Origin of the sequence: Myroides albus (assembly GCF_024722315.1) — a bacterium.
GTDB classification, from domain to species: domain Bacteria; phylum Bacteroidota; class Bacteroidia; order Flavobacteriales; family Flavobacteriaceae; genus Flavobacterium; species Flavobacterium album_A.
Genome location: NZ_CP102754.1, coordinates 2615858 through 2673528, shown reverse-complemented (window position 1 = coordinate 2673528; position 57671 = coordinate 2615858). Strand labels below are relative to the sequence as shown.

49 protein-coding genes, 1 tRNA gene and 1 pseudogene (1 of these 51 cut by a window edge) are annotated in these 57671 nt (G+C 33.3%); 22 read left to right on the top strand and 29 right to left on the bottom strand.

What is annotated here, in order from left to right:
• Positions 1–729: 729 nt before the first annotated feature.
• Positions 730–2322, top strand: a complete 1593-nt coding sequence (locus NWE55_RS12165) for a peptide chain release factor 3 (RefSeq protein ID WP_160339206.1) — start codon at positions 730–732, stop codon at positions 2320–2322.
• A 53-nt stretch (positions 2323–2375) separates the two neighbouring features.
• Here NWE55_RS12165 and NWE55_RS12160 read toward each other — a convergent pair whose 3' ends face one another.
• Both NWE55_RS12160 and NWE55_RS12155 read right to left on the bottom strand, forming a co-directional pair.
• Complete coding sequence (locus tag NWE55_RS12160) at positions 2376–2891, bottom strand: DUF2892 domain-containing protein (protein WP_155091180.1); 516 nt, start codon at positions 2889–2891, stop codon at positions 2376–2378.
• 382 nt (positions 2892–3273) lie between these two features.
• Entirely contained in the window at positions 3274–3933 is a 660-nt protein-coding gene (locus NWE55_RS12155; RefSeq protein WP_155091179.1) for an HAD family hydrolase, read from the bottom strand.
• Between the two features lie 91 nt (positions 3934–4024).
• Between NWE55_RS12155 and NWE55_RS12150 the strand changes: the two genes are divergently transcribed.
• The 11 genes from NWE55_RS12150 to NWE55_RS12100 all read left to right on the top strand — a co-directional run bounded on the left by NWE55_RS12150 (position 4025) and on the right by NWE55_RS12100 (position 16922).
• On the top strand, positions 4025–4570 hold the full coding sequence (locus NWE55_RS12150) for an RNA polymerase sigma factor (protein WP_160339207.1): 546 nt from the start codon (positions 4025–4027) through the stop codon (positions 4568–4570).
• A gap of 43 nt (positions 4571–4613) precedes the next feature.
• Positions 4614–5021 (top strand): hypothetical protein, encoded by a 408-nt coding sequence (locus NWE55_RS12145; RefSeq protein WP_155091177.1) that lies wholly within the window; start codon positions 4614–4616, stop codon positions 5019–5021.
• A 3-nt stretch (positions 5022–5024) separates the two neighbouring features.
• On the top strand, positions 5025–5456 hold the full coding sequence (locus NWE55_RS12140; protein WP_155091176.1) for a hypothetical protein: 432 nt from the start codon (positions 5025–5027) through the stop codon (positions 5454–5456).
• 85 nt (positions 5457–5541) lie between these two features.
• Positions 5542–6759 (top strand): RsmB/NOP family class I SAM-dependent RNA methyltransferase, encoded by a 1218-nt coding sequence (locus tag NWE55_RS12135; RefSeq protein WP_258204094.1) that lies wholly within the window; start codon positions 5542–5544, stop codon positions 6757–6759.
• Between the two features lie 75 nt (positions 6760–6834).
• On the top strand, positions 6835–8397 hold the full coding sequence (locus tag NWE55_RS12130; protein ID WP_258204093.1) for an endonuclease I family protein: 1563 nt from the start codon (positions 6835–6837) through the stop codon (positions 8395–8397).
• Positions 8398–8523: 126 nt separating this feature from the next.
• Positions 8524–10059, top strand: a complete 1536-nt coding sequence (locus tag NWE55_RS12125; RefSeq protein WP_258204092.1) for an endonuclease I family protein — start codon at positions 8524–8526, stop codon at positions 10057–10059.
• Between the two features lie 140 nt (positions 10060–10199).
• On the top strand, positions 10200–11750 hold the full coding sequence (locus tag NWE55_RS12120) for an endonuclease I family protein (protein ID WP_258204091.1): 1551 nt from the start codon (positions 10200–10202) through the stop codon (positions 11748–11750).
• Positions 11751–12676: 926 nt separating this feature from the next.
• Positions 12677–13591: an endonuclease I family protein gene (locus tag NWE55_RS17080; RefSeq protein WP_444850890.1), complete on the top strand. Its 915-nt coding sequence runs from the start codon at positions 12677–12679 to the stop codon at positions 13589–13591.
• Between the two features lie 95 nt (positions 13592–13686).
• Complete coding sequence (locus NWE55_RS12110) at positions 13687–14682, top strand: endonuclease I family protein (RefSeq protein ID WP_155093275.1); 996 nt, start codon at positions 13687–13689, stop codon at positions 14680–14682.
• 105 nt (positions 14683–14787) lie between these two features.
• Positions 14788–15720 carry an endonuclease I family protein gene (locus tag NWE55_RS12105; RefSeq protein ID WP_155093274.1) on the top strand — a complete coding sequence of 311 codons (933 nt, stop codon included), beginning with the start codon at positions 14788–14790 and terminating at the stop codon, positions 15718–15720.
• 182 nt (positions 15721–15902) lie between these two features.
• Positions 15903–16922: an endonuclease I family protein gene (locus NWE55_RS12100; RefSeq protein WP_155093273.1), complete on the top strand. Its 1020-nt coding sequence runs from the start codon at positions 15903–15905 to the stop codon at positions 16920–16922.
• 64 nt (positions 16923–16986) lie between these two features.
• Here NWE55_RS12100 and NWE55_RS12095 read toward each other — a convergent pair whose 3' ends face one another.
• Complete coding sequence (locus NWE55_RS12095) at positions 16987–17658, bottom strand: sterol desaturase family protein (RefSeq protein ID WP_155093272.1); 672 nt, start codon at positions 17656–17658, stop codon at positions 16987–16989.
• Between the two features lie 39 nt (positions 17659–17697).
• Positions 17698–18705: a 3-oxoacyl-ACP synthase III family protein gene (locus NWE55_RS12090; RefSeq protein WP_155093271.1), complete on the bottom strand. Its 1008-nt coding sequence runs from the start codon at positions 18703–18705 to the stop codon at positions 17698–17700.
• Positions 18706–18846: 141 nt separating this feature from the next.
• On the opposite strand from NWE55_RS12090, the gene NWE55_RS12085 reads away from it, so the two are divergent.
• Complete coding sequence (locus tag NWE55_RS12085; RefSeq protein ID WP_155093270.1) at positions 18847–21267, top strand: S9 family peptidase; 2421 nt, start codon at positions 18847–18849, stop codon at positions 21265–21267.
• A 94-nt stretch (positions 21268–21361) separates the two neighbouring features.
• Here NWE55_RS12085 and NWE55_RS12080 read toward each other — a convergent pair whose 3' ends face one another.
• The 3 genes from NWE55_RS12080 to trxB form a co-directional block, all read right to left on the bottom strand.
• On the bottom strand, positions 21362–22324 hold the full coding sequence (locus NWE55_RS12080) for an ABC transporter ATP-binding protein (protein WP_155092703.1): 963 nt from the start codon (positions 22322–22324) through the stop codon (positions 21362–21364).
• Positions 22325–22473: 149 nt separating this feature from the next.
• Positions 22474–22950, bottom strand: a complete 477-nt coding sequence (locus tag NWE55_RS12075) for a lipocalin family protein (RefSeq protein WP_258204090.1) — start codon at positions 22948–22950, stop codon at positions 22474–22476.
• Between the two features lie 195 nt (positions 22951–23145).
• A complete protein-coding gene (gene trxB, locus NWE55_RS12070) occupies positions 23146–24087 on the bottom strand; it encodes a thioredoxin-disulfide reductase (RefSeq protein WP_155092705.1) in 942 nt (313 codons plus the stop codon).
• Between the two features lie 169 nt (positions 24088–24256).
• Between trxB and NWE55_RS12065 the strand changes: the two genes are divergently transcribed.
• The 5 genes and pseudogenes from NWE55_RS12065 to chrA all read left to right on the top strand — a co-directional run.
• Positions 24257–24331 (top strand) — tRNA-Pro (locus tag NWE55_RS12065).
• 299 nt (positions 24332–24630) lie between these two features.
• The gene (locus tag NWE55_RS12060) at positions 24631–25437 is read left to right on the top strand and encodes a site-specific integrase (protein WP_258204089.1); all 807 of its coding nucleotides are present in this window, start codon (positions 24631–24633) and stop codon (positions 25435–25437) included.
• A 250-nt stretch (positions 25438–25687) separates the two neighbouring features.
• A complete protein-coding gene (gene istA, locus NWE55_RS12055) occupies positions 25688–27241 on the top strand; it encodes an IS21 family transposase (RefSeq protein ID WP_258204088.1) in 1554 nt (517 codons plus the stop codon).
• Positions 27242–27253: 12 nt separating this feature from the next.
• Complete coding sequence (gene istB / locus NWE55_RS12050) at positions 27254–27985, top strand: IS21-like element helper ATPase IstB (protein WP_258204726.1); 732 nt, start codon at positions 27254–27256, stop codon at positions 27983–27985.
• A 122-nt stretch (positions 27986–28107) separates the two neighbouring features.
• Positions 28108–28944: pseudogene (gene chrA / locus NWE55_RS12045) on the top strand (chromate efflux transporter); the annotation flags it as partial.
• 19 nt (positions 28945–28963) lie between these two features.
• Here chrA and NWE55_RS12040 read toward each other — a convergent pair.
• The 6 genes from NWE55_RS12040 to tatC all read right to left on the bottom strand — a co-directional run bounded on the left by NWE55_RS12040 (position 28964) and on the right by tatC (position 32594).
• Entirely contained in the window at positions 28964–29530 is a 567-nt protein-coding gene (locus NWE55_RS12040) for a lipocalin family protein (protein WP_039328990.1), read from the bottom strand.
• Positions 29531–29638: 108 nt separating this feature from the next.
• On the bottom strand, positions 29639–30673 hold the full coding sequence (gene arsB / locus NWE55_RS12035) for an ACR3 family arsenite efflux transporter (RefSeq protein WP_039328988.1): 1035 nt from the start codon (positions 30671–30673) through the stop codon (positions 29639–29641).
• 3 nt (positions 30674–30676) lie between these two features.
• A complete protein-coding gene (locus NWE55_RS12030) occupies positions 30677–31291 on the bottom strand; it encodes an arsenate-mycothiol transferase ArsC (RefSeq protein WP_039328986.1) in 615 nt (204 codons plus the stop codon).
• 17 nt (positions 31292–31308) lie between these two features.
• On the bottom strand, positions 31309–31761 hold the full coding sequence (locus tag NWE55_RS12025; RefSeq protein ID WP_039328984.1) for a DUF6428 family protein: 453 nt from the start codon (positions 31759–31761) through the stop codon (positions 31309–31311).
• A gap of 62 nt (positions 31762–31823) precedes the next feature.
• Complete coding sequence (locus tag NWE55_RS12020; RefSeq protein WP_039328982.1) at positions 31824–32153, bottom strand: ArsR/SmtB family transcription factor; 330 nt, start codon at positions 32151–32153, stop codon at positions 31824–31826.
• 90 nt (positions 32154–32243) lie between these two features.
• Positions 32244–32594: a twin-arginine translocase subunit TatC gene (gene tatC, locus NWE55_RS12015; protein ID WP_258204725.1), complete on the bottom strand. Its 351-nt coding sequence runs from the start codon at positions 32592–32594 to the stop codon at positions 32244–32246.
• A gap of 95 nt (positions 32595–32689) precedes the next feature.
• Here tatC and NWE55_RS12010 point away from each other — a divergent pair, with 95 nt between their 5' ends.
• Positions 32690–33859: an IS4 family transposase gene (locus NWE55_RS12010; RefSeq protein ID WP_160339887.1), complete on the top strand. Its 1170-nt coding sequence runs from the start codon at positions 32690–32692 to the stop codon at positions 33857–33859.
• Between the two features lie 63 nt (positions 33860–33922).
• Here NWE55_RS12010 and NWE55_RS12005 read toward each other — a convergent pair whose 3' ends face one another.
• The 3 genes from NWE55_RS12005 to NWE55_RS11995 form a co-directional block, all read right to left on the bottom strand.
• Positions 33923–34405 (bottom strand): twin-arginine translocase subunit TatC, encoded by a 483-nt coding sequence (locus NWE55_RS12005; protein WP_258204087.1) that lies wholly within the window; start codon positions 34403–34405, stop codon positions 33923–33925.
• A 32-nt stretch (positions 34406–34437) separates the two neighbouring features.
• Complete coding sequence (locus NWE55_RS12000) at positions 34438–35256, bottom strand: alpha/beta hydrolase (protein WP_006266560.1); 819 nt, start codon at positions 35254–35256, stop codon at positions 34438–34440.
• A 242-nt stretch (positions 35257–35498) separates the two neighbouring features.
• Positions 35499–35810: a hypothetical protein gene (locus NWE55_RS11995; protein WP_039328977.1), complete on the bottom strand. Its 312-nt coding sequence runs from the start codon at positions 35808–35810 to the stop codon at positions 35499–35501.
• A 291-nt stretch (positions 35811–36101) separates the two neighbouring features.
• On the opposite strand from NWE55_RS11995, the gene NWE55_RS11990 reads away from it, so the two are divergent.
• Positions 36102–38405, top strand: a complete 2304-nt coding sequence (locus NWE55_RS11990) for a leucine-rich repeat domain-containing protein (RefSeq protein WP_074748128.1) — start codon at positions 36102–36104, stop codon at positions 38403–38405.
• Between the two features lie 190 nt (positions 38406–38595).
• Here NWE55_RS11990 and NWE55_RS11985 read toward each other — a convergent pair whose 3' ends face one another.
• The 11 genes from NWE55_RS11985 to NWE55_RS11935 all read right to left on the bottom strand — a co-directional run bounded on the left by NWE55_RS11985 (position 38596) and on the right by NWE55_RS11935 (position 52205).
• Positions 38596–39588, bottom strand: a complete 993-nt coding sequence (locus NWE55_RS11985) for a hypothetical protein (RefSeq protein ID WP_258204086.1) — start codon at positions 39586–39588, stop codon at positions 38596–38598.
• A 138-nt stretch (positions 39589–39726) separates the two neighbouring features.
• Positions 39727–41640, bottom strand: a complete 1914-nt coding sequence (locus NWE55_RS11980; protein ID WP_258204085.1) for a toxin-antitoxin system YwqK family antitoxin — start codon at positions 41638–41640, stop codon at positions 39727–39729.
• 92 nt (positions 41641–41732) lie between these two features.
• Positions 41733–42446 (bottom strand): AAA family ATPase, encoded by a 714-nt coding sequence (locus NWE55_RS11975; protein ID WP_258204084.1) that lies wholly within the window; start codon positions 42444–42446, stop codon positions 41733–41735.
• 13 nt (positions 42447–42459) lie between these two features.
• Positions 42460–42873 carry a hypothetical protein gene (locus NWE55_RS11970; protein ID WP_059051411.1) on the bottom strand — a complete coding sequence of 138 codons (414 nt, stop codon included), beginning with the start codon at positions 42871–42873 and terminating at the stop codon, positions 42460–42462.
• Between the two features lie 40 nt (positions 42874–42913).
• The gene (locus tag NWE55_RS11965; protein WP_059051413.1) at positions 42914–43321 is read right to left on the bottom strand and encodes an OsmC family peroxiredoxin; all 408 of its coding nucleotides are present in this window, start codon (positions 43319–43321) and stop codon (positions 42914–42916) included.
• A gap of 141 nt (positions 43322–43462) precedes the next feature.
• Positions 43463–44299, bottom strand: a complete 837-nt coding sequence (locus NWE55_RS11960) for a helix-turn-helix domain-containing protein (protein WP_006266550.1) — start codon at positions 44297–44299, stop codon at positions 43463–43465.
• Between the two features lie 71 nt (positions 44300–44370).
• Entirely contained in the window at positions 44371–46470 is a 2100-nt protein-coding gene (locus NWE55_RS11955; protein ID WP_258204083.1) for a hypothetical protein, read from the bottom strand.
• Between the two features lie 14 nt (positions 46471–46484).
• The gene (locus NWE55_RS11950) at positions 46485–47141 is read right to left on the bottom strand and encodes a DUF1266 domain-containing protein (RefSeq protein ID WP_258204082.1); all 657 of its coding nucleotides are present in this window, start codon (positions 47139–47141) and stop codon (positions 46485–46487) included.
• A 2-nt stretch (positions 47142–47143) separates the two neighbouring features.
• Positions 47144–51013 carry a hypothetical protein gene (locus NWE55_RS11945; protein WP_258204081.1) on the bottom strand — a complete coding sequence of 1290 codons (3870 nt, stop codon included), beginning with the start codon at positions 51011–51013 and terminating at the stop codon, positions 47144–47146.
• An 18-nt stretch (positions 51014–51031) separates the two neighbouring features.
• Positions 51032–51601: a hypothetical protein gene (locus NWE55_RS11940; protein WP_006266546.1), complete on the bottom strand. Its 570-nt coding sequence runs from the start codon at positions 51599–51601 to the stop codon at positions 51032–51034.
• Between the two features lie 208 nt (positions 51602–51809).
• Positions 51810–52205: a hypothetical protein gene (locus tag NWE55_RS11935; RefSeq protein WP_006266545.1), complete on the bottom strand. Its 396-nt coding sequence runs from the start codon at positions 52203–52205 to the stop codon at positions 51810–51812.
• Between the two features lie 234 nt (positions 52206–52439).
• Here NWE55_RS11935 and NWE55_RS11930 point away from each other — a divergent pair, with 234 nt between their 5' ends.
• Entirely contained in the window at positions 52440–53345 is a 906-nt protein-coding gene (locus tag NWE55_RS11930) for a hypothetical protein (protein ID WP_258204080.1), read from the top strand.
• Positions 53346–53352: 7 nt separating this feature from the next.
• Here NWE55_RS11930 and NWE55_RS11925 read toward each other — a convergent pair whose 3' ends face one another.
• Both NWE55_RS11925 and NWE55_RS11920 read right to left on the bottom strand, forming a co-directional pair.
• Positions 53353–53988 (bottom strand): response regulator transcription factor, encoded by a 636-nt coding sequence (locus NWE55_RS11925; protein ID WP_006266543.1) that lies wholly within the window; start codon positions 53986–53988, stop codon positions 53353–53355.
• A 3-nt stretch (positions 53989–53991) separates the two neighbouring features.
• Positions 53992–55968 carry a tetratricopeptide repeat-containing sensor histidine kinase gene (locus NWE55_RS11920; protein ID WP_006266541.1) on the bottom strand — a complete coding sequence of 659 codons (1977 nt, stop codon included), beginning with the start codon at positions 55966–55968 and terminating at the stop codon, positions 53992–53994.
• 286 nt (positions 55969–56254) lie between these two features.
• On the opposite strand from NWE55_RS11920, the gene NWE55_RS11915 reads away from it, so the two are divergent.
• Positions 56255–57671: the 5' portion of a BCCT family transporter gene (locus NWE55_RS11915; RefSeq protein ID WP_059051424.1), read on the top strand. 599 nt of this gene lie beyond the right edge of the window; 1417 of the gene's 2016 nt are visible here — the first part of the coding sequence; the start codon lies at positions 56255–56257; the stop codon falls past the right edge of the window.

Sequence of the window (57671 nt, the reverse complement as noted above, 5' to 3'; positions counted from 1 at the left end):
ACTACGCGAAATAGTGCAACGTAAGAAACGCAATTAACTTGAAAAACTAAATTATACAATACAAATTTAATCAGGTGGATAAAAGAAGAACTTCATTCTCTAACGCTCTGCTGACCCTATGTGAAAAAATTTGGTAAACGCAATACAAGATTAATTAACAGCTATCAAACCTAATCAACCAGAATCAAGAAGAATATTGCTGAGTTGTTGACCAAAAACCCCAAAAACAACATAAAGTATCTAATTAGAATTTCTTTTTGTCCCTTGAACCAATGACTACACCAAGTCGCAGCTTTTTTACTGAGTATATTTCTACTTAGGAGATTATTTAAAAACACAAACTTGTTTGTTATTGGGGTATCAGTCAATTGACATACTGACTTGTACTTGATCATTGCCCCTCTTTAAAGCTACAATATAGGTTTATTAAGAATATAAAATGAGGGAGCCTTTCTTGGGGTTTCTTGCGCTTTTCTTCGGGTATTCTTGCACTTTTACTGGGAACAAGGGGTGTTTTCCCAAGCAAACTGCAAGCATCCCCCTAGAAAACCCCAAGAAAGCACCATCTGTATTACAATGGATTTGCTTTTAACGGGAAACAATCACTGATCAACTTATTAAAAGACACTCCAATATTCCTTTGTCTTATCTCTGCTTTTAGCCCTGTGGAATAAAAACTATCAAATTATTTAAAATATAACTACTTTTGTAGCCTAAAAATTTTTAATAATGAGTTTTTTAAAAGAGATTGAACGCAGAAGAACCTTTGGTGTTATTGCTCACCCAGATGCTGGTAAGACTACTTTAACAGAAAAATTACTATTATTTGGTGGAGCAATCCAAGAAGCTGGTGCTGTAAAAAACAATAAAATAAAAAAAGGAGCTACTTCTGACTTTATGGAGATTGAACGTCAAAGAGGTATTTCTGTTGCAACATCTGTTCTTGCATTTAATTATAAAGATAAAAAAATCAACATTCTTGATACTCCTGGTCACAAGGATTTCGCTGAAGATACATTCCGTACACTAACGGCAGTGGACAGTGTGATTGTCGTAATTGACGTGGCAAAAGGGGTTGAGGAACAAACTGAAAAATTAGTGGAAGTTTGTCGCATGAGAAACATTCCTATGATTGTTTTCATCAACAAACTTGACCGTGAAGGTCGCGATGCTTTTGACTTAATGGATGAAGTAGAGCAAAAGCTTCAATTGAAAGTTACACCTTTAAGTTACCCAATCGGTATGGGGTATGACTTTAAAGGAATATACAATATTTGGGAGAAGAATATCAACTTATTCAGTGATGACAGCCGCAAAAACATAGAAGATGTCATTAAGGTTTCAGACTTAGCTTCTGGAGAACTTGACAAATTAGTAGGGCAAACTGCAGCAGGAAAACTGAGAGAAGAACTTGAAATCATTGAAGGTATTTATCCGGAATTCGACAGAGAACAATATGTAAAAGGAGAACTACAACCTGTATTCTTTGGTTCTGCATTAAACAATTTTGGTGTACGCGAACTATTAGACTGTTTTATTCAAATCGCTCCTTCTCCAAGAGCCAAAGAATCTGACACAAGACTAGTAGATCCTAAAGAGGATGCTTTCTCTGGTTTTGTATTTAAGATTCACGCTAATATGGACCCTAAACACAGAGACCGTTTAGCTTTTATTAAAATCGTATCTGGTACTTTTGAAAGAAACACTCCTTATCTACATGTAAGACAAGGTAAAAAGATGAAGTTTGCCAGTCCGAATGCTTTCTTTGCAGAGAAAAAAGAAATTGTAGATATCTCTTATGCTGGTGATATTGTAGGACTTCACGATACTGGTAACTTCAAGATCGGAGACACATTAACTGAAGGAGAAATCATGCAATTTAAAGGTATTCCAAGTTTCTCTCCTGAACACTTTAGATACATTAACAATGCTGACCCGATGAAATCTAAGCAATTAGAAAAAGGGATTGATCAGTTAATGGACGAAGGAGTAGCACAGTTATTCACCCTTGAAATGAATGGTCGTAAGGTAATTGGTACTGTTGGAGCACTTCAGTACGAAGTAATACAATACCGTTTAGAGCATGAATATGGAGCTAAATGTACGTATGAAAACTTCCCTGCTTATAAAGCATGTTGGGTACAGCCAGATGATCCTAAAAATGATGAGTTTAAAGAATTTAAACGTGTAAAACAAAAGTTCCTTGCCTTTGACAAATCTGGACAATTGGTGTTTTTAGCTGATAGTGAATTCTCTATTCAAATGACACAAAGCAAATACCCTTCAGTAAAACTGAGATTTACATCTGAAGATATTATATAATAAAAAACCTCTCAATAAATTGAGAGGTTTTTTTATATTGTAAACAAACGAGATTAGAATCTCTTCATTTGTTCTTTCATCATTTTTACTTGTTCTTTTAGCATTCCTTGTTTGTCAAGTTTTTGCGCTTCACTTAAAAGCTTAGTCGCCTCAATTTTTCTGCGCTTAGTCATAGCAATTCCAGCTAATTGTAACTTAGCCATGGCCAAATCTTGATCCATATTCAATCCCAATTCGATTGCTTTCTTCATGTATTTTTCAGAAGCGTTCAAGTTAGTTTGAGATGTCATAATTCCCATTAGGTAATTATAGTATCCATTCTGCTTGCGCACTAAAGCTGTTTCAGGGTTTTTAATCTTATCCAACCATTTTTGAGCACCTTCAAAATCTTGTTTTCTCAGCTTTAAAAAAGCCAAAAGAATATACTCGTTTTTGAAGTACAATAGGATTACTAACCCCATTAAAAACAATAGAAAAATCCCATTCCCTATATTCCCTTCTACGAATTGCCAAATTGCTGTTGCAAAAAGTGCAGCTGCAATACCTAATTTAATATACCTGTGAAACATTTATATATTTTGTGTTTATAATCAAAGAACGCAAATTTACAAAATTCCCCCTACTTAAAAAACAAATCACTTTTATTTCTAAGCTCAACTTGTTATTTAAATCTTTATGTTCCTTATAACTTCAATCAAACATAACATAGATACACTTGAATTAACTCTACAATGAATCTATTATAACTTAACATTGACAACATAAAAACAATCAGAAACCTGTATTAACTTTAAATGTAAGTCACTCAAAGATTAAAAGATTATAATCCTCTCCCAGCTAAACGCACCTTTGATCCTATCCTTTGATACAATAGCTATATAGTTACTTAATGATAGCTTGCCAATCCATCTGTTCAAAAATAAAAAGTGCTAATTGCAAAATGATACAAGCTTACTTTAGTCCAATGATATACTGAGCATCTATCTCACGAAAATCCCTTACGATATAATCAGCTCCCGTATAATCTTGTTGTTTCGAATTTTCACTTTTATATCCGATAACGCGAATACCAGCAGCATTTGCTGCTTTTATACCATTTGTACTATCCTCTATAATAAGACAATCTTGCTTATCACTGTTTTTGGCTAATGAAGCTGCAGTCAAAAAAATAGTGGGATCTGGCTTTGATTTAGGAAAGTCTTCTCCACTAACTATATGGGTAAAAAAAGGATATAATCCAAAACGAGTAAAGACTCTATCAATGGTACTTTTAGATGCTGAAGAACCTACAATTAACTCAACTCCTGCTTGATATAGACCTTCAATCAAAGGGCGAACTCCAGCAATCAAATCTAAATCTGCTTTCGTGTCGAAAGAATCATTAAACAAATTTCGCTTGCGCAAGACTAAATCCTTAACCTCACCTTGAACACCATACAATTCTTTAATGCGCTCATAGGTATTTTTAGTAGAATGTCCCGTAAAAGAGTTGTAAACATGTTCACTCACTTCTATCCCCAATTCATCAAAATGTCTGTGATAAGCGTATCTGTGTACAGGTTCTGTATCCACAATAACACCATCCATATCAAAAATCACTGTCTTTACCATGTTTTTTTTAGCAAAAATAAGAATACTATTAGTATAATCTCAGAGAGTTTACCTAATTTTACTTTTAGCGCAATCTTAAATTAGAATCACCTTGGATCTTGACGAACAAACTTTAATAGAGCGGTTAAAAAATCCTTCTACAAAAAACGAAGCTTTTCGCGAGGTGGTTCATTTGTACAAGGAAAGATTGTATCATCAGATACGCTCACTTGTATTCAACCATGATGACACTGATGATATACTTCAAGAGACTTTCATCAAAATTTTCAATAATATAGATTCCTTCAAACAAGATAGCAAGTTATTCTCTTGGTTGTACAGAATAGCTACAAATCAGGCATTAGACTTTCTCAAGTCTAAAAGTAGAATGCAACGCGTCTCTACTGAAGAACTCAATGACCTCATCATAGACCAGTTATACGCAGATGAATTATTCAATGGAGATGAAGCTGAGATTCTCTTGCAAAAAGCTATTAACACACTGCCTGAAAAACAACAATTAGTATTTAAAATGAGGTATTATCAAGAGATTGACTATGACTCTCTATCTGAAATATTACAGACAAGTGTCGGTGCACTAAAGGCGTCATACCACATCGCATCGAAGAAAATAGAAGAATATTTAAAAGACAATTAAACCCAAGACGCTTTTTTTCGTCTAATATGGAAAGGTTAAAAACATGGAAAGAAAAACTTCTTTTAATAATAAAAAGCTTTTTAAAACGCCAGATAACTACTTCGAATCTTTTGAAGGTAGATTGATGCAAAATATTGAACAAAAAAACAATAGCGTTTCTAAACCCCAAAAGAGAATCAAACGCTATTATTACAGTTCAATAGCAGCCACTATTGCTTTAGTCATAGGTTTGACATTTTTCTATACTTCTGAAAAACAAGAAACACTCAAAGACGAAGCAATAAGCAACTACATTGAATACAACACAACACTCACCCTATCAAGTGACTTCATCAATTCATTTGATGAACAAGACATCCAAGAATTAGAGCAATCCATTGAACTCAATCAAAAAGAGATTAATGATTACGTCTTGACAAACATTGATATTGAGTATTATTTAAATGATTAATTTATGAAAAAACACATAACCCTATTCTTTCTATTTATCTGCATGCTTTCAATCAAAGCACAAGATCACGGAGAACAAATTCGCTCATTAAAAATAGCTCACCTAACTTCAGTTTTAAATTTAAGCACAACTGAAGCTGAAAAATTTTGGCCTTTGTACAATACTTATGACCATAAAATGTCAGAATTGAGACACAATGAAATAGTCAAATTCTTAAAACACAATGAAATTTCAGAGATTGAAACCATGAGTGAGAAAGAAGCTTCAAAAAAGATACAGGAACTCATTGATTTTGAAGAGGCTTACTTTAGTACGCGAAAAGACTTCTTAACGGAAGCAAAAAAAATATTGTCAAATAAAAAAATCTTATTACTTAAAAAAGCCGAAGATGATTTCAACCGAAAATTACTTCGTAAATACAAGGAAAAGAAATAATATTTAATAACGATAAAATAACATTAGTCATGTTCTAATAGCTCACAAAAGATGTATATTTGTGGGCTATTTTATTTATATATTAATGAGACTACATAGAAACCTTGTATTTACAGTTATTGACTCACTACTTGCAATCTTCAACGAAGGAGAATATGCTGATAAAGTGGTAGCAAGAGCTTTAAAAAAAGACAAACGCTGGGGAAGTGCTGACAGAAAATTCGTTGCAGAAACAATTTACGAAATAGTACGTTGGAAAAGACTATATGCCGAAATAGCTGAAGTAAAAGAGCCATTTAACAGAGATGATATGTGGCGCGTATTTGCTGTATGGGCTGTTCTGAGAGGTTATAATTTACCAGATTGGAAATACTTTGAAAATACTCCGGTTCGAAGAATCAAAGGAAGATTTGACGAGTTAACAAAAACGAGAAAATACAGAGAATCTATCCCTGATTGGATGGATGAATTAGGTATAAAAGAACTGGGTGAAGAATTGTGGACAAAAGAAATTGCGGCACAAAACAAACAAGCTAGTGTGATTCTACGTGTAAATACCCTAAAAACTACACGTGACAAACTTTATGGTATCTTAATGGATTTAGACATTGAGACAATCAAAACTACTGAATATCCAGATGCCTTAGTTTTAAAAGAACGCGCAAATGTTTTCTTAACAGATGCCTTTAAAGAAGGACTTTTTGAAGTTCAAGATGCTTCTTCCCAACTTGTTGCTCCTTTATTAGATGTACAACCTGGAATGAGAGTGGTAGACACTTGTGCAGGTGCAGGTGGAAAAACACTACACATTGCTTCGTTAATGGAAAACAAAGGGCAAATTATTGCTATGGATATCTATGAAAGCAAGCAAAAACAACTTAAAATAAGAGCCAAAAGAAACGGTGCTTTCAATATAGAATACCGCATCATTGAAGGAACTAAAACAATTAAAAAACTACACGACAAAGCTGATCGTGTACTAATTGACGCTCCTTGTAGTGGACTTGGTGTGCTAAAGAGAAACCCAGATAGCAAATGGAAGCTTAAACCAGAGTTTATAGAAGAAATCAAACAAGTTCAACGACAAGTTCTTCAAGATTATTCTAAAATATTAAAACCTGGAGGAAAATTAGTTTACGCTACTTGCTCAATTTTACCTTCAGAAAACGAAAAACAAATAGAACACTTTTTAAATAGCGAGGCTGGTAAAGACTTTACTTTCGTTAAAGACCACAAGATTCTTGCCCACGAATCGGGATTTGACGGTTTTTACATGGCTTTATTAGAAAGAAAGAAACAATAAACTACCTACTAAAACAAACAACATAACTAAAATTTAAACTCACTTATAAAATTTAATTGAAAAACACCCTTAGAAATGAAAAAAGCTTCATTTATTTTAGCTTTAGGGATGGCTATGGCCATTTTTTCTTGTAGCAAAGACCCTATTGTAACGGACCCAACTCGTCCTGATACTGAAGAACCTTCAAAACCAACCGACCCTACAGGGCCTACAGAACCTTCAAAACCGCAACCAGATGGAGATGCAGGTATTGACGTTAACAAACCGGAAACTGTTGCTGACTTTAACAATCCTACAGAGTTTTTAAAGTCTTTGAACAAATTCAAATTAGCCACTTACGCTAAAGTTGTTACTGGTCAAGGAAAAGATGGCGGAAATGCCTTACAAATAAACGGTACTCCTCAGGCAAACGGTTATGTTTTCACTACCGAAAACCAAACTGTGGCTGCTAACGCAAAAAGTATCACTTTCTATATTAAGGGAACAGCTGACAAATCACTGTCTTTTAATGTATACACTAACGCAGGATATGAAGTATTCAACTTGCGTACAGATGAACAAATTGCCAATAAAAAGGATATTACGCTATCTTCTGACTTAGTACTTAAAAAAACTACTAAAAAACAAGAAAGTGATTCAAACATTGGAGTCAATGACTATGTTGGAGTAAAAATAAACGCTAATAATTGGATTAAAATCACACTTGATATCTCTGATGTAGATTACAACAAATCTAAAACAGGTTCAGTATTTGGATTCAAAGTTGGTAGCAAAGCTGCTTATAACCTACTTGTTTCTTCTATTGTGTTTGACGATGCTAAACCTACAACTCCTGTGGATCCGGTAGATCCAGTGGATCCCGTTGATCCGACAGAGCCTGGTGATATAAAAGTTCCTGCTCAACTACAAAGCTATTATAGTACAATAGACTTTAAAACAACTAAAGGAATGGCTTTAAAACAAGCTTTAACTACTTTGGTTAAATCTACCCACAAGAAGACATTAAGCTACGATGGTGTTTGGGGAGCTATCAAAAACACTGATTTAACACCTGATGGAAGGACTGTATACTTATTATACGGTCACAAAGGCACAAATTCTGGTAAACAAGCCTATACAAGAGGTGTAAATGCTAATGGAGGAAATGCCAATCAGTGGAATAGAGAACACACCTATGCTAAATCATTGGGTACACCTAACTTAGGTACTTCTGGACCAGGTGCTGATGCTCACCACTTAAGAGCATCAGATACAGGATGGAATTCAACTCGTGGAAATTTAAAATTTGCTAACGGAAGTGGACTTTCTGGAAAAGTATCAGGAGGATGGTATCCTGGTGATGAATGGAGAGGTGATGTAGCTCGTATGATGATGTATATGTACTTACGTTATGAATCTAGATGTTTACCAACTGGAGTAGCAATTGGTTCTAAAAACAAAGTTGACAGTAAAATGGTTGACCTATTATTAGAATGGAACGCTATTGATCCAGTTTCGGAAATAGAAACACAAAGAAATGAGTACCTTGGAAATGCAAGTAATCAATATGGACAAGGAAATAGAAATCCTTTTATTGATAATCCATACTTAGCTACTTTAATTTGGGGAGGACCAACAGCTAATAACCTTTGGAAATAAAATAAACAATAGCAAGCTTTAATTAAAGCTTGCTATTGTTGTTTATATAATATCCTATTGTAAACACTACTTATATATCAATAGGACAAAACACTTCACTGATTTAATTGAAAAACACCCTTTGAAATGAAAAAAGCTTCATTTTTTTTAGCTTTAGGGATGGCTATGGCCATTTTTTCTTGTAGCAAAGACCCTATTGTAACGGACCCAACTCGTCCTGATACTGAAGAACCTTCAAAACCAACTGACCCTACAGGGCCTACAGAACCTTCAAAACCGCAACCAGATGGAGATGCAGGTATTGACATTAACAAACCGGAAACTGTTGCTGACTTTAACAATCCTACAGAGTTTTTAAAGTCTTTGAACAAATTCAAATTAGCCACTTACGCTAAAGTTGTTACTGGTCAAGGAAAAGATGGCGGAAATGCCTTACAAATAAACGGTACTCCTCAGGCAAACGGTTATGTTTTCACTACCGAAAACCAAACTGTGGCTGCTAACGCAAAAAGTATTACTTTCTACATTAAAGGAACAGCTGACAAATCACTGTCTTTTAATGTATACACTAACGCAGGATATGAAGTATTCAACTTGCGTACAGATGAACAAATTGCCAGTAAAACGGATATTACGCTATCTTCTGACTTAATACTTAAAAAAACTAATAAAAAACAAGAAAGTGATTCAAACATTGGAGTTAATGACTATGTTGGAGTAAAAATAAACGCTAATAATTGGATTAAAATCACACTTGATATCTCTGATGTAGATTACAACAAATCTAAAACAGGTTCAGTATTTGGATTCAAAGTTGGTAGCAAAGCTGCTTATAACCTACTTGTTTCTTCTATTGTGTTTGACGATGCTAAACCTACAACTCCTGTGGATCCGGTAGATCCAGATCCAGTTGATCCAGGAACTGGTCAATCAGGAGATTTTAAAAACATACCTGCTGATCAAAAAGCATATTACGCTAATATTGATTTCAAGAAAACTGGAATGGAGCTAAAAGTTGCTTTAGCTAAACTAATTCAGAAAAAAAATGATATATCATATACAGCTAATAAGCATGCTATTGCAATTACCGATCGATCTCCAGATGGAAAATTGTATATGATTTACGGAGAAAAAGGTACAACAAGTGGTAATCACACTTATACTTCAAACTCTGGATGGAATAGAGAACATGTATTTGCACAATCGCAAGGAAACCCTGTTTTGGGAAGATCCAAAGGACCAGGTGTAGACGCCCATCATTTAAGACCTTCGATTATTAAACACAATAGTGATCGTGGAAACTTACACTTTATTGAAGGATCTGGTAAAGCAAGAAAACTTGGAGGTGGATGGTATCCAGGCGATGAGTGGAGAGGAGATGTTGCTCGCATGATGATGTACATGTACCTTGTATATAATCAACAGTGTGATGCTAATTTAATCGCAATAAGCTCACCAGTTTCGACAGATAAAGGAATGGTTGAATTGTTTTTAAAATGGAACGCAGAAGATCCTGTAGCTGACTTAGAGATACAGAGAAATGATTTTCATGGAAATCCTAAAAATGCTAATTCACAAGGAAATAGAAACCCTTTTATCGATAACCCATACTTAGCAACACAAATCTGGGGTGGCCCAGTGGCTGAAAACAGATGGAAATAAAATAAACAAGAGCAAGCTTCAATAAAAGCTTGCTCTTTAACTTTGATTTCTTCATACAATTAAGTAACTTTATGTGAATTTCTAAACATAGAAATACACTTCACTTAAAATATTTAATTGTATACTAAAATTTATTAGTAATGAAGAAAATTTCAATCTTTTTAGTATTAGGGATGGCTTTGGCTATATTTTCTTGTACCAAAGACCCTATTGTGACGGATCCTACTGATATAGAGAATCCCGAAACTACGAATCCGGAAAAACCAAATCCAGATCCAACTGACCCCGACCCCAACACACCTATTGAAGTTAAACCTGGAAAAACAGTAGTTTTCCCTGGAGCAGATTTCGAAGTTTGGGATACATTCTTAGGTACACTTCAAGATTATCAAGGAACCAAAATAAAACCATATGCTACTCAAGCCATTGGTACAGGTTGGGACAATAAAAATGGATTAAGTTTAAAGGGTACACCTTCAGCAAACGACTATGTATTTACAGTTGAAAACGTAAAAAAAGTAGTCAAAAATGCAACGAAATTATCTTTACTTGTAAAAGGTACTTCAGCAAAATCGTTAACCTTGTTGGTTTTCAAACCAGATGGTAAATCCTACTATGCTTATAATGTAGGTGATATGTCTGATAGCAAAAATATTACTGCAGATACAAAACCACAGACATCCGATCCAAATAGTACTACACCAAGCTATACAGGAATTATAGATACAAAAGGAAAATGGGTTAAAGTTGTTTTAGACCTTAAAACTGGTGTGACTGGATATAATACTACTGGAACTGGTAAAACCTTTGCTATTAAAGTTGGTAAAGATGCTGCTTATGACTTGGTAATCGATGAGATTAGATACGAAGACGGAACTGAAAGTGATGCTGGTGGAGATGGTGAGCCAGGTACAGATCCTGTCGATCCAGGAGACTATAAAATTCCTGCTGATCAAAAAGCATATTACTCAAGTATTAATTTTAAAGATACAAAAGGAATGGCTTTGTATAGTGCTTTAGCTGATTTAGTTAAAAAAACACATCACCAAACATTAGGATATACTAACAAACTTTGGGAAGCTATGAGTATAACAGATTTAGTACCAAACACTAATGAAGTTTATTTAATATATGGTCATCCTGGGGTAAAAAATGGGGTTCAAGCTTTTTCAAGAAACAAAGCTAATCACGGAGGTAATAAAGGACAATGGAATAGAGAACATACCTATGCCAGAGCATTAGGAACACCTAATTTAAAGGGAAATGAAAAAGCTAATTCAGATGTTCACCATTTAAGACCAGCTGATGTAGAATGGAACGGAAAAAGAGATAATGAAAAATTTGCTAAAGGTTCAGGTCTCTCTGGGCCAGTAAGTGGAGGATGGTACCCTGGAGATGAATGGAAAGGTGATGTAGCACGTATGATGATGTATATGTATCTTAATTATGATAATCAATGTTTACCAACTGGTGTTGCCATAGGCCCTACAAACAAAGTAGATCCTAAAATGGTAGATATGTTGCTGGATTGGAATGCAGAGGACAAAGTATCTGATATGGAGAAAAAAAGAAATGAGTACCACGGTGGAAACCATCAATACTCACAAGGTAACCGTAATCCTTTTATCGACAACCCTTACTTAGCTACACAAATCTGGGGTGGAAAACCGGCAGAGAATCTTTGGAAATAAAACTTAGTTAAATATAGTATAAAAGAGCTTCTTTAAAGAGGCTCTTTTTTTTATACCACTAAATAACCCTAACTTTATAAAATCAAATATTTTTGACAGAATTTGAACAACAAACAAACACAAAACTGAAACACTTTTATTAATTGAAAACACTTTTATTAATTGAAAACACTTTTACAATGAAAAAAAAGTCACTTTTACTAGTCTTAGGACTATCGTTATTAACACTCTCGTGTACGAAAGATCCTATTGTCACTGATCCTACTGATCAAGATTGGACAGAAAAGCCAGCTGATCCAGATGAGGATAATGGTCAAGGAGGTAATGAAGAAACAACAGACTCTGATGGTCAAGGAGTAGATGGAGTTAATGTTAACCAACCAGACATTGTAGCAAACTTCAATGATTGGGAAACTTTTGTTAAAACCACTAATACTTATGGAGTAAACTCTATCGCTAAAGCAGCACCTGGACAAGGAAGAGATGGTAAAAATGCAATGCATATCAAAGGGCAATATCCCGACAAAAATGATTACGTATTTACTATCGAGAATCAAAGTGTTTCCACTACTGCTAAAACGATTATAGTATACATTAAAGGAAAAGCAGCTAAATCACTTTCTTTTAACCTATACAGAGCAGATGGTACTTATGATGTTTATAACCTGCGCACAGATGCACAGATTGAATCTAAGCAAGATGTAGTTATCTCTCAAAACACAGTATTGGAAAAAACTACTCGCATGAGTTCTTATAATCCAAAAAACGGAAATAACGACTATACGAAAACGACTGTTGAAACAGCTAATCAATGGGTTAAATTAACGCTAAACCTTGAAGGCGCAGATTACAATAAATCAGGTAATGGCCCTCTATTCTCAATCAAAATAGGAAACAAAGCTGACTATGATTTATTCTTAGACTCGATTACTTTTGATGATGCGGAAGTACCTGGAAACGGTGGAGAGACTGGTCCTACTAACCCTGGTGAATATACTATTCCTGCAGAATATGCAGCGTATTATGCTGGTATAGATTTTACAAAAAATGGAATGGAGTTAAAGGCTCAATTGGCAAGTCTTGTAACAAGAACACATAAACCTCAGAGTTATACTCCTGGAATATGGGAAGCTTCAAAATATACTGATCAAGATCCAGAAAACAGTGATAATGTAATACTTATTTATGGTTGGACAAACAATGAAAAAGACATTGTAAAAAGAAGAACAATGCCAAAAAGTCAACAAAGTTCTGGAGGTAGTGGAAGAGATAAAGTATGGGAGAGAGAACACGTATTTGCTAAATCACTTGCTGTAGATAAGTCTAAAGAACAAGTCGCTCTTCATGCAGAAGGAAGAAATGGTACAATACCAACGGCTATAGAAGGAATAGCAGGACACGATGCACATAACCTAAGACCAATTAATGGATCATGGAATGGATCAAGAGGTAATAAAGAGTTTGTAAATGGTTCAGGAAATTCAGGTCCTAAAGGAAACTATTGGTATCCAGGTGACGAATGGAAAGGAGATGTAGCTCGTATGATGATGTATATGCACATCCGCTATGAAAATGAAAATGGAGGTGGATATACCAAAGCTACTAAAGTAGGAAAACCTATCGATACTAAAAACGGAACGACTGCAGATGAAATGATTGATTTATTCTTAAAGTGGAATGCTGAAGATCCTGTATCTCCTTTAGAAAAAAGAAGAAATGAATATCATGGTGGGAATCATCAATATTCACAAGGAAATCGCAACCCGTTTATCGACAACCCTTATTTAGCTAATCAAATTTGGGGAATGGAAAACAAATACAAAGCAGCAAATCTGTGGTAGTAAAATATAAAACACTAAAGAGGCTCTATTTTTAAGAGCCTCTTTTTTATTTAATAACTTTTCAGTACTTTTCAATAACCACTATATAAAAGAAAATGAATAATAAATTACTAACGCTTGTGGCAATTTGCCTTTTGACAATCTCGTGTGCAAAAACTCAGAAAGATAAACAAGCTCATCTGTCACAGGACAATAATCAATCGCAAAATACTACTGCTTTAAATATTCCAACTTACAAAATCCCAAAACAACAAGCTGACTATTACAAAGAAGTGGATTTTACCAAAACAGGTCCTGCCCTACTATCACAACTCGCCTATTTACTTGAAAAAACACATAACCCCATTAGTTATACCCCTGGTATAAGACAAGCTCTCCAAACAACAGATCAAGATCCTGAGAACAAAGATAACGTCGTGTTGCTTTATGGTTGGCCTAAAGGTGAAAGCAACGCATTGGAACACCAAAGAAGTATCAATAAGAGATACTTTAGTAAAGGAGAGCAGGAAGATAGCGAAAGAAAAAAAGTTTGGGAAAGGGAGCATGTATTTGCGAAATCAAGAGCCAAAAGCAATACACTTAAATTAAAAGGTTTAATAGCCGACGCAAAAGGCAGTATTCCACACGCAGCGCATACTAGACAACTGGCAGGACAAGATGTACATCATATCACAGCCATTAATGGTTATTGGAATAATCATAGAAATAACAGCTTATTTGTAAATGGAGAAGGCAATTCACATAAAATAGCTAACTACTGGTATCCTGGAGATGAATGGAAAGGAGACGTTGCTCGCATGATGATGTATATGCATCTCAGATACCATAAGAGCGACAATTACACCAGTGCAGATAAAATTGGACTGCCAATAGATGCAAAGCAAACAACAAAAGACGGAATGATTGATTTGTTTCTCAAGTGGAATGCAGAAGACCCTGTCTCTGCGATTGAAGTAAATAGAAATAAATATCATGGTAACTTAAACAATAAATACGCTCAAGGAAATCGCAACCCATTTATCGATAATCCCTATTTAGCAAATCAAATTTGGGGAATGCCACAATACACAGCAGACAACTTATGGAAGTAAGAATAGTTTAGTTTAAAAAAAGATATACTGATCGAAATTTAATCATGTAATACTGTTTTTTAGTATAGTTTTTGATTTACTCATATAAATCAAAAACTATATAAAATGAAAAACAAATTAACCATTTTCTTAATTGCATGCTGTACCTTGGGGTTAAGTTATTCCTGTAGTAAAGACCCAATTGTAACTACCCCCTCTCCTGGTAAACCAATACCTATTCAACCGAATCCTGGAGGGGAGAATAACGGTGGAGGAACTCCCTATAAATACAATATACCTTCCGATCTTAAACCATACTATGCTGATATCGATTTTACCAAAACAGGAAAAGAATTAAAAACGCAACTAAGCAATAAAGTAACAAGTACGCATAAAAAGACAATTACCTATAAACAAGTTTGGACTGCAGTCAAACAATCAGACTTTGTTCCCAATGCAAATCCAGAACAAGTATATCTAATTTATGGACACAAAGAAATTGGACTCTCACCTGAAAAACAAGCTTATACAAGAGAAATGAGTAAGCAAGCTTCAGGAGGCCCAAGTGTAGATACATGGAATAGAGAACATGTATTCACACAACATGCAGGAGGATTTAACACAAAACAGCCTGGAGCTGGAACAGATGCACACAATATTCGAGCTGCAGATACGGATTGGAACTCTGCTCGAGCTAATCGAAAATTTGCGGAAGGAAAAGGCAATTCTACGCCAATAGGACAAGATAGCTGGTATCCTGGCGACCTATGGAAAGGCAGTGTTGCACGTATGATGATGTACATGTACGTTAGATATGGCGAACAATGTGCACCTACTAAAATAGGACAAGGTAAAACGACTTCTTTTGATAATATGATTGATCTATTTCTCAAATGGAATGCACAAGTAAAAGTATCTGAAAGCGAAAAAAGAAGAAATGACTACTTGAGTAATGTCAACAATGAAGCTGGGCAAGGAAATCGCAATCCTTTCATAGATAACCCTTATTTAGCAACTCACATCTGGGGAGGCCCTAAGGCAGATAATCACTGGAAGTAACAAATTTATCTTTTAAAATCTATAATTCATGGCTATATAGTATTCTATATGGCCTTTCTTTTTTAGATTAATAGTATAAAAAACATTTATCAGTTATTGACATAATAATTGTTTGTACCTTTGTTGTCCTTTAATACAAAAGCTTTGAAAAGTTAAACTACAAAGTTTTAAATTTTTGACAGATGAAAAAGTTTTTTATACTACCTCTAATGGTATTTATGAGCCTTACTTATAGCTGCTCATCAAGTGATGATTCTATCACTGAAGATACTGGAACTGAAAATAATGGTGGAGGAACAAAGCCAAAGCCTTCAGTTGTAATGAAAGATAAGGCAAATTATCGCCCTATTGATGAAGCTCAACAACAATATTATAAAGGCATTGACTTTACACTACGTGGTGAAAAGCTCAAAGAAGCCTTGCATGCTTTATTAGTAAAAACTCATAAACAACTCATGTATACTCCAGATTTATGGGATGCCTGTATTGCAACAGATATTAATCTTGACGACCCAAATGGTCAAACATTACTTGCTATGTATGGTTGGCCTAAAAACCAAGAAAAGGAAAACAAACACAAGCGAACGATAGATAAATTTGCAAAAAACAACAATCCTAAAGAAATAAATATTAATAGAGATAAAAAATGGGAAAGAGAACATGTATTTGCAAAATCTAAGGCAGATCCAAAACTTGTTACCTCAAGAGGCGACAAAGGATACTCTGAACAGGGTTTAATTGCAGGTGTAGATGCCCATAATCTAAGAGCTATTAATGGTCAATGGAATGAAGATAGAGGTAATACAATATTTGGAGAAGGAAGTGGTAATGCAGGTATGAGTAACGGCTTTTGGTACCCAGGTGATGAGTGGAAAGGAGATGTTGCCCGTATGATGATGTATATGTATGTTAGATATGGAGCACAATGTAATCCAAGAAAAATAGCAGCAGGAAATGAAGTAGCTACTCCTGATTATGGAGGAACAGGAATGATGCGTATATTTTTAAAGTGGAATGCGGAAGTTCCTGTCTCACCAAATGAAAAACTAAGAAACAAAGTTCATGGTGAACAAAACAAAAGATACTCACAAGGAAATCGCAACCCATTTATTGACAACCCTTATTTAGCTAATCTAATCTGGTGGGGAGGGCAAGATCAAGAAGAACTTGTTGCAGATAATATTTGGGAAAGAATTGAATAAATAGAACTTTTCTTCACATTTAACTATATAAGATGAGCTGTACAGATTTTGTACAGCTCATTTTTTATTTTCTCTTTTTTTCAAACATCAATTCCTTAACCTTCTCTTTATCCTCTTTTTCTTTTTTCAAGTCAAACATAGTACCAAATACTCGATCCCAAAAGGTATTACTAACGCCAAAGCCCAAATCTTCATCTTTGTAGTGATGCAGATGGTGATTTCGCCAAAGTGGCTTCATAAACTTAAAAGGCGGTGCGAAAGCGTGGATAGCATAGTGCATTGAAGCATAAAGTAGATAACCTAACATAAAACCAGGAAAAAAACCAAACACATACTTTCTTAAGACAAAATAAAAGACACAAAATATCACAGCCGCCAATAGTATACTGGGTACTGGTGGCATAAATAACCGCTGCCTATCTCTCGGATAATGATGGTGATTGCCATGCATGATGTAAGCAAACCTTTGTAAGCTTTTCTTTTCACTAATGAGATGAAAGATAAATCGGTGTGCTAAGTATTCAAAAAAAGTCCAAAATACCATTCCTCCTAAGAAAAGAAGAACGAGATTTTGGACCGTCAATTGATAATCTCGATAACCGAGATAAATAATATAAGATAACAAAGGAATATACATCCCCCAAATAATAGCAGGATGACCCTTTGTCAACATTTCTAAATAAGGATTCTTAAATAATTTAGCTTGGCCTTTGTTGTGTATTTTTTCAAATTCCATGGTATATTAACTTAATCGTCTTAAGCTAATATAATAATTTTACCAACGTATCACAACACTTCCCCAAGTGAACCCACTTCCGAAAGCAGCCAGAACAACTAAATCTCCCTCTTTAATTTTACCTTGCTCCCATGCTTCAGTTAATGCAATTGGCACAGATGCAGCCGTTGTATTCCCATATTTCATGATATTGTTGAATACTTTTTCATCAGGTAAACCAAACTTATTTTGAATAAATTGAGAAATACGCAAATTAGCTTGGTGAGGAATCAACATATCAATATCTTCAACTTTTAAGTTATTTGCTTCTAACCCTTCATTGATAACTTCACTAAAGCGAACAACAGCGTTTTTGAAGACAAACTGTCCATTCATATAAGGCGTATAACTAATATCATCTGGATCGTTATCTTGTAGGATCTCAGTAACCCATCTACCTCCCATACCTGGAGCTAATAAGGCTAACTCTTCTGCATGTTCACCTTGAGAGTGAATATGAGTAGATAACAATCCTTTTGTATCATCTTCACTGCGCGTTAAAACAGCTGCTCCTGCCCCATCTCCAAAAATCACAGAAACTGCTCTACCACGAGTAGTCATATCTAATCCAGATGAATGCACTTCCGAACCAACCACTAAGACGTTTTTATACATCCCCGTTTTAATGTATTGGTCAGCAATCGATAAAGCATATATAAAACCAGAACACTGTGCTCTAATATCTAAAGCAGCAACGTTGTTTAATCCTAATTCTCTTTGTAACAACACTCCTGGACCAGGAAAGTAATAATCAGGACTCAAGGTTGCAAAAACAACGAAATCAATGTCCTGTGCCTCTACTTTAGCTCTTTCCATAGCAATGCGAGCCGCTTTCACTCCCATTCCCGAGGTAGTATCTTCTTCTAATAACTTATGTCTTCTTTCGTGAATACCAGTTCTCTCAACAATCCATTCATGATTGGTATCCATTATTTTTGAAAGATCATCATTTGTTACAACATTATCTGGAACGTAATAACCTAATCCACTTATTTTTGATCTATACATTTTGATAAGCTTTTTATTTTAAAACAGCAAAAATAAGCTTTTTAACAACTAAAAAGTATTAAATTATCTACAAATAGCTATTCTAAGCTTTTATTTAATTTTATTTGATATATATTAGCGACCTAACCTTAACTTATACCCATGAAATTAGTAAAAACATCGTTATTATCACTATTTTTGATAACATCTATGTATGCACAAGAAAACATTACTTATCAAAAACCCTCTCAAGAAATTTTAGAGCTTGCAGATTTTGAACGAGCTCCAAGTATCTCTATTGACTACAACAAAGAGTATATGTTACTTACTTACCGCAGTACTTACAAAACGCTAATGGACTTAAATGTCAATGAAATGAGATTAGCTGGACTGCGTATTGATGTAAATACAAATATCTCAAGTACGGTTACATACATTGAAAACTTAAAAGTTAGAAAAGTAAAAGATACAAAAGAAGTTCAAGTAAAAGGCCTACCTACAAATCCGCGTATAACTAATCTTTCTTGGTCACCTGATCAGAGTAAAATTGCATTTACACATACTACGGAAAAAGGAGTTGAATTATGGGTTGTGGATATCAAAACAGCTCAAGCAACTAAACTTACTGAAGATAACCTTAATGCTAATTTAGGAAGTCCAATCACTTGGTACAAAGACAGTAAAAACATTCTTGTTAATGTTATCCCGTCTAACAGACCAGCATTAATTGATACAAAAAACACTATACCTGCAGGCCCAATTGTCTCTGTGAGTGAAGGAGTAGTATCTCAAAATAGAACCTACCAAGATTTGCTAAAAAATAAAACAGATGAAGCTAACTTTGAAACTTTAGTTACTTCTGAATTATACAAAGTAAATCTAAATGGAGAGAAAACTTTACTAAAGAAAGGGGATTTATACGTATCTCAATCTTTCTCACCTGATGGTGAATACTTAATGTTGACTACATTAGAAAAGCCTTTTTCTTATTTAGTAGCATTAAACCGATTCCCTATGAAAACAATTGTTTATGACAAAGAAGGAAATCAGGTAAAGACTGTAAACGAAATACCTTTAAGCGAAATTATGCCTAAAGGATTTATGGCTACCAGAGAAGGCAAGCGAAATATGGGATGGAGAGCTGATAAAGCTGCTGAACTATATTTTGTAGAAGCACTTGATGGAGGGGATCCAGCAAAAGAAGTTGAATATAGAGACGAAGTCTTTACTTGGGCTGCTCCTTTTGACAAAACTCCTGAATCAATTGTTAAGTTATCACAGCGTTATGGCGGTATAGCTTGGGGTGATGATAATTTAGCTTTAGTTTCTGATCAATGGTATGACACGCGTAATACAAGAACGTTTATTATCAATCCTTCAAAATTCAATGAAAACCCAGTAAAGATTGAAGATAGAAATTCTCAAGATGTTTACAGCGATCCAGGAGAGTTTCAAACAAAGCGAAATGAGTATGGTCGCTATGTTTTAAATATCGAAAACAACAAAATGTACTTGATCGGAGATGGATACACGGCGAAAGGTCAATTCCCTTTTATCGATGAATTTGATACAAAAACACTAAAGACAAAAAGATTATACCAATCTAATTATACAGACAAAAAAGAGACGATTCAATCTATTGAGGATGTGAAAAAAGGAACTGTATTGGTATCTATTCAATCTCCTACAGAATATCCAAATTACTACTTTAGAAACATCAAGAAAAAGAACGACCTAAAGGCAATCACAACATTCAAGAATCCTTTTGAAAGCTTAGATGGAGTTTACAAAGAAGTAATTACTTACAAAAGAGAAGATGGTTTAGAATTATCTGGTACTTTATATTTACCAAAGGGCTATGATCGCAAGTCAAAATCTGAAAAATTACCATTGTTAATTTGGGCTTACCCAAGAGAATACAAGGATAAAAACAGTGCAGGACAGGTAACAAATAACCCTAACGAATTTACTTTCCCTTCATACGGATCGTTTGTTTATTGGGTAACCAAAGGTTATGCTGTATTAGATAAAGCTGCATTCCCAATTGTTGGAGAAGGAGAAGAAGAACCTAATGACACTTATGTTAAACAATTAGTTGCAAATGGTAAGGCTGCTATTGATGCAGTTGACGCTTTGGGATTCATTGATCGTTCACGAGTGGGTGTAGGTGGACATTCGTATGGTGCTTTTATGACTGCAAACTTATTGACACACTCCGATTTATTTGCTGTAGGTATTGCGCGCAGTGGTGCATACAACCGTACTCTTACTCCTTTTGGATTCCAAACAGAACAAAGAAACTATTGGGAAGTACCACAAGTGTACAATACGATGTCTCCTTTTATGAATGCAGACAAAATGAAAACGCCTATGTTATTGGTTCACGGAGAAGCAGACAATAACCCAGGTACATTTACATTGCAAACTGAGCGTTATTTCCAAGCGTTAAAAGGCTTAGGAGCTCCAGTAAGAATGGTTATTCTACCAAAAGAAAGTCATGGTTATGTTGCTAAAGAAAACATCTTACACCTTCTTTGGGAACAAGATCAATTCTTAGAGAAACACCTTAAAAATAAAAAGTAAGACCAAATACTATATAAAGTAAAAAAGCTCAGCATAATGCTGAGCTTTTTTTATATTCTAAACATAAATTTCTTTAAAAAAGAAAGTATTGTCCTTACTCGTATTTCTTTAATGCTAATTTAATAGGAGTTTCTTTCTCAATCATCACAGGATGGTCAAAGTAGATTACCTGATTACCTTTAAATAAGCATTTTACCAAATATCCATCTCCCTTAAAAAAACACTCCTTTACCACAACATCTAACTGACCTCTTAAATTTGAACGCATTAATTGATGCGGATAAATATACAAAGCCTCATCATTTAACTTACTACCTGTAAAGTCTGAAATCATTAATTCATTAACTTCTCCAAACAAAGAAGCGACATATCTGTTAATCGGGTATTCGTAAACTTCTCTGGTTTGCCCCATATCGACAACCTGTCCCTGTTGCAACACAATTGTCTGATCAGCAAAACCAAGAGTATCCAAGCTATCATGTGTAGCTACAATACAGGTAATCCCCTTTTCTTTTAAGTAGTTAAACAACTCACGTCTTAAAACACTCCTTCTTGAATAATCTATATGACTAAACGGTTCATCCAACAATAATAACTCCGGCTCTGACGCTAACACCCTTGCTATAGCTACTCGCTGTTGTTGACCTCCACTAAGGTGCTTAACTTTAACATCAGAGAAAGCCTCTAAATCGACTACCTTTAACAACTCCTTAATTCGATTTTGTTTGCTATCTAAATTAAAGTTTGATAAGTACTTTCCAATATTCTCAGCCACCGAAGTATGAGGCATTAAATCAAAATCTTGTGCTAAATAACGCATATTGTCCATTCCTGGAACTAAATTATACGCAGGTCCTAACACTTGAGTATCTCCACAGTAAATATCTCCTGCCTCTAAGTCGTATAATCCGTATATTAACTTCAACAATGTACTCTTTCCGCATCCACTTTCTCCTATTAAGGCAACATTACTGCCCTTTTCGACTGTAAAACTGATGTTCTTTATAATAGGATTTCCCTCTGTATAACTATATGATATATTATTTACTACTAACATTTTTACCGTTTAATAGCTACAAATATAGCAATAACCCAATAGGGAAATAGTCTTTTAACTAAGTTAACACCAACAAAAAAAGCAAAGTTCTTGAAACCAAGAGCCTTGCTTTTAAACTTTTTCTATTCTATTTTATCAAAAATGAAAATCTACTTCTTAAGCAATTCAACTGAAAGGATATAAGAATTCTCACCTTCATGCTGAATTTGCTGTGTTAATTTAATCTTTCCTTCCTCTATAACTTCCAAAGTATAATAATCTACATCGTTAAAATAACTATTGTTACTTAATTTATCCACTCTGATCTGATACTTATTATCTTCTAAATTTTTCCAAGTTCCAGTAAATTCACCTTCTCTTACAGCACAGTCATCCTCAACGATATGTTCTTTCAGAGTTCCATCTTCATTAAAAGTAATAGTTGCTTGTTTTTCACAGTCATTTAAAAGCAAAGCATAGTCATTTAGATATAATTCATTTATGTTCCAAATTCCAATCATGATATCTTTTTGCTCTGGTTCCGGTTCCGGTTCAGGATCTGTAACTCCTGGAGTTTCTGTATTAGGATCTGGAATAGAATAAGGAGTACTGTCGTCACTACTACACGACAAGCTTAGCGTGCTCACCAATAAGACAAGCAGTAATTGTTTAATTAATTTCATAAGATTTTGTTTTATAGTTAGTTTATCACTTGTAGATTACAAACATAACAAATCGAACCAAATGTTAATTAATTTTAACACAATTAATTACTAACAAAAACAAAAAAAAGCGCAAAGACTATGTAGTCCTTACGCTCTAACAACAAATATTAATTTATATTACTTACTCGCTAAATAACGTTCAGCATCTAAGGCAGCAATACAACCTGAGCCAGCAGCAGTAATAGCTTGTCTATAATCTTTATCTTGTACATCTCCACAAGCAAACACACCTTCGATATTTGTCTTACTTGTTTTACCTTTCGTAATTAGATAACCTGTCTCATCCATATCTAACTCACCTTTAAAGATGTCAGTATTTGGTTTGTGTCCAATAGCGACAAAGAATCCAGTTGCAGCAATTTCTTTCTCCTCACCTTTAGTTTTATCTAATACTTTCACACCACTCACTACGTTCCCATCTCCTAATACTTCAACAGTCTCTGTATTCAAAAGAACCTCAATATTTTCTGTATTGCGAACGCGATCTTCCATAATACGCGATGCTCTAAACTTCTCACTGCGAACAAGCATAGTTACCTTCTTACACATTTTTGAAAGGTAATGTGCCTCTTCACATGCTGAATCTCCTGCTCCAACAATTACTACCTCTTGATTTCTATAGAAAAAACCATCACATACAGCACAAGCGGAAACTCCTCCTCCTTGAGCCAAATAGTGTTGCTCTGAAGGCAATCCCAAATATTTAGCAGTAGCACCTGTAGAAATAATAACAGTATCTGCGTGTATTTCAAGTGTTTCGTTTATCCAAACTTTCTTAACATCACCTGTCAACTCCGCTTTTGTTACCCATCCATCGCGGATATCAGCACCAAAGCGCTCAGCTTGCCCTTGAAACTGCATCATCATCTCTGGTCCTGTGATTCCATCAGGGTAACCTGGAAAATTCTCTACCTCGTTAGTTGTAGTTAACTGACCTCCTGGTTGCATTCCTTGATACAATACTGGATTCATATTCGCTCGTGCAGCATAAATAGCAGCTGTATAACCAGCTGGACCAGAACCAATAATCAAACACTTTACTCTTTCTATATCAGACATATTCAATGATTTTAATTGTTTTAAACAAAAATACCTTTTTTATTATCTTTTCAAAACTACAAATCAAAGAAAAGACTGATAGCAAAATAATTTTTATTTATTGATTTATTTTCTTGCATGTAAAAAAAAATATTTTACCTTTGCACTAGCAATGACATAATAAGTCAAGCGGGGTGTAGCGTAGCCCGGTCATCGCGCCTGGTTTGGGACCAGGAGGTCGCAGGTTCGAATCCTGCCACCCCGACTTTTTCGGCATCAAAATGTGCCTAAATCCGTAAGTATCAATTACTTACGGATTTTTTTATTTTTAAATATATCATAATAATCCATTGTAAATCAATCTAAATGTGAGCTATTAGGTGAGCTATTTTTAAAAGGTAAATTAGCTCACCGAATCGAGTTTAACTAATTGTATTTCAATAAATTAAATACAATTTATTTTAGTTTAATTCAGTGCTTTTTGGTCTTGTTTGGGTACTATTCAGGTGAGTAGTTTTTTAAAACCATATCAAAACAGTTCGGTTAACATTAAAATAGATTGATATGAAAACAAAAAACACATTTGGAATACACTTCATTATACGTGTTTCTAATTCAAACAAAACAGTCCCATCCCTTATATACGCTAGGGTTACAGTAAACGGACAACGAACAGAAATTTCTTTAAAACTAAAAATATCCCCTACTTCTTGGGATAGTATTAAAGGAAAAGCAAAAGGAAAAAGTGAGGACATGGTTCGAATCAACGCACATATTGAGCGAGTACGTTCCCTCATTACAGATGCCTATCATCAATTAGTTCAACAAAAAAGAGTTGTCTCTATAGGAGCAGTTAAAAATATCTTTCTCGGACATGATGATACTGAATCATCACTTTTAAAGCTTATAGACTATCACAGAGAGATTGCTACAAGTAAATTAGCTTATGGTACGCTAAAGAACTACTTTTCTACGGAAAAGTACCTTAAAAGCTATTTGCGTAAAGTACACAATCGAACTGACATCTATTTAAGTGAGATTAACTACAAATTTATCTTCGACTTTGAAAACTTCTTGAGAAACTGCAAACCTATTCACAAGCATCAACCATTAAATAACAATGGTATTATGAAACACATTGAAAGGTTTAAAAAGTTAATCAACTTAGCTATTACAATGGAATGGATGGAGAAAGATCCCTTTACCAAATATAAACTTCAATTTGAGAAGACAGAAAGAGGGCATCTAACTAAATCAGAACTTGAAATCCTTATAAACAAGAATTTCGCTATTGAACGATTACAATCCGTTCTTGATATGTTTTTGTTTAGTTGTTATACTGGTTTAGCCTATATGGGTATTCCGGTCTAAACTGAACAGGTAATTCCGGTCTAAACTGAACAGGTGATTCCGGTCTAAACTGAACAGGTGATTCCGGTCTAAACTGAACAGGTAATTCCGGTTTAAACTGAACAGGTAATTCCGGTCTAAACTGAACAGGTGATTCCGGTCTAAACTGAACAGGTGATTCCGGTGCAAACTGAACAGATGATTCCGGTGCAAACTGAACAGTTCTGAGCTTAGTTTTTTAGTGTAAATTGTGATTAAAAATCACAAAGTTATGGCTAATAAACCTATCTCAACGACCATGATAAAAAGTATCATTAAGATGAAAATCAAAGAAATTTCTAATTCTAGAATCGCATCTAGTTTAGGAATTTCAAGAACTACATTGATTAAATATGTAGATAATATCTGTAAATCAGGGCTTAGTTTTGGTGAATTAGACAAATTAAGTGAAAAAGATTTAGCAGATTTATTCCATACTCCTAATCTGCTGACAGAAATCAAAAACGATAAGGTTACTACAGATCTACTAGAGTATTTTCCCTATGTAGATAGAATGTTACCACAAGTAGGTTTTACAAGGTTAATACTATGGGAGCAATACAAAGAGAAATACCCTGAAGGGGTCCAATATAGTAGGTTTTGTGAGGCTTATAGTAATTGGTGTGCTCAAGGAAAAGGTTATGTACCTATTGAGCATAAAGCAGGTGAAAAGCTATTCATTGATTATGCTGGCAAAAAATTAGAAATTGTATGCCCACAAACAGGAAATATTAGTAAAGTAGAAGTTTTTGTAGCCACTCTAGGCGCTAGTCAATATACTTATGTAGAGGCTTGTGCAAGTCAAAAAGCCCCTGATTTTATAAAAAGTATTGAAAATGCATTACACTATTTTGGTGGTGTACCTAATTGTATTGTACCAGATAACCTAAAGTCAGCAGTAATTAAACCACACCGTATTGAACCGGAATTAAATCAGCAACTATTAAAATTTGCCATGCATTATGATACCACTATAATGCCTGCTAGGGTTAGAAAACCTAAGGACAAATCTCCAGTGGAAATGGCAGTTAATATTACCTATAGCCGAATCTACACCAAACTACATGGTCAGATATTTTTCAGTATAAATCAGCTAAACACAGCTATTAAAAAACTTTTAAAGCCTTACAATGACTATCCTTTTCAGAAGAAACAAAGCAGCCGAACAGAGATGTTCTTGGATTTTGAAAAACAAGCTCTTAAAGCTTTACCAATCGATTTATATCCAATTAAAACTTATAAAACAGCTACTGTATTAAAAAACTATCACGTTGATTTTAGAGAGGACAAACACCACTACAGTGTTTCATATCAGTACTTAGGAAAGAAAGTAACTCTTATTGTAGATCAAAATATTGTTGAAATCTATCATAACTATCAACGCATTGCTGTTCATCCTCGTAATAGGAGAACTAGTGGATACTCAACCTTAAAGGAGCATTTACCGCCAAAAAGTCAATATAATGCAGGTTGGAGTGAAGAGTATTTTATTAGTTGGGCCAATAAAATAGGCCCTGAAACAAAAGCTTTTATTGGGAAAATACTGCACAAACAAACCTTTGTAGAACAGAGCTTTAAATCATGTATAGCTGTTTTGTCCTTTGCTAGTAAAGTAGGAAATTCTAGACTAAACTTAGCTTGTAAACGAGCGTTAGCTTATGAACATATAAGCTATAAGGCTATTGAAAATATTTTAAAAAACGGATTAGATCAACAGGAATTAGAACAAAACTTACAAGCTATACCCCAACATGAGAATATCAGAGGGAATAATTATTTTAACTAAATCTTTATGTTTATGAATGTTAATGCAACAATTGAAAAAATGCAAAAACTTAGGCTTAATGGTATGAAAAGAGCCTATGAATCATCCTTAGAAACTAAAGCTATAGACTCTTTTACCAATGACGAGTTTATAGCCTGGTTAGTTGAGGCAGAAGATAACCAAAGAAATAATGATAAGACTCAGCGGCTTATAAAAAATGCTAGATTCCACTATCAAGCTAGTTTACAAGAGGTAAAGTTTACTGCTGAGAGAAACTTAGATAAAAATACTTTTATAAGATTATCTGATTGTAGTTTTATTGATCGAAATCAAAATATCATTATTACTGGTTGTACTGGAACAGGGAAAAGCTACTTAGCTACTGCACTAGGCTTCCAAAGCTGTGTAGCTGGTTATAAAGTAAAATACTACAATTTAGGTAAATTATTACATCGTTTGGCTATGACTAAAGCTGATGGTAGTTATTTAAAAGAATTGCTAAAATTAAGCGTCACTGATGTACTTATTTTAGATGATTTTGGATTACAACCCATTACTGGTGATAAGCAACTTATACTAATGGATATTATTGAGGATCGTAATCATCATAAAACAACTATCTTTTGCTCACAATTACCTGTAAAAGCATGGCATGATTTATTTTCAGAAAAAACAATTGCAGATGCGTTTTTAGATAGAATAATTCACTCTGCTATTCGCTTTGAATTAGAAGGAGAATCTCTCAGAAAAATAATCAAAAAATAATAACTCTTTTTAGCTATATTTATACTACTAAAAAACAAGGCGAAGAACTGTCCACTTTCACACTGGAATACACTGTTCACTTTCACACCGGAATAGGCTGTTCACTTTCAGTGGAATATTCAGTATTGGCTTATTTTTATAAAAATTATGGAGAATTACCACAAGTTCAACCATTTATCTATGGAATTAAACCTGCCATTATTGCTATTATCCTTGGAGCTGTATTTCCACTAGCCAAAAAATCCATTAAATCCTTATTCTTAGCCTTTATAGGACTTATTGTCTTAGTAGCTTCTTTATTTGGGACTAATGAGATCATTTTAATGTTTGGAGCTGGATTTTTAGCTTATGTAGTTTTTTATATTAATACTACAAAGCGAAGTACCTTACAAAGTTTTCTTCCATTACCCTTCTTACTTAGTATACAAAATACTCTTTTCACCAATACCAATATGCAGCTATTTTGGATTTTTCTTAAAATAGGGGCTATACTGTACGGTAGTGGCTATGTTCTATTTGTCTTTTTAGATACAGAACTCGTGCAAACAGGTTTACTCACCAAAGAACAACTTATAGATTCTATTGCTGTAGGACAATTCACACCAGGACCTGTTTTCTCTTCCGTTACTTTTATTGGTTTTCAAATTAATGGTTTATCTGGAGCAATTCTTTCAACTGTTGCAATTTTTTTACCATCCTTTATTCTAGTAGCCTTACTAAACCCATTGATGAAAAAACTTCGCAGCTCAAAAGGATTATCTGTCTTTTTAGATGCGGTGAATGTTGCTTCTGTTGCCTTGATTGTCGCTGTTTGTATAACGATGACACGAGATGTATTGCTGAACTGGCAAACCCTTGTTATTACACTACTTAGTGGCATACTCGTTTTTAAATTTAAAAAAGTAAATAGTGCTTTTATTGTTTTAGTAGGAGCTTTGTTGGGGTATCTTCTCTTTTAATTGTTCGCTTTTCTTGTATTTATTTAGACTTTATTACCGACATATCTTCCTTGTCATGTTCAACCCAAATCAAACGAGATACATCATAACCAATTTCATTAGCTAGTGTCAAGTATTGTTCTTTAATAGCTTCGGGGATACTTTTTTCTCGAGATAAAATCCATAAATAATCAAGATCTTTTCCTGCTATTAGAGCATACCTATAATCTGAATCTAATGCAATGACATTATAACCCGAATAAAAAGGCCCGAAAAAGCTAACCTTAAGTGCCCCTACATTTTGCTCTGCTCTAAATTTAGCTATTCCTTCTGCTTGTTTCCATTCTTTGGTTTTAACATTAAAACCTCGATTTAAAACCTTGACATTTCCGTTCTCGTCCAAGCTATAGTAAGCTGTGGTATTAGTTAAGTCTTTTTCAAAATAAAAATCAAATCGAGCAATTTCATACCAAATTCCCAAATAACGATTTACATCAAAATTTTCAACGGGTTTAGCTTTTTCTGGTATTGTACTTGCATTACATGACACAAACAAAAAAGATAAAATAGTAAAAAAACTTATTCGATAAAACACTTGTAAATTCATAAAATATTAGTTTATCTCAAAAATAAAAAAATAAATAATGAATTGATTTATTCTAGTGATTAATTTAATAGAAACGACTTTACACCATTTAAAAACAACTATATTTTATCACTTTGTATAATATTTCTTTTTCATCCATAAACTCACTCGTACAAGTAAAATCAGTACAGGAACTTCAACTAAAGGTCCAATAACTCCTACAAAAGCTTGGGGCGAGTGAATTCCAAATACGGCAATAGCAACAGCGATAGCTAGTTCAAAATTATTACCTGCTGCAGTAAAAGAAATAGCCGCATTTTTATCATAATCTACCTGCATGAATTTATTTAAAAAGAAGCTAACAAAGAACATCAAAACAAAATAGATAACAAGTGGAATAGCAACTTTGATAACTTGCATTGGCAATTGTACAATCTGCTCTCCTTTTAAGCTAAACATAAGCACAATGGTAAACAGTAAAGCATATAAAGTAAAAGGTGAAATAAAAGGGATAAACTTGCGGGTAAACCAAGCTTCTCCTTTTATTCTAATGAGATACTTATGACTTAAAAAACCTGCTAAAAATGGAATTCCTAAATAAATAAGCACACTTTGTATAACATCGCTCATCTTAATTGAAATAGCATAATCAGCAAATCCAAAATAAGAAGGTAATACGTTGATAAAAAGCCAAACAAAGAAGCTATAAAACAGCACTTGGAAAACACTATTTAATGCAATCAGTAAGGCTGCATATTCTCGATTACCTTTTGCTAAATCATTCCATACAATCACCATTGCAATACATCTGGCTAAACCAATAAGGATCAACCCTACCATATAATCAGGTTCATCACGCATGAAAATAATAGCCAGAACAAACATTAAAACAGGTCCTACAATCCAGTTTAAGAAAAGAGATAAGCCTAAGACTTTTTTATCCCGAAAAGCCAATGGTAATAGATTATAATCAACCTTAGCCAGTGGAGGATACATCATGATGATTAGTCCTATAGCCAACGGAATATTGGTCGTTCCAATAGATAGTTTATCCATCACATTAGAAACACTTGGAAATACATTTCCTAAGAGAACACCAATCCCCATAGCCAAGAAAATCCAAAGGGTTAAGTATCGATCTAAAAATTTCATTCTAACTTGCATGACTTATTTTTTAATTTGTGACACGATGTAAAACATTTCACTTGCAATTTCAAGGCTTCGATTAAAATATCCTGTTTGTTGGTTTGCTGTTCCATCAAATGCCTTAGGATCCTCGAATGTAATAGGGATTCTTCGCTCAGCACCTGCTATAAAAGGACAACCTCCATCAGCCTGTGAACAAGTCATTACAGCTGCAAAATCATCACTTGGATTAAAAGCAGCATCGTACTTCTTAGAAAAACCAATAATAGGAACTTCATTATCGCCATACTTTATCGCATATATAGGATTCTCTCCTTCCGAAATTTTAAATACGTTAAATCCCTGTTCTTTTAAAACTGTAGCAACTAGGGGATACATCGTTGTTTGTTCAGTCCCTCCTGAATAACAAATAACTTCTGGAATACCATAGTAAGTTGCTGCTACTTGCATCCAAATCTGAGCCAAATGACTTCTTCTTGAATTATGTGTACAGATAAAATTGATTCGAATTGGAGATTTTGAATCAACCTTCGCTTGAATATAAGCCACTAAAGGAGCTAAAACTTCTTTTCTAGTAGCGCTTATCTCTTGTGATTCAAGCATAGCGCTAATTGTAGTTGATACTGTTTTATACATCTTTTACTTTTTTACGATTAACAACATCCAGAATTAGGATCGCAACAACTAGTTTGAGCTTCTTGATTACTTGGGATAATTCCACAAGCATCTTCAGCTAAACAAGCAGTCAATGTGTTTTTTAATAAAAAGTGAGTTCCATTAAATGCTAAGAAATACTTCCCAATCGTTTCTTTACCTTGAACTTCTACTTCGATCTCGGCATCAACAATACCTAATTTTGTTTCTGACAATCGAATAATATGAAGCAGTTTACCCGCTTTTAAACGGTGCTGATAATCATCTGCATTCCACAATTGAAAGCTTACCTTTACCTCTTCTCTCATTGTTCCCCCACAATCAATAAACTTTTTTGTTACTTGACCTACTTCCGTTACATGGAAGTGTTCGGCTACAAACGTTCCATCTTCAAATTGAAAATCTACTCGATCTAATTTTTCTAAAACGGCTTTTACTTCTGATAATTTCATATTTTATTTGTTTTAAATTTATTTCATAATCGCAATATTACGATGATAATAATTAAAAAATATTAACAGCAATCGTTTGATGCTATTTTTTGAGCGAAGAACAATTCAAACTCCTTGAAAAATTCATTCCAAACTGCATCGTCAATACAATAACAAACTGATTTACCCTCAATTGTTCCTTTGATAAGTCCACTATTCTTAAGCTCTTTTAAGTGCTGTGAAATAGTCGCTTGAGCCAATCCAAGTTCTTCTACCAAATCATTGCAAATACAAGCATCTTGATTGATAATATACTGAAGAATGGCAAGTCTTGCTGGATGCCCTAAAACCTTAAACATAAGCGATAATCTATTCTTTTTATCACTAAATAATTCTGATTTTGTTACTCCCATTGTTTTATACTTAAATATACATCGCAATATTACGATGTATATTTAAACTATGCAAGTTTAATTAATATTGATAGCAAATACGATAATAAATTATTCTGTAATGTGATTAGACTTCATAAACCTTGAAAAGAAAATACTCACTTCATACAATAAAACTAATGGTATAACCAAAATAACTTGACTCAATACATCTGGAGGTGTAATAATTGCTGATGCTACTAAAATCAAAACATAAGCATATCTGCGATAACCTTTGAGTGTATCTGTTGATAAAATTCCCATCTTGTATAATACTAGAATGACAACTGGCAAAACAAACACAATACCTGATGCTAGTATGGTGGTTCTAACAAGAGAAATATATGAGGTAAGATCGATTTGATTGGCAACAATACTACTAATCTCTATATTCATAAAAAAATGAATAGATAAAGGAACAATAACGTCCTAAACGTTTAAAAAAAAGGTACAAAAAAAGAGAGTAAATTAAGGATCTCAAATTATCTTTGAGTTGCACACCAAAAAACACTCTCTCTATGACAAATGTAACTTTATTTTCTCAAATAATCCAAAAACTAGATCGTTCAAAGTTTAAGAAAATAGTAAAGGAAAGGCAAACAGATAAACACAACAAGGGTTTTGATAGTTGGAGTCATTTAGTATCTATGCTATTTTGCCATTTTGCCCGTAGTAAATCTGTTCGTGATATTAGTAATGGCCTTCGCTCTGCTACTGGAAACTTAAATCATTTAGGTTTAACTATAGCCCCATCTAAATCATCAATCAGTTATCAGAATAAAAAAAGATCCCATGAGCTCTTTAAAGAGTACTATTTTACTTTGCTCGAAAGTTTAGGACAGCATCCCAAGTTTAAGCAGGTGAAGTTCCGAATCAAGTCAAAAATCCTGTTATTAGACTCCACAACCATATCTCTGTGTTTGAGCATCTTTGATTGGGCAAAATACAAGACCAATAAAGGTGCTGTTAAAATGCATACACTCCTTGATTTTGATGGGAATTTACCAGCCTATATTAATATTACAAATGGTAAAACGGCTGATAATAAAGGAGCTTATGATATCCCATTACTCAAAGGCAGTGTTATAGTTGCTGATCGATTCTACAATGATTTTAGCCTTTTAAATGTTTGGGACAGCAAACAAGTATTCTTTGTGATTAGACATAAAGACAATTTGAAATTTGAAACTATTAAGGAATTAGAGCTTCCAGAGAACAGACATCAAAACATCTTAAAAGATGAGTTAATTAGCTTAACTAATACAAGGTCAAAGCAGATATATCCGAAAAAATTAAGGCGTGTAGCAGTGTGGGATGAGCAAAATAATCAGGTCATTGAACTCATTACCAATCAATTTAATTGGACTGCAAATACTATAAGTGAATTGTATAAAAGTAGATGGATGGTAGAAATATTCTTTAGAGATTTAAAGCAGTTACTGCATATCAAATCTTTTATAGGAACATCTGAAAACGCTGTGATGATACAAATTTGGACGGCGTTAATTACCATTTTAATACTAAAAGCATTGCGAGCACAGTCTAAATTCAAGTGGCATTTATCCAATTTAGTCGCTTTTATAAGATTAAATCTCTTTGTGAAGATTCAGCTGAAATTATGGCTCGATAATCCGCTAAATGAAGTAGAAAAACCACCTCCTAAATTACAACAGGGGGTTCTGTTTTAAAAATCATCATATATATACTCGTATCCTACTAAAGTGGGAGGATATTCTATGTACTAAATTTATTTAGGACGCTATTGATAAAGGAACTATAATAAAATATCCAAACAAGACACCTATAAAAAATAAAAGACTTGTGATTGTTACAAATACAATACTGTATCTTGTCTTACTATTATATAATTTAGGTTGTACAAGTTTCCAAATTTGATACAAAATCCAAGGAAATGAAGCTATTAGTCCAAAGGTAAAACTAGTCCAAATCATAATCATTAACTGACCATCCATTTTTCGATTTTGAATATCAAAATCAATCCCTTCCATATACAATGATGAACTCAAATTAAAAAAATCTATCAAAGAACGATGCCAAATATAAATAGGAAAATTAGGGTTCTTAGGAGCAAATAATATTTGCTCAAAAATAAAATTAGTATATAAAAACGCTATGCTACTACATAAAACAATCCCAATAAAACACTTGATTAAAAAACTTCTTAAAAGTCCAACAAAATTTAAAAATGTCTTTTTCTTAATATCTATATCCATATCTTATTATAAGATGCTAAACTACTGCTATTTTAATTATTTAATATCCAAATTAGGGCTTGTTTTTTAGTTGCTCTAAATATAGTTGTATGTCCTTCATTTGGCTCATCTACATAGTGCCACACTAAATTTTTATTTTCATTTTCTGCTAAAATAGTAGCTAACTTATTTGTATAGGGAGAAATATCAGCAGCATTCGATCCTGCAAACCAAAGCTTTCTTTTTACCGCACTATTTTGATCTAAACTAGCTTTTGCGGTTCTAACTAAATAATGATTATTCCACCATAATGAAGGGTCAAAGGCGATATAGTTTGCAAACATGGCGGGTTCAACAAAAAAGGTTTCCATCACAAACAAACCTGAAGCAGATTCTCCTAATATCGTTTTTTCTTCTTTGGTTCTATATCTTTTATCGATTTCCTTAAATAACTCTTCTTTAATAAAGGCTCTAAACTGATTAGAACCTCCTACCTCGGGTGCAATTTCTTTATCTTTTGCAACAGTTGTAAATCCTGTCAAATCTCTTCTTCTTTGTGTATTTTCAATTCCAACTAAGATTACAGCAGGAATTTTTTGCTCATTTATAAGCTCTTCTATGGTAGATGCGATATGAGGAAAATCCTCTCCTATTCCTCCATCAGCCATATAGATTACGGGCAAAGAATCCTGAGTACTCTCATAATTTTTTGGTGTCCATACATTAATAGTTCTTTCTTCTTTTAATTGATTTGATTCTAGTTTAAAAGTATCATGTTTAGGCACTACATCCTGAATTGTACTCTTATAACCACAACTTGCTAATAAAATGGTATAGCATAAACTTAACAAAAACATAATTTTAAATTTCATTTTAGCGTATTTTTTGATTCACAAAATTATTTCAATAAAAAACAGTAATTAATACCATTAACCTATTAATTTTACTATTTTTGAATGTGAGAAATCTCATTCTTTATTTTTACTACTGTAATTCTAAATTAGATAAAAATAATTTTATTAAATATTAGAGATTTACAGCACTAAACTAGTTCTCCTTATTTACTAGTTGTCTTTAAAAGGAGAATGTCTTTTGGACTTTCTCTTTTTTACTGCTATAGCTTAAATAAACTTAATAAAAATAAAACTGCTACGATTAAACCTGAATACCTAAAAAACTTGACAAAACGATTAAAATCATAAAATAAAGTTTGTCCGTCAATAAGATTAACAATCATTAGAATAGTACAAGTAATAATTACTATTATCAAAAATAACATAGGAGCTGCAATATAAGATATTATATTGGCTGCAGCCCGTTCATTTGTTCTACTAAAGTCCAAGAAACTAAGTAGCATTCCCAAGACACAAAGCACTGTTAAAACAATAGCTATAACATAACCCACATTTCTAAATAAACTCCCCATTTTTATTAAATTTTTCTTTGTTTATACACCATACTAGATGTACCACTATTTAAAAATCACACCCTAAATAATATATTATATATCAATAATATAGTTTAAATAAAAACTCAAAAAGATCGACCTACTTCTTTCTAACTCCTGTATTAATATCACCTAATTCAGTGAATAATATGTCTAAACAAAATATTTACTTTGATCCATAAATATTTTTTACCATTAACTGATTTATACTATTACTCAAAATCCAAAAATAATTTTAAAATCAGAAACAAAAAAAGAAAAAAAAATAATATGTATAAGTTTATTGAATCATTACCTGAATACTATGCTACTATTCAAAGTCAAACTAACTTTCCTAAAGACTATATCAATGATTTATTTTTGATTGGAAAATGTAGCAAAGACACAAACACAGTTAAAGAAATCAGACAAACTTTAGAGCAAAATGCTAGTGAGAAAGTTATTAAAGCCTTCAAAATTCGAAAAAAACTAATCAAGTCAATTGGTATTCCCCAATGGTACGAGGTTTTAAATACCTTATTAGAATATGCAAATATATCGGATGATTTAGATGTTGATTTTATGTATAGTAAACTAGGGTTTGATGTACTTGACGTTAGGGATAGTCATGACCCAACTACTCTGATTCAAAATCCAATACTACTAGGGAGGTTCCCCTCAGTTAGAATTATCAACATCGAAACCTTAAACTTTGAACAAGGACTACCTGATGTTTTTGAAAAATTTACTCAACTTGAACACTTAAGCATAGAAGGAGAATATACTATACTTCCAAAATCAATAGAAGACATAACGACACTACAGTCTTTGGAATTGGAGCTTCCTAAATTAACACATATCAAATTTGACTTTACAAAACTAACTGCTCTAAGGTCTTTAAAGTGTATGAACACCAATTGGCCTACTCCAACACTACCTACCCTGCCTAGAAGTATAGAAGCGATAGAGTTTTCTTTAGTAAGCACTCTTAATTCCATTGGAGAAGAACTAAATACACTTCCTGAGCTGAACAAAATTAAAATCATGAAATGTCCAGATTTTACTACGATAAGTGACAAGTTAAACGTACCTAGCCTAACTGTGTTGAGCCTTTGGAAAAATGATAGACTCCAGCTAATTCATCCTAAGGTAATTTTTAATGGTAAGATTACTTGTTTTTCTGGAGAATTGATCAACTTAGAACAACAATATACTTTTGATTCACTGACAAACCTAGTAGTTTCAGACCAGGCAATACTACTATATCTATCTCAAAACCCTGAGTCTTTTCCTAACTTAGATAAATTGAGCTTTTCCAATATGGAAAACCTAACGGAAATAAAAGTGCCATGGTCTAAATTCAATAAACTAACGACCGTTACATTTGAAAATTTAATTGGTGATAACTCTTTATCGCAAAATATAGAACAATGTACCTCGCTTAAACACCTTAGTTTTTTTAACTACCAAACAGTGCAACTACCTAAATCAATCGGACGTATTGAAAAGCTGATGTCTGTAACTATAGAACAATCTAATAAACTAATAATAGACACTTGTTTTCTTCCCAGTGTAATAGATGTACTAAAAATCATAAACTGCGCTGAAATTAAAGTATCTAACAAAATTATATGCGTTGGTAAAGCCTCTATTGAAAACTGCAAAGTTGAAAAGCACAGCGATTTATTCAGCTATCTATCCGTAGAACACTTCACATACTTTCCTTTAAAAAACGATACTTATGAAGTAAATGATATCACTAACTTAATGGTTAAGCCTTATACGCTTATTAGTTTGGACACCAATTTGCCAATAGGTCTATTGACTAATGTGCTGGTTAATTGTGAAAACCTAAAAATTTTAAAAATAAACAGTAACGCAATCTTACCTGATAGTTGTCCTTGCTTATCTGTGGATCAAGAGACCAAATTGCACACCTTACAATTAGAAAACGTTGAGCTTGATAACTTAGATCAACTCTTAACAAACAGTCCTTTACTAGAATCTATTAAATTAAGAGGATATGATCATTTCCCCGCTGTTGAATTACCTTATTTAAAAATAGTTGATTTATCTTATTCAAAAATACCTACACTAGAAGGATTAGATGCTCCAAATTTAGAGGTTGTTGATCTATCTTTATGTTATGAATTTGGATTAGCTGGTGCGAATGCTTTGGTCAAATATCCTAAACTTAAAAAACTTAGGCTTCAAGGAACTAACGACTCCTTGTGCTACGTACCTCAAGAACTTACATGTTTACCGTTGCAAGAACTATACTTATCTGGCTATCAAATAGACATGATACCAACCTATATCGGTCAGTTTAAAGAATTGCGTACACTACACCTTACCAACTTTGATACAGAAGGACTACCAAACTCTTTATTAGACCTTAAAAATCTTGAACGTCTTAGTATTGAAGGATGTAATTTCAGCGAACCTATTCCTGCATCATTTAGATCACTTAAATTAAAAAAATTACAATATACTATCAGTAAATTCAGTGGAGCAAATATGAACCCTAAATATTACAACAACCTCATCACCGATGGATATACTGATTTAGTGAAGTGGTTCACTAATGAAGATTAGTCTAAAAAACAATTAGACTTCTAACTGAAAAAAAAACTATTTATATATTACTCCCGTATAACAATTCCTTAGTTATACGGGAGTTCAGTATCTAACAACTATTTAAAAAGATAACTAGAAGTTAAAAAACTAGTTATTCACTTCTTACTTAGCTTACCCTATGAAAACAGAATATATGCAGAATACCTAATTACAAGGATTTACTTACAAGAAAAGGTTCTTCAGTTTGCTCATCTGTAGGAGCAAACATAATTCCAAGTACCTTAGCACTAAATTCTAAATCGTCAATAGCATAAACTGGTGTAGAAACTCTAGTCTCTAATTCACTATCTGCAATGGTCTTGACTTCTACTTTTTCAGGTTGAAAAACCATAAAAGGCTCTTCTATTCCATCTACATACATTTCAATTTTCAAAATACCTCCATCCTCTGGAAGATATGTAGAATGAGTAAAGTTTATAGTCTTATCAAACAGTGGAGAAGTATAAACCAACAACTTGTTATAACCAAATGAAAACTCATTATTTGGATCAGAAGGCGCTTTAATTCGTGTATATTCAATCACATCACAAGCATAATTGCTTACATAAGCTACCTTATCTAATTTTCTTCTATTAAACTCCTTATAGTCAATAGTACTACCTTCTGTATAAGTTTCTCCTTTAGAAGGTGTATATATAGCATAAGCTGTTTGATTTTCAACTGGCATATCAGTAGCAGGAGCCATTGCTTTTAAGTAAACAGACGCTTGATCTTGATCTTCACTGTAAAAATGATCCATCTGCCAAGTTGCTCCCTTCGCTTTAGCTAAGACTGTACTATTTTTCACATAGTAATCTGCCTTGGTCATACTCATCATTAATGCAAAAGCAGCCATAGGTTTCTTATCAAATAAATCTCCCCATGCTAAAAAAGGATTTTCATCTTTTGGCAAATTTGTCATTAGTGTTTGGAACTGTCCATATACGTCCCCTTTTGAATAATCTATTTTATCCAATAGTCCACCGACATTTATTTCCTTAGTATAAAGACTCATAGTCATCTTTCCTTCCACAAAAGGAGTAGTCACCACTTCACCTGGTACTTCAGGAGTTTCTTTACCAACATTTACAGCATCATTGCTCTCGGTAGAACAAGAAGTCATAATAAACAAGGCGAAAAGGCCTAAAAACATTTTTTTCATATAATACTTACTTTTTACTATTGGGTAAAAATACGTTAATCAGAAATAAATATCAAAACACAAAATAATTCAAAAACATATCTTTTAATCTTGAAAAAACAATTAACCAAACAAACAGTTTAAACTATTTATTATCAATTAATCAGTAAATAAAAAACGGTACTCTGAATCAAAGTATAAGAACTGAGCATCAATAGGAGCCGCTAATAATGAAATATTTGGGTAAACAATATCCTCTGTACTAATAGTTTGCTCATTTAACCATTTATTCTCACTCACATCTTTTAATTTTATATCCACCTTACTACCAAGTCTTTTAACATATATATAATACAAGTTATGCTGATCATCTTCATTTATATAGTTATATAATACCTCGCCTGATATTAAGTAACCCTTCTGAAAAGTTGCTTTATAGGTAATCCCATTTTTATCAGTATAGCTATAGTCACCATTCAATCGCTCAAACTGAACTTCATAACTAATAATCTCTCTTCCTTGATCATTATAGAAGATTCGTCTTATTTTTGAATCTGCAAAAAAATACTCTTTAGCAAACACTAATCCATTGTGCGCTGTATAGGTAGTTTCAATCTTTTTGCCTTTGCGATAAATATCTTCTCGTATATGACTTAATTCCTCCGTAGTTTCACTTCCGTGATACGGCTGTCCATCGCGATAGACAATATATTTCTTTCCTTTACTTATCAATTCATCGATAGCATTTGCCTCATTCGCTGAAGCATATTCTAATTCCTGTAACAGCTCCCCTTGTTCATACCATTGCTCCAAACGAAGTTTTTTGTCTTTATATACATTCTTTCGTAGAATCAAAGGTGTATTAGGATAATCTGCATAAATCTCTTGAATACCATCTATAAATCCATTGACATAAGGACTAATGACTACATTACCATCAGAAAATTCGTAAGTAGTTCCATTCCAAGGAATCCCATCTTTATACTCGACACTAGAAATTAACTCACCCTTTTGATCATAAAACCATCCCTGTCCTTGAGCATAATCAATTTCACTTAATTTATAGTATATTCTTGTTTTTACAACGGGCTCAATCTCTTTCAAAAAATTAATTTCCTTTAAAACCCTTCCTTCTTTCTCAGTTTTTATTTGTTTGATAAAAAAATCATCATAGAAATAGACATTTACACCTGCTTTTGTTTGTTCATTATATGTACCTAAATACTCTTCATTCTGGTTGTAATAATCACTACTTATCAAAACATTTAAATCATCTTGACTATACCAGTTTGTTACTCTGAGCTTTCCATCAGTATAATATACATTTTCCTTATAGTACTTTTCATTTTTATAAAACACCTCATGCTGCAATTGAAAAACTGCTTTAGCTTCCAAGTTAAACTTCCCTTGATAAACAATCACTCTATCTTGATATTTTAAATAACTGACAAACCTTCCTTGTTTGTACTCATATTTATCACCGTTAAGAGGTACAAACTCACCATTATCTGTTGCATAATTTAGCTCTCCTACTACATCGCCTTTCATGTCAAAATACTGTATGGTATCTACTTTCTTAATTGCATATGGCTGGGTACTATTATTATAATAACAAGTTACTTTGATCTGTTTACCTTTTTCATAAGTGTACAAAACACCTAGATCATAGATTTCTCCTGCAAAAGGCTTCCCTTCTTTAGTAATTAAACGATAAGACTTTTTCTTCAATGAATCGAATGATTCAATACTGTATTGATTCCCTTTGTCATCATATTTGTATACTCCCGTAACCTCACCATCATGACCATAAAAAAAACGCTCTCCTTTATAAATAAAACGGAGCATATCTCTCCTTGCAAAACCTTTGGATACAATATATCCTTCAATAGTATAATCTTCAACAGCACTAAACCCTTGCTTATCCATCGGCCCTATCACTTTATAAAAATTTGCCTTTTCTGGACTGACTAACTGAAAATCATCAATAAGCTTAGTATAAAGTGTATCATTTTTCTGTGCATGAACCAGTGTACATAACAAGAAAACGCTACATATAATAATTTGTTTTAACATCAATCTTTTATCTATTATGCGTTAAAATTACAACAAAACAAATAACTTGTTGCTTAACAAACAATTTAGCTATGTAAACTCTCTGTTTATAATTAGATCTTATCTCTAGCTTCCAATTGATTAATCACCTGTTTTTTTATACTAGTAAGAGCATAATCCTTAGCCTCTGCATAAGAAACATTATATTTTCTCTTAAATAAAGCAAAATGAGAAGGATAATTAGAAATTAATCTATCGTAATAATTATCTAATTGTTCTTGAGAAGGTAGCTCATAGTTTAGTCGTAGTTGAAACCTTCTCATTAGTGCTTGATCAATGATATCAGCGTGATTAGAGGCACATATTAAAACCGAGTTAGGTGAAAAGTAATCGATTAATTGAATGAGGGTATTGACGATTCTTCTCATCTCGCCCACATCTTTATCATCTACAGCCCTAGATTTACCTATTTGATCAAATTCATCTAGAAATAGAACAGCACGTTCTCTACTTGCTTTTTCAAACACTAGCTTAATATGTTGAGAAGTTTCTCCTAATTTTGCCGAAACAATTGTACTCAAATCTAAAATAATAATTGTTTTATTGAGTCTCTTGGCAAGAGCTTTAGCAGTAGTTGTCTTTCCACAACCTGAACTTCCGTGTAAAAATACTTTATTGTTAACAGGAAGTCCTAAATCTGTCAGTTCCGAAAAATAGGTATATTCTTTTACCAACTGATCGAGTATTATACGCTGTTTTTCATCCAAAAATACATCTTCAAAAGCTAGTGCTTCATTATCTTTAATAAGTAATTCTGATAAATTCATTCTATATGCTATATTAATTTAGTTTTTTTATTAGTCCCTCAATCATAGTTAACACCTTTGGGTTATCTGAATAATTCACCCCTAAATCTATAATCTCAACCAATTCTAGCACCTTAGTTTTTGGCCAATATTGATCTACAACAATCCCAATATCAACGCTATACCCCATTCGTTTACTAGTTGAGTAACCGTTTATCCCTACTGTTTCAGCAGTTAAGAATATCCCTACTGTTTCAAAGGTTATAAGTAAAGATTCCCACCCCATCCCGCTGGGTTGAACTTCAATAAAAAGCTGACATTCATTTAATTGGGTAGAAAAATAATTACGTTGCAAAAAAGCGTCTATTATAGTACTTGTATAATATTGAATTTGTTCAGCTCCTATTTCATTGCCGAACTTCACTTGCTTATTACGTCCATCTTTCATGCTATTATATCTGTTTTGGTGTTGAAAATAACAAACATGACTATTTCAGTAATGCTCTGTAAATTGTAGGAAAATTAAAACTGTTTCCAATTGGACACATTTGTTTTGCTTGCGCTACTACTTGCTGAAAAATAGTATTATCTAATCCTGAAATGACTGCCATAATTTCCAAATCAGCTTGTACGATAACCTCATTGTTGTAGGTGATTTCGCAATTAGTTTCTAACTCCTCTATCTTATACGATGCTTGAGTTAATAACAGGGTAAGTGTCATATTGAAACAAGCAGAATAAGCCGCTGCTATCATTTCTTCTGGTAGTGTTACAGCATAATCCTTTTGCTTTAAAAATGAGTAATTCATCTGATTCAACAACTGATTATCAGACACATAATTCCCTTTTCCTTGTTTTAAATCATCTCGCCAGATTGCCTTAATTGATACTTTCATAATATTACTTTAGTTAATTAAAATCCTTGTACACAAAAAGTAGTGCCATTTTAATTCTACAAAAGTATAAGTAATACTCATTTTCCTCAATGGAGAAAACGCCTCAATTATAGGACATTCTCTCCATACTATAATAGTAGCTCAATAAGGTCGCTTGGACAGTTCTTGATTACGTCTAAAAGCTAAGGGAGTATAACTAGTTTGAATCTTGAAATATCTATTGAAATAAGACACATCTTCATATCCTAAAGAGAAGGCAATTTCTTTTACACTTAAATCAGTATAAGCCAACAAGCGCTTTGCCTGTAGTATAAGACGATTAACAATCACGCAACTTGGAGAAATACCACAACCTTTAGTTATCCGCTTATTTAGAACATTAGTAGTCACATTTAGAAGTGCTGCATAATCACCTACCTTATGTAAATTCATATAGTTCCGATCAACTAATTGACTAAATTTTCTTGAAAATTCTTGGTGTTCAGATAATACTCCCGTATTGTTATTTTCTCGTTTTACCCAAGTCCTAGTTGCCTCAATAATAATATATTTTATCAATATTCTAATTTTCTCTTCACTCCAACTATCTGCTAAATCTTTTTCTCTTTCAATTTCAAGAATATGATTGCACAATACCTCATTTTGTTCTTGTTTTAAATAGACATAGGGAGTTGTTAATACATTACTATACAAAATTCCGTCACACGCTAATTCCTGATCGTGAATTTCTACACAATAAAAATCAGCGTGAAAATAGATTAATTTTCCCTTTGATTGATCTAGAATTTGAAAGGCATGTTCTTCATTAAAAAAAAAGAATGCATCTTGTTCACAAGTATAATTGGTAAAATCAATTTGTATTTGGCTCCCTGCTTTCAAGAATAAAATTTTAAAAAAGCCACTATACTGTTGGTCTAGATTAGACAAGTCTGTCGTAATATCAATGGAGACAGTTCCAAAATATAAGTGTTTCATCATTAATCACTAACTAAGTGAAACAAAAATAATTTATTTTTTTATCAGCGGACGTTCTACAATAGTGAAATTGTTTATTTCTCTCGAAATACACTAGTATACATACTAAGGTATCGGTTACATTCTGACTGATTACCCAATTTTTCTGTATTTATTTTTTGTCGTATTGCATAATGGCTAACACTGCTATCTTTGCGCATTGAGGTAACGGGAAACTTGGTAATTAACTCTTTAAAGCTATCATAGGCTGGCTGGGCTAGATCATTTCTAAAGTATATATTTTGTTCCCAATACAACATTTGATAATCTACACTTGTTACGTCTTCTTTTTTTAACCTTTCTATTAAAGCTAATGAATACTCATATAAGGACTCATCATAAGTTGTACGCCAATAAGCTCTGGCTAGATAAAAACCTTTTTCATAGCTAAAATCAGCTGCTGCTTCGAAAGCCTTAGCCGATTCTAAATTATTACCCATAATCCAATAATATAGTGCATTCGAACGATAGTCTTCTATATACTGTGGATCTTGAACAATCATTGCCTCTGTAACCTTAGGTAGTTGCATCTCAGAACTGCTTAAATACTCAGCATCCACCAAGTAATACAAGATAGCCTCATTACTTTTAGATAATTGATTAATCTGATGCAATTGAACAATTAATTTAGCACACTGCTCATATGCTTTCATTTCATAAAGGAATACTACATAATAATTACGCGTCTCCCAATGTTCTGGTCTTGAAACATGGAAACAAGAAAGTCTATATTGTAAAGCTTCTACAAACTTAGGTGTATCGTTCAAGTACCTACACAAGGTCATAATAAGAAAGTTAATACTCAATCGATAAGGGCTATCTTCTTTTAATTTCATTGCTACTTCTAATGGTTTTAAGGCTTGACGGTATTGACCTAAACCAAAGTTTCCTTTTCCTTGAAGATATAAAGATTCCCCTGTAGGGAGCGAATAAGTATGATAGGTATTCACCAAACCAAGAACATCATGATAGCTTCCCAACATGTCATAATAGTGAGCCATTTCTAAGAGATAGTTAGGCAAACTGGCTCCTTTATATGCGGCCTCTATCAAAACACCTAATGCTGTCTCATCTTCAGGATTTCGCATCATGGTCAAAATACTTCCTTCTGTTAATAAGATACTAGGGTGCTTTTCTACAACTACCTTAGCTACATTGACATATTTCAAGGCTAGATCTAATTCATATTGATGCTTGTGATAAAGTGCTTTATAGTTATAATAATTCACAACTAACTCTCTGTCTTCACAACTATAAGATTTAAAAAAATCTTCAACGTATTGTTCTGTCAACTCTCGCATATCAACAGGTATTACTTCTTTAAAAGCTATTACTTCCATAACTTCCGCCACCTGTACTAACATACCACAGCTATAAAAACAATCAACTAGGTATATTCCCGCTTGAGCACTCAATAATGTCTTACTCCACTTTTGTTCCCATAAAGTGACACACTCCTCTAAATCAAAAATGTCTTTAGCAACATACTGCGCTATTGATAATTCATTTACTTGCTTATCAGATAAATTAAAACGACTTTGATTAAGTAAATCTTCTATGACGCTATGTACTTGTGTCTGCACAGCATAATCTACTAAAACATCAATTTCTCCTTCTTCAAGAATTTCTTTACTTAATAGTTGTTTACTATAATTCACCTGTAAATCCCATAAGCGAAGACGAAGATTATTTGCTTCTGGATAAACAGATAAAGCATGATGTAAGCACCCAATGGCTACATCATACTTTTGTATCTCTTCCATCTTATTAGCGTATCCTAAAAGCAGAGCTAAGCTATTAGGATGATAATCTAATGCTCGCTCATAAAATGCAATATCACAATATTGCTCTAACCCTCCAATAAGCTCAAACTCTCTCAGTTGTTCTGCTCCATAATACTCTAAAACAGAAAGGGCCAGCATTACTTTATCATAGTCGAAATTATCCGAACCAATAAATCGGGTAAAAAACTCAATATAAAAACGATAAAAAGAAACTTCCTCTACGCTTTCTACTGGTGATTTCTCTTCTTGATGAAGATATTCATATCCTTCAATCAACGCTTGTTCACAGGATTGATAATCTCTTTCATTAATACTCTGAGCAATAAAAGTAACTAACTCTTTAAAATTCATTTCTCTTTTTACTTTTAACTAGGATTACTATTTAGCTGATCATTTTGTAACTCGCGTACTATATTCCAATAATTTCCTTTTCGAGAAAAGCTAGTAGGGTTTGCTTGTAAAGAAGCTTCATAAAATTGAATTCCCAACATGATATTTTCCTGTAGTTCTCTTCCATTTACAAATACACGCGAAATGAATTCCGATAACTCACAATGTCTAGTATAAACTTCCTTCTCTGTTATATATCCCAACACTCCACCTATTCTACAAACTAAACTATAGAGCGCATAATTAAATCCTAAAATACCATAACCTACAATAGCATAGCGTTGTGGATACAATAAACGATATCTATTTTTCAAGTAAGCGCCTTCTAGTTGCTCTAGGTGCTCTGCAAAAGCAACCTCATCAAAGTGATATATCTCTTCAATAATATCTTTTACGTTAGCATGAAAATATTCTCCTTTTTTTAAATTATGTAAGAAAACACGAAACGACTTACTATTCTTGATTTGATGCATTTGCATAAACCTTTGTACATCATAAACATGTTCTTCATTATTTGGATCTAAACCGAAAGGCGTGTCTAATAAAACATCTTGAAAATAATACAACAATAAACCGTTAGAAATAGATTTTGGATTATCAAGAAAACTACTTAATGCTATACATTCACTCATAATTACACTTTTAATTGATTTACTAATTCAGTTAATGCTTGAGAATAATCGGTCGTATAAACTCCAGATTGAACCATTGCTTCTATTCCTATAGCATAAGCTCCACTATACATCGTACCATGTAACAATTGAGCAAATACCATGCGAGCCATCGCACCTACTGAAGGATAAGTACCTGATGGGGCTGTCTGTGGATCTAATACAATTAGATATAGTTTTTGATAAAACGCTATAGTTTGATCAACATTAGCAGCCAAGAACTCCTTCACACCAACCATATTGGTCAATATCGGAGAAAAGACAATTGGATTATCAATAGCGCTACGAGTGTAATCATTAAAGTGATAACTAATCATTAGTAAATTTTCTTTGTCAATCGAAAAACTCATCATTAGCCCTGCTATTTCCACATCTGACAACACTGTAGTTACTCCTTGTTGTTCCTCATCAGAAAAGTACTGTTCGCCTTCATCTACTATAGCTTGATTAGCGATCTCATCTATTTGCTCTTGCTGCTGATCACCATAAAACGAGTCTTCTTGCTTCTCTACTTCTTCAAAATGATACTTCTTCAACTCTCTAACAGCCACCTGTAAACGATCTAAGTAATTTGACCAATAACTGTTTTTTTGAATAAAATTGTCAATATAAATAACAAATTCAGGATCAAATTTCTCAGGAGGAAGTTCTTCTAGCATATCGCCAAGATTATCTACAACCAATCTAAAGACCTTTTCTGTTTGATAACTTATATCAACCATCCAATGTTCCTTACCTAGACATCGCAGTAATAAATCTGCTAAAACACTAACTTGCTCTGAAGTCAACGCATCACTTTTCATTACCCTGAAGGCATCTTTTCTATAGTCTTTTAATAGTTTGCCCACCCAACGCTCATGCTCTCCTTCACTTAGCAAATAATCTTCCAATGCCATATACCCAGTATGTAAGGTAAACCAATTTATTGTTGATTTATCAATGCGTAAGGTAATCTCCACTTGATCACACTCATCATTTAAATCATGGCAACTATCATTCACTAAGGTTACGATATCAATACAATCTTCTAAATTATCCTCATAATAGAAGTCTTCTACAATCTTTAATATCTTCTTAGCATATAACGACTTAAACTTAACTTCCTCGATTGTATCTAATGTAGCTACCATTTGTTTTAAATAGCCAAATAGAATACTTCTATTACTTTTATGTTGCTCTTCAGTAGGTATCTCTAAATCGTCGAATGTAATTCGTGGCGCTTGAATAAACGCCTCTAAATCACTTCCAAAATCAAGTAACACCAACAACATAAATTGATGAATAGGTTCACTTAAACTTCCCGTAGCTGTGCGATTATCTAACCAATTTAACCACTGATCAGTATTGTGAAAAACAGTTTGGACTATTTCTCGTCCTTCCACTTCTTGATTTACGCCTTTTGCCGTTAATAACCTAGGCAACTTGTATTCATAAGGGCCTATTTCAATATTTTTAAAAATCAACTCAACTAACTGATTTACAAAAGGTTTAAAAACTACTCGATCGCTATAGATAAACCATAGTGTCAAGAAACATAGAGGCAATTGTCCACTTGGCTTTTGTTGAAACTGAACAATGATATTTTTTTGAAACAACTCAGACAACAACTTTTCCTCTATATCAACAGATAGCCACGACACAAGTGCTGCATGCATTTTATACTCCAATGCTATGGGTAGATTAGCTGGGCGACGACTATAATAATACGCTTGTTGATAGTTCCATTGACTATCACAAAGTACTTCCAATAAAGGGTATTGTTTACAACCATCATGAAGACCTAACAGTTCCTGTCCTTGATCTAACACGACAAGACTCTCGATTAACACATCAGAAATAGTATTTGTTAAAGTCATATCTCTCCTTAACACATCTGCGAAGTGATTACCTGATTCACAAATCCAAAGTAGGAAGATATTATAAGGTGAGGAGTCATAGCGGTTACCAATACTCAAACTAGCATTTAACGCAGCTATAAATTCACTCCACTCTCCATTAAAAAAATCATTAATAAAAACATCTGTTGTTGCAAAAGGTCTTCTCTGAAAAGAACCATTGTCCAAACGAACACAATAATGACTATTTAAAACACTATTTTTAAGTTCCTCGTTAGGCAACCATGTATTTGACGTGTCTTCATTAATCAGCAACAGCTCTATAAGCTTAGCAGCTACTTTAAAAGAATGTCTCGGACTCTTTTGAACCAATATGCTTAATACATCAACAACCATTAAACGTATGCCATTCTCTTCCTCACTACTTGTATAATTTTTATAATTATCACCTATAAAAATAAGCATGCGATCTACCGCATCTACACTAGGGAAGTATTCCAACTCACAGACTTTGTTCCAGCCTGCAATAAGATTAAACCCGTCTAAAGTATTGTCAAATTCATTACCTATAAGATATAACTCCTTGGCAAGCTCATCTGTAAACACTAAATGCGCTGGCGCCTCTTCTAATAATTGAATTAGAGAATGACGAAGATTACGGCTAATCAATAAGTTTACAAAGCCTGAGTAATCCAATTCTACTTCCTGATGATCATAAAGACTAATAAAATCCACCCATGAACGTATTTCATTGTCAGAAAAAGTATCTGTATGACGCTCGAATACAAAATGCGAATTAAACTTTTTAAGCAATAAACCGATGGCTTCATTTACAACTATTTGCTTCGTATATACATCTGTATTTCCTTGATCTTGTAAATACTTATTGTATTCTACAAATTGAAGTAAACCATTAAGTTGATAATAATTTAAACCACTCTCTTTTAAGCTTTGAAGCATCAAGTGCTCCTCTCCATAATAAAGCAAATAGTGATAGCCTGTAGTTGCTGCACCTTTATTCTTAGCTGTCAATGAAGCCAAACTATCTTGATCATCAACGATTAGTGCACTACTCATAGCTAGATCATAATCCGTATGCGCTGTATAAGCTGGTATCACATCAAAAAGACGAGTCGGCTCCTCTTCTTCTATTTGATTTAAAAAAGAATATAAATGAAGACGAGCTACATCTAAATAAGGCTTAAGTCTATTTATACCTTTTATACGATCAGTTAATTTATCGAAAACTTCAACTAAATCTTTTTCTGGTGAACTTTGCTCAAGATGTTCAAAGGCTTCGTCCACTTTAAAATTTCCAAGGAAACTATTAGGATGAGCAAACCATAAAAAGCCTTCTATACGAACAAATTCATATTCAAACACAGTAGTCAAATCTGCCCATTTCAAATGAATATTTCTATTGACCTGCTCATTGAGGGGATATTGTTTTAACTGAACTAGATTTACTAACTGTCTAACAATACGATGGATACCGTAAGTTTCCTCTTTTAACAAAGAATCCAGTGAAGCTGGCTCAGCTAGCAAATCTTCATACTCTTCTAGTATCTGCTTTGAATATGGAATAAAATTTAGAAGATCCGTTTCCATAGCTATTACAGCCTCATTTATAGGTAATAACAAATAAGGTTCTAACAACTTCAACTGTTGCTTTGCATACTGTATAACTCGATAGTTTTTATAAAACTCATCCTTATACTTTGTAATTTCTGCCTCAGAAAGCTGTTTTATTTTTTCAGGTATTTGCTCCTGATTATATCCTAAACTCTTTAAAATTCTTGCTACTCCAAAGTGTTTTTCTTCTACTACCTTACTTCCACATCCTCTACAAAAATTCCCCTGAGCAGGAGTAAGAGAAGCACACCATCCACAGCGTACATCTACACGAACGCTACCCGCACAAGCCACACATATATCCCCTGGCTGATAATCGCCCGGTTGTGGTGTAGAGCACGATTCACAATAAGTGATAACTGCCATACTATACGAACTATTTTTCTATCTACCTTTTCTAATTTTTGCCCAAATATTTTCTTTTTGAACTGCTGTCATTTCTTTAACTAACTTACCGATAGCTGACTTCGATTCACCTTCCAACTTTAATTGTAAAGCTACCTCATAATCGGAAGAAGCGACAAACTCAGCTCCACAAGAACGGCAAAACTGACCTGGTCCTGTACTCAAACACCAATAACAATTGTGAACTGGTTCTGCTTGAAGTCCACAAGACAAACACAAATCACCAACTTTATAATCCTTCGGCTGCTTAGCTTGACAATGTGCACATTTTACAACATCTGCACTCTCTACGATTACTGCCTCTTGCTTTACCACGGTTTCAGCAACTGCCAAGCTTGCTGCTTGTGTACCTAAAGCCCACTGCATAATTACATGTGCTATTTCGATATCCATAGCTGTAACTTCTATCAAAGTTCGCGTATCACCAATCATAACGAAATCCTCTTTAGATTGAATTCCAGCATCTGCTAATGCCTCAATATCTTCTGTCGTCGCTCCTTTTTTACGCAATATACTTTCTAATAGCTTTGGAAAATTTTCTATACTCATACTTCTAAATTATAGTTGTAAACTAATTAAATACTTCTATAGATATAATTAGTCACTAGGTTATTACTGACTTAGTTCACGATGATTAAAAAATAAAAAGGGAGACTCATCTAATTATGATCCCCCTTTATTATCTATCTAGTTGATATTAACTAAATCAAAAATTAAAAGTCAGACTAAAAATTTTATAAAAAGAATCCTTATATCCTTATAACTTGCTTTCTAAATACTCTCTAATCACTAAATCAGTAAAGAAACCACTATGATGTCCTCCCCAGCAAGCTGTCATTGTTAAAGTTTTTCCAGAAAGGTCTAATTTTTTATTTTCTTCAGCTCCTTCATTTACAATACAGTTTACTTCAATTTTATCCATTGACTCTTGTACTGCTTCTTTCCCAAAATTATCTTTACACACTTCTTTCATTGCATCCATTAAGCGTTGTAAACATACACTTGGCACAAACTTAATATGCTCTAATTCGAAAGTATCCCAGTTGATTTGGATAGGTAGTTCTTTACCTACAATCGCATTCAATTCTTTTTGATACTCAGTTACGTACTGCTCTTCTATTGCTGTATAAGCTCTTTTTTCTTGTAATCCCATGATTTATATTATTACTATTATTAACATTTCAAAGGTCTTATCTTTGCTATTGGTTTCATAGACCTAAATTCGGTAATTGCGCTTATCACGGAATTCCGTGATATGAAAATTTCCAAAAGTATCTTACCTTGTATTCAAACTTTACAAAAAATGCTAAAAACACTTTTAATAATTGGGTTTTGTTTTCTATCACTAACACTAGCTGTAAATAATCTATCTCTCATTATGGGAGGTATGAGAAAGAAAAAAGCAAATCGTTTAATACAAGAATATCTTGAACATGAATTCAAGGGTCAATTAAAAGCAGTTGAAATTAGACGCTTTTTTAATGCCTCTAATATGAATCCCAATATGTTTTCGGTTATTATCTACGATCATCAATTAGCACAAGTAAGATGGGTTTTATTCTTTGACGCCAAGATTTTAAAAAATGAAAACAGAATTGAACAAGGTGTTTCCTATGCTAAACCAGTAAAAGAACAATACCAAGATGCCTTAGCTGACTACTATACCAAAGAAGATATAAAACTAAAAATGATTGATTTAGATTGTCGTATTGACATTAGTTATGATTCATTAACCATGACATATCTTTTTAACCCAAATCCCAATGAGCTGAAAACGAAAACTAAAAAACTCTTATACTTACTAAATCAACAAAAGGACGCACTAAAAATCAATAGTATTTTCACAATTACTATCCATCTTCCAACCTATAATGAGGATATTTTTATGATTGTTATACATAGCATAGAGGACTCATGGCAGGTCAAAGAATGCTTACTAAAACAAGAAACTAATTATTTCAAAACTTTACAAGAAAAATTGCTGCCGAAGCGTATGGATTATTTAGCGGGATTAGACCACCTCTACAGTTCCCATGATTTTTCTTTATTATATGTAGATACAGCTTGTTTCACTAAAGCTGTGTGGGTACATCTGTTAATCGATACAAAAGAAGTAGAACAAGAAAAAAACAGCTATCACAAGACTCCTGTAACAGTTGTTTTATTAGAAACGATTAATCTTACCAACAAAGTAGTCACTCATCGAGAAATCGTACCGATTACTGAACCAAATTCGTTTATTTCTATTTTAGAAGAGATTAAACCGCTATTAGCAATAAAGTATACCTTTTAATTATTCACTAATCAAATAGTCCTGATTCAATAGCAAACTTTACTGCTCCCGTAGTTGTCTTAGATCCTGTTTTCAATAAGATATTCTTACGATGTGTCTCCACCGTATTAACTGATATAAACAGTTTCTCAGAAATTTCTTTAGAAGTCATTTCTTCTGATAAAAGTGCTAGAACTTCTTTCTCCCGTTGAGTCAATTCAATATCTTGATACTTCTTTTTATCAAATACACTTTCCATATAGCGCTGTTTAATAACTTCTGAGAAATATTGCTTGTCATTGATTAATTCCCGTACAGCAACTTGTAACTCCTGCTTATTTGTAAATTTAGGTACAAAACCATCTGCTCCTTTTTGGATTACCTTATGAACAACGCGAGGATTATCAAGCATACTCAAAATTAGAACCTTGACATCTGATTGATTACTCTTTACCCTAGTTAATAACTCTACTCCATCCATCTTGGGCATATTCAAATCGGTAATGACTAATTGTATGTCAAATTGCTCTAATAAACGTAATACTTGTGTTCCTTCTGTTGCTAAATGCACTTGTTTTACTTCCTCCATATCAAGTAATATAGTGTTTAACCCCTCTAAGAACATCAAATGATCATCTGCTATGATTATATTTACTCTACTCACTACTTATTTATTTAAAGGTATATTAATTGTTATGGAAGTCCCATATTTAACATTACTATCTATTTCTATACTTCCTTTGAGTTTTTCTAAACGCTCTCTTATATTGCGCAGTCCTATCCCTTGTTTCTTAACATTGGCAAACCCAACGCCATTATCATGAATAAGAATATTGAGGTGGTCATCGTGTTTGGTCAATTGTACCTCAGCACTTGAAGCCTTAGCATGCTTAACGATATTATTGACCAACTCTTGAACGATGCGATATGCACCAGCCAATACATCATCTGTCAACTTATTAATTTCTGTCTCTGGAAAAAAATAAGCTTTAATTGTCAAATTATTTTTCTGACTTACAGTATCGACGTATTCTTTCAAAAAACTACTAAATCCAATTGAAGAGAAAGCCAGTGGATGCAATTGATGCGATAGCAAACGCAGATCCTTACACGCATTGTTAATTGCTTCTTGCAAACGCTTAGTTTGTTCTCCCGTATCTTGCTGAGAGAAATGATGTTCAAAAGCAATCTTAATTCCTGCTAAATCACTTCCTATTCCATCGTGTAACTCTCGTGCTAATCGAGCTCTTTCTTCCTCTTGTCCTTTCTGATAGCGCTCGATCATAGAAATTTTATGATCTTTAACCATCTCATTAATCTTGTGATTCGCATTTTTCTCAACCTCCACCTGTAGTTGTCTTTGCACTTTCAAACGTTGTAGATAAAAATACATCACAATAATAAAGAGAATTGACACCAAAATAAAACCAATGATAAAAGTATTACGAAGTTGTTTCTGACGAATGACAGCTTGCTCTACTTCTCTAAGCTCTACTTCTTTTAATTCTTGCTCCTTCTCCAGCAACTCTATTTTAGTTTCCTTTAATTCTGTTTCATATTGTTGTTGCAGATCTGCTAAATGCTTCTCTTTCTCAATACTATTAAATTTTGTATTATCTATTATACTTCGATATAAATAATTATATGCTTTTTCATATTGTTTTTGATCTGCATATAAGGAACCTAAATTCAAAAAAAAGTTAGTATTATAGGCTAATATAGAACGTTCTTCAGTAATACTCAATGCTCTCTCAAAATACTTAATTGCTTTCTTTGTATTCCCTACTTTACTCTCACACACTCCTAAATCATTCAATACGATAGCCATATCAGTGACATAATTTAACTCTTCAAGAAGCTTATAAGTATTCTCCAAGTGAGGTATAGCCTCTTTAAACTTATGCTGTTCTACTAATAGTTGAGCAAGGTTAATTTTAACATAGGCCTCCACTGTTTTATTTCCTTCCTCTTGACGAAACTTTAATACAGTCATATAATGCTCCCTAGCTTGATCAAACTTACGCTGCTCTTTCAAAATATTTGCGTAGTTAAACAATGTAGTCAATACCCCATCGGTATCCTCAATAGATTTATACAAATCATTCGCTCTTTTCAAGCTCTCTATAGCCTTATCATATTCATCCTTTTGTATATATAGTGTAGCAACATTCTGATACGCATTTGCCTCTTGAAGTACATCGTCTACAGCTCTAGCTTTTTCAATACATATCATAAAGCTCTCCATTGCCTTGGAGTATAGCGATAAATTCTTATAACTAAGTGCTAATAGATTATAAGCAGCAGGTAAACCTTGCTCCATTTTTAATTTCTCTAAGGATTCAATAGTCTTCAATGCATATTCTATAGACTTCTTATAATCTCCATTAATAGAATTCAAATTTCCTAAAGAATAATAAGCACGAGCTTTTTCCTTCTCTAAGTTATGCTTTTCACTTAAAGCTAACCAAGCAAATGCGGCCTTTCTAGCTTCAAGTGGTTTGGAATATACATTCTGGGAATACACTTTCGATAATGAGTCAATAGTAACTCTCACTGGTTGCTGTGCAATACCCTTTGTGAAAATAAAAAAGATTACTAATTGAAAAATTAAAGTTACTCTACTATCACGATTAGATAAATTCAAAACAATTTTGTATTAATTTCTTATTATTTGCCGCATTCTTTTTAACTAAAATAGCAAAATAAAGCAACAAAAAAACATATGCTTCTGAGGCTTTATAGAAGACAAAACTACAATTTTTAACCTTTAAAAAAATGAAAGTTTACTAGAAATAAAAACTCCAAAAACATCTTCTTTTTAATTCTAAACAACGAAAAACACAGAATAAAACCACAAAAAATACTAAACATTATGTATATTCGAAACAAAAACAATAAAACTATATTTTTAATACATAAAAACAAAAATTATGTCTAAATTTCCTAGAATACGTACAACCTTGAGTAAAGGTGTTATTCTACCAAGTTTAATTTTTATTATTGGAGTCAGTTTACTTGCTGCAATTTTTCCACAGATAACTAATGAGCTATTAAACGTAATCAAAACATTCATCTTTGTTAACCTCAATTGGATATATGTATGGTCTGTAACTATATTTATTATCTTCTTGATTTATTTAATGGCCAGTAAATACGGTAATATTCGCTTAGGAAGAAATAATAGTAAACCCGATTATTCCTTCTTTTCATGGATATCAATGTTATTCGCTGCTGGTATGGGGATTGGGCTAATGTACTTCAGTGTTGCTGAGCCGATCCAACACTATTCAAATGAAGTTTTCAGTAACAATACCGCACTACAACGCGCACAAGATGCACAGATGTACACCTTCTTTCACTGGGGAATACACGCATGGGCTATTTATGCTATTGTTGGTCTAGCACTATCTTATTTTGCTTATAGATATCGTTTACCGCTATCTCTAAGAAGTTGTTTTTATCCTCTTTTAAAAGATAAAATAAAAGGTAAATGGGGAAATATGATTGACGTATTTGCCTTGTGTAGTACCTTCTTTGGTATTACAACAACATTAGGTTTTGGTGTTGTACAGATTAACTCTGGACTTCAAACCTTAAATATTTTACCTGAAAACAGCTTTATCTATCAAGTACTTATTGTAGCTGTATTAGTATCTCTATCTATTATCTCTGCTGTTAGTGGATTAGACAAAGGTGTAAAACTACTAAGTAGTATCAATATCATTGCTGTAGTCGTATTGCTTGTTTTCGTACTCGCTTTAGGCCCTACCGTTTATTTAATTGGAAGCTTTACAGAAGGTATTGGTAATTATATATCAAACTTCTTTACCATGACTTTTAGTACACACTCCTTTAATGATAAAACACAACCCTGGTTTTATGACTGGACTATCCTATACTGGGCATGGTGGATCTCATGGTCTCCATATGTTGGATTATTTATTGCTAAAATCTCTAAAGGACGTACTATTCGTGAATATATTGCTGCAGTATTATTACTACCGACACTATTCAACTTTATTTGGATGTCTGTATTCGGGAATAGTGCCATTTGGTTTGATATGAATGTAGCTGATGGTGCATTGAGTACTATTGCTAACAACCCAGATGCGTTGATGTTTGAGTTTTTAGCGTACTTACCTCTAAGTTCAATTACTAGCTTCTTAACTATATCAATTATCATCATATTTTTTGTTACTTCTGCAGACTCAGGAATGTTTGTAATGAACAGTATATCAACCAAGAATGCTATAATATCCCCTAAATGGCAAACTATTGGATGGGGAGTATTACTAGCTGTATTAGCTTTGTTATTGTTAAATGCAGGTGGATTAGGTGCATTACAAA

Coding starts and splice junctions, on each gene's coding strand:
- NWE55_RS12165 (WP_160339206.1), top strand. CDS start 730: ATGAGTTTTTTAAAAGAGATTGAACGCAGAAGAACCTTTGGTGTTATT.
- NWE55_RS12160 (WP_155091180.1), bottom strand. CDS start 2,891: ATGTTTCACAGGTATATTAAATTAGGTATTGCAGCTGCACTTTTTGCA.
- NWE55_RS12155 (WP_155091179.1), bottom strand. CDS start 3,933: ATGGTAAAGACAGTGATTTTTGATATGGATGGTGTTATTGTGGATACA.
- NWE55_RS12145 (WP_155091177.1), top strand. CDS start 4,614: ATGGAAAGAAAAACTTCTTTTAATAATAAAAAGCTTTTTAAAACGCCA.
- NWE55_RS12140 (WP_155091176.1), top strand. CDS start 5,025: ATGAAAAAACACATAACCCTATTCTTTCTATTTATCTGCATGCTTTCA.
- NWE55_RS12135 (WP_258204094.1), top strand. CDS start 5,542: ATGAGACTACATAGAAACCTTGTATTTACAGTTATTGACTCACTACTT.
- NWE55_RS12130 (WP_258204093.1), top strand. CDS start 6,835: ATGAAAAAAGCTTCATTTATTTTAGCTTTAGGGATGGCTATGGCCATT.
- NWE55_RS12125 (WP_258204092.1), top strand. CDS start 8,524: ATGAAAAAAGCTTCATTTTTTTTAGCTTTAGGGATGGCTATGGCCATT.
- NWE55_RS12120 (WP_258204091.1), top strand. CDS start 10,200: ATGAAGAAAATTTCAATCTTTTTAGTATTAGGGATGGCTTTGGCTATA.
- NWE55_RS12110 (WP_155093275.1), top strand. CDS start 13,687: ATGAATAATAAATTACTAACGCTTGTGGCAATTTGCCTTTTGACAATC.
- NWE55_RS12105 (WP_155093274.1), top strand. CDS start 14,788: ATGAAAAACAAATTAACCATTTTCTTAATTGCATGCTGTACCTTGGGG.
- NWE55_RS12100 (WP_155093273.1), top strand. CDS start 15,903: ATGAAAAAGTTTTTTATACTACCTCTAATGGTATTTATGAGCCTTACT.
- NWE55_RS12095 (WP_155093272.1), bottom strand. CDS start 17,658: ATGGAATTTGAAAAAATACACAACAAAGGCCAAGCTAAATTATTTAAG.
- NWE55_RS12090 (WP_155093271.1), bottom strand. CDS start 18,705: ATGTATAGATCAAAAATAAGTGGATTAGGTTATTACGTTCCAGATAAT.
- NWE55_RS12085 (WP_155093270.1), top strand. CDS start 18,847: ATGAAATTAGTAAAAACATCGTTATTATCACTATTTTTGATAACATCT.
- NWE55_RS12080 (WP_155092703.1), bottom strand. CDS start 22,324: ATGTTAGTAGTAAATAATATATCATATAGTTATACAGAGGGAAATCCT.
- trxB (WP_155092705.1), bottom strand. CDS start 24,087: ATGTCTGATATAGAAAGAGTAAAGTGTTTGATTATTGGTTCTGGTCCA.
- NWE55_RS12060 (WP_258204089.1), top strand. CDS start 24,631: ATGAAAACAAAAAACACATTTGGAATACACTTCATTATACGTGTTTCT.
- istA (WP_258204088.1), top strand. CDS start 25,688: ATGGCTAATAAACCTATCTCAACGACCATGATAAAAAGTATCATTAAG.
- istB (WP_258204726.1), top strand. CDS start 27,254: ATGAATGTTAATGCAACAATTGAAAAAATGCAAAAACTTAGGCTTAAT.
- NWE55_RS12040 (WP_039328990.1), bottom strand. CDS start 29,530: ATGAATTTACAAGTGTTTTATCGAATAAGTTTTTTTACTATTTTATCT.
- arsB (WP_039328988.1), bottom strand. CDS start 30,673: ATGCAAGTTAGAATGAAATTTTTAGATCGATACTTAACCCTTTGGATT.
- NWE55_RS12030 (WP_039328986.1), bottom strand. CDS start 31,291: ATGTATAAAACAGTATCAACTACAATTAGCGCTATGCTTGAATCACAA.
- NWE55_RS12025 (WP_039328984.1), bottom strand. CDS start 31,761: ATGAAATTATCAGAAGTAAAAGCCGTTTTAGAAAAATTAGATCGAGTA.
- NWE55_RS12020 (WP_039328982.1), bottom strand. CDS start 32,153: ATGGGAGTAACAAAATCAGAATTATTTAGTGATAAAAAGAATAGATTA.
- NWE55_RS12010 (WP_160339887.1), top strand. CDS start 32,690: ATGACAAATGTAACTTTATTTTCTCAAATAATCCAAAAACTAGATCGT.
- NWE55_RS12005 (WP_258204087.1), bottom strand. CDS start 34,405: ATGGATATAGATATTAAGAAAAAGACATTTTTAAATTTTGTTGGACTT.
- NWE55_RS12000 (WP_006266560.1), bottom strand. CDS start 35,256: ATGAAATTTAAAATTATGTTTTTGTTAAGTTTATGCTATACCATTTTA.
- NWE55_RS11995 (WP_039328977.1), bottom strand. CDS start 35,810: ATGGGGAGTTTATTTAGAAATGTGGGTTATGTTATAGCTATTGTTTTA.
- NWE55_RS11990 (WP_074748128.1), top strand. CDS start 36,102: ATGTATAAGTTTATTGAATCATTACCTGAATACTATGCTACTATTCAA.
- NWE55_RS11985 (WP_258204086.1), bottom strand. CDS start 39,588: ATGAAAAAAATGTTTTTAGGCCTTTTCGCCTTGTTTATTATGACTTCT.
- NWE55_RS11980 (WP_258204085.1), bottom strand. CDS start 41,640: ATGTTAAAACAAATTATTATATGTAGCGTTTTCTTGTTATGTACACTG.
- NWE55_RS11975 (WP_258204084.1), bottom strand. CDS start 42,446: ATGAATTTATCAGAATTACTTATTAAAGATAATGAAGCACTAGCTTTT.
- NWE55_RS11970 (WP_059051411.1), bottom strand. CDS start 42,873: ATGAAAGATGGACGTAATAAGCAAGTGAAGTTCGGCAATGAAATAGGA.
- NWE55_RS11965 (WP_059051413.1), bottom strand. CDS start 43,321: ATGAAAGTATCAATTAAGGCAATCTGGCGAGATGATTTAAAACAAGGA.
- NWE55_RS11960 (WP_006266550.1), bottom strand. CDS start 44,299: ATGATGAAACACTTATATTTTGGAACTGTCTCCATTGATATTACGACA.
- NWE55_RS11955 (WP_258204083.1), bottom strand. CDS start 46,470: ATGAATTTTAAAGAGTTAGTTACTTTTATTGCTCAGAGTATTAATGAA.
- NWE55_RS11950 (WP_258204082.1), bottom strand. CDS start 47,141: ATGAGTGAATGTATAGCATTAAGTAGTTTTCTTGATAATCCAAAATCT.
- NWE55_RS11945 (WP_258204081.1), bottom strand. CDS start 51,013: ATGGCAGTTATCACTTATTGTGAATCGTGCTCTACACCACAACCGGGC.
- NWE55_RS11940 (WP_006266546.1), bottom strand. CDS start 51,601: ATGAGTATAGAAAATTTTCCAAAGCTATTAGAAAGTATATTGCGTAAA.
- NWE55_RS11935 (WP_006266545.1), bottom strand. CDS start 52,205: ATGGGATTACAAGAAAAAAGAGCTTATACAGCAATAGAAGAGCAGTAC.
- NWE55_RS11930 (WP_258204080.1), top strand. CDS start 52,440: ATGAGAAAGAAAAAAGCAAATCGTTTAATACAAGAATATCTTGAACAT.